We start from the raw sequence: 46,297 nt of genomic DNA, 5'->3' as shown, positions 1-46,297 counted from the left end.
TCACCGAGATTTTCTTTTTCGGGGCCGCGTTGATCTTGGCGGCGCGGTCTTCCATCGCCTCAACGTGTTCCTCGTCCGATGCGAGGCGAATGGCATCGGCCGCGATCTCGCGCGCCTCCTGCCAGGCCACCACCCACTCGGCCTCGATGCCGCGGCGCGAGGCATGCGGGAACAGCGACGCGATCGCGTGGCCACCGTAGAAGATCGCTTAGGTAGGCGTATTCATAGGCGATGTCCGACAAGGCGACGGGCGCGCCGCCAATCAGGATCGCCCCATGCTCGCCAAGCCAATCGCGCACGGTTTCGAATGATTTCGCGAAGCCACCACGCAGCCAACGGTCCCCTTCGTTGCCGATATACTCGGCAGCGACCGGCACGAAGCGCCAGGCGTCTTTGGGCGTCGCCAGCATACGGCCATACGCGATCTCGCCAAGCACATCGCCGCATCGCTCGATCAGCCAGTTGTTCCACGTGCTTTCGATCAAGGCCTCGCGCGTGGTGCTGGGATCGAATTGCGCGTCGAGCGAAAATGACAGGTCCACTGCGACGCGGGTCTTGAAGCCTACATAAAGACTTCCCGCGCCCGCCGTTCTAGGCACGGCGATGGAGATTCGCGTCTCCTCGGCGCGCCTTGTGAGCTGGATGCAAATGACCGGGCACCGGCAAGGTTGCGCGCCACACGGTCCACGATGCTGCCGTGCTCTGGACCTCGCGTCTCGATAGCGCGGTGATGGAGGCGCGACCGCCAACCAAAGCGATGTTTTCCCAGGCGCCGAAGGTCAGGGTGCGGCCTTCCATGGTCGCGCCGGTTAGATCACACCAGCGGAAACTCGAGACCCAGGTCAAGAAGATCAGGCCATCGTCCTCCCACTCCGCGAACCAGGCTTTCAGCCCCTCCTCGCTGAAATCCGGTTTCAGGCGCAGGACGATCATCGTGTCGGTCGCGGGATCGTAGAAGCCGGGCAGCGGTCCTTCCGCTGGCACAACTTGGACCGAAAGCTGATCCCCGGAAAAATGATACGGCGACGAATGGATCGCGAGGTCATCCGCGATGCGCTTAAGTGTCTTCAGGCCAATGCCAAACCGCCCGCGCTGGTCGGTTCTGTTAGTCTTGGTCGTCACGAACGGCAGCGCCATCCCAAGCACGTGCTGGCAGGCAACCGGGTGACCGTTATGCACGATCAATAGCTCGCGGCCGGCAGCGGTGTCGCGGAAGGCGAAGCGCACTTCCGAGGCGCATAGATCATCCGCGTTTTGGATCACTTCCGTCAGCCCCTGAAACGGCTCGACGTTCAAATCCTCGGCGGCGGCGGCTGCTCCGCGCATCATCTTTTTCAAGGCACCGGGCGATGATGCCAAAGCACTCGCCAATCCAGTGACCACGGCATTGGCGAATTCGGGCGTGCGCGGATCGCTCAGATCATCGACACCCGGCTGATCGTCCCAGATCATCCTCGCAGCCTGAGCACCCAGGTCGGCGTCACTCTCGGCCGCAATCGGTGATGGAAGCACCGTGAATTCGTTCATAGATAAGTGCCCCTCAAAATCTGATCGTTCGAAAATTAGCGCGAACAAAATAGCGATCTAGTTGTTCGGGGCTAGGTTCAAGCTCGACAGCGATCACAGCCGGGGCGGCCTCGCTAGCATTTGCGCTTTTGCCCATGCGCGGTAGGAGTCCCTTATCTGGCCTCTATCCTCAGCGCAGTCAGCGTCTCAGGCGTAATCGTCCCGGTTACCTTCAAAGAGTAGTCTGCCTGCATGCGCAGTAGCCCGGCCCTCAACTCCGGATTCATTTCGCCGTCTATCTCGCCGCTATAGTAGCCGAACGCGAGCAAGGCGAACTGGACCTCCTGGACGATCTCCTTGAACTTGTAGGCGTTGCCCGGAAGTGTCTTCAGCGGTGCCTGCACTGGCGCGATAGCGGGCGCCTGGTAGGTCGGCGCGGGCGTGGACGGCGCGCTATACAGCGGAGCGGACTCACTCGGCGCTGGTGGGATGTAGGAATAGCCCCCGGTCGACGACCTATGACTCGAGTGAGAACTGTGGCTGCTGTGACTGCTATGTCCGGCCAGCGTGTACAGGTGGTCGAGCTTGAAGATATCGAAGAGGGATTTCGTCTTTCCGAGGTCGCCGCCCAACGTTGGTTTGGTCGGCAGCGCCTGTGCATTGGCTGGCAAGAACCCCGCCGCGAGCAGCGACGGTATCGCGAAAAGCCGCATCTTCATTGGATAGCCCCCAAGTTGCTGTATCCGTGATTAGGTGGATGCCACTCGAAAAATCCCCCGCACCGAGCTTTCAACGAGCATCCGTTGCACTCCTCCCGGTAGGCGCGCTTCCAGTCGGAGATCGTGGCCGGCGCGAGATGGCGGTATCCTTCCGGTAACGTGCAGAGCGGGAAATTGTAGAGCCAGGCGTCTATCCCGCGGCTTCTCACGAGATCGATGGAACGGCCGACAACATCGAAGCCTTCTGAACTGTCGTAGAAGAGCGTCTTCCAGTTCATGCGGCCGTAGCCGATGTTCTCCATCTGCATGACTGCCCAGGTGCGGATGAAGGGCAGCGTCGACGCGATGAATCGTGCCAGACCAAGCAGCCCGTCAGCGTTCGGACGCATCAGTACCGTGCGAAGCTCTACCTGAGCACCGAGACGGCACATCAGAGCCAAATTCTCCAAAAGCCGCGCGTGCGCGCCCGCCTTGCCGACGATCTCGTCATGTACGCCCGGATTGCGGGAATAGAGAGGGATACCCCAGACTACCCTGCCCCTGTCGATGTGGCCCATCGCGTCCCGATCGGCTTCTTCAAAGTGCTGGCCATTGGTCAGGACGTGGAAGGAAAGGTCCGGGCGCGCCTCGAGCACGCTTTGGAGAAATCGGAACAGCTGAGCCTTGAAAAGCGTCGGCTCCCCGCCGGAGATGCCGATCGTCGCGCCTTCTGGCGCAAGCAACGCCGCGGTCTCGAAATACGGGAATAGGTCGACGTGGTGCTTCTTGGGCGGCTGGGAGCACATCAGGCAAACCTGGTCGCACCGCTCTGTAATCAGGAAGGTGTTGTGTTGCGACGCACTACGGATAAGGCGGTCCGCCGTTCCACGCCGCGGGTTCACGAGCAACACGTCTCCATCGACCTTGGAAGGATCGATGCCAAGGACTCGTATCGGACCGCCCTCGCCGACGTAATCAGCCCCTTCCGGGCCGACGCGCTCCAGCGCGGCGTCGAAAGGATTCAGTGCCTCGCTCCTTTGCTCCCAAGCGTTGGCCTCAAACGAACGAAGCCGGACCACGAAAGGCCGGTCAGCGTTTGCTTCCACCTTGATGCGCAGGGGTATCATGGCTGGACCGGCGCCATGTCGCCGGTCCAGCCGGCGACGCCGAGCCAGGCGGCCACCGAGGCGCGCGTCGGCTCGTCCTTTTGGTAGAGAACCTCAAAGACCTTGTCGAAGAGCGACAGATGTCGGCCGCAGAACCATGTGTCGGGCCGCGGAACGTCAATCCGGCCGTACCGGGAGATATCGTCGATCACGTCAGTGCCGCAGAACGGCTGATAGGCGCAGTGAATGCAATCCGGATCGAAGTGGTTGAGTGCCCCAGAATTGAGAACGTCTACCTTTGCCCGGTCGATTCCCGTCCCGACGTCACCAATGCTGAGATCGATACGGCCGATCCTGGACAGCATCCGGGCCTCGTCGGTAGGGTAGAAGCGGCCGTCGTGGTCTATCACGACATAGTCGGAGGCGAAGAAGTTCGGGTTGCGTATGTCGACGTGGTTGTCGGCATCGAAGCGGAGCACACGCTTCAGGCACTGGCTGAAGTAGTATTCCTCCATAAATCGCCCGGTGCGATGGTTACGGGCAATCAGCAGCTCGATGAATTCGCAATGGAGGCGGTTCCAGCGGGCGAGGACATCGTCGCCTTGGTGAATTTTTCGCGCGAATCCCTGGTGGTTTATCGGGCGAAGGTAGACTGACTGGATTCCATAGCGTTCGTAGTTATCCAGCAGCGACTCGAAGTCCGGCGGATTGGAGACATCTACCGTCGGCAATGCCGAGATCTTGCCCTTCGGATAGCGGGAAACGGCTGCCTCGAGATTTAGAAAAAAAGTATCGGTGACTTCGCTTCCATGCGTGCGCTGGCGCTCATGCGTTACCCGGTCTCCGTCAAGGGAGGTGCTGATGAAGGTGTCGTCGGCATCCAGGAACGCCCATGCACGCGGATCCAGTCGTTGCAGGTTCGTGCAGACGACGAACTGGGATTGGGAAAACTTTTCCCGGCAGAAGTCACGGACGGCTTCCAGCATGTCGACCCGCAGCAGGGGCTCGCCACCCTGGAATTCGATCTTAATGTCGGGACCTTCCAGCCTGTCGAGAAACGTGAGGACACCGGCGAGGATTTCGGGCGACCAATCGAACCCGCGAGCCTTTTCGGGAGCGCGGGAAACCTGGCAATAGCTGCAGGCAAGGTTGCAGCGGAGCGTCGGCACGAGGATGACGTAATTCATTCTCGTCGGCCTCGACTGGCGCCGCGCCCACTTGTAGGCGAACGAGGTCCAATTAAGGTCGAGTTCCCTGTCGAAGCCGTGATTTCCCTCCCTCAGGAACGACTCATCGGCGGGGGACAGGTTGTCGGCGGCGTACCGATCCAGGAAGCCGTGGCTGGACTTGAAGAACTCGCCTGCGTCATCGGAGAACAGCACCGAACCGTCCGGCATCTCGCGGAACTTCAACGGCCATACGTTCATCGGCTTGTCACCGCGGCGACAAGCGCCTCACGCGTGAACAAGGTTTCCGCGTATATTTTCTCGCGGTAGACGGCGTGCAAAATATCTTTTCGAAGCTGGTCTTCGGCAATACCGCCCGATGAGCCTATTAATATCGTACCGCCCTTCCACGCAAGGCGGCAATTGGGGTAGAGTGCCTGCAGCCGAAGCATCGCGGCATCGGCGTATTTCTCGAACTGCGGCGGAATCTCCACCACAAATTCGGATTCAGTAGCTTTCGGAAATTTCGTCATGTCCCCACCCCGCGCGATAATGCGCGGCGCGACTCGAACAATCAACGCCTATTTGCTTTCTTCGTTCGTCTTTCCGCTCTATCTACTCGTTGAAATACTGTTCTTCGTTCACGCCGGCCGGCAAGGCGAAAGGCCTAACGACCCTACACCGCTGCGGTCTGCTGTTTCATCCGCGAGACATGTCAGATATCATCAACTCCTTCCTGTCGATCAGGGGCTAGACGGCCACAGGACGTAACTGGCCAAGCATTCGCCAATTCTTTTTCGCCGCAAATGTGCAGCACCACATAGGCTCTATGAACCTAGCCAGCAACGACACGGGCAACGAACCGCGCCCTTCCAAGGCGTTTGATCTCCACCTGGTTGCAATGGTCGCAACAGGCCTGGAAACGTCGAGTATTCCTCCGGCTGCTGAATACCCAATCCAAAATCCTGACCGAAAGGCTCGGGCGCCGGACGACCTTCGGCCCCTGAAAATATTCCGAGATCGCGGTGCGCATGCAGGACCGAGTCCTCATTATCTCGCTGACCTGGTCAATCTGATGATGGCGCTGCTCCAGCATCTGCTCCCGGTCGAGCGCGAGGACCTGCGCTGTCTCCACCGTTTTCTCGGCCATGAAACGCAGCCTCGAGATATCTCGGCCGACACTCGAACCACTGTGAAACATAACCGCCACGGAAGGCTTCCCATCCCTTCCGGCGCGGCCGAATTCCTGCAGCTGGTCTTCGACCGATGCCGACTGCTGCCAATGGATCACGAGGCGGACGTTCGGGACGTCGAGGCCCATGCCAAAGGCGTTGGTGCAGATGATCTGGTCAACGACCGGCCTGCTTTGCCCAAGGAAGCGCTTGACGAGTTCCTGCCGTTCCCATGCGTTTCCCAACCTGGAATGATAGAGCGGCACTTCAATCCCGAGACTGCGCAGGGCCGCTTGCAGTTCCTCGCCGACGTTCGTTGACGGCACGAAGACCATCGCCTTCTGTCCCTGGAGCTGTGGCAACCGCAGTAGCGATGCGATTTCGACGGCTCGCCGATCGGCTGCGCATCGCCATCGGAGGAGCGCGATATTGGGTCTGTCGACATCGCGCACAAAGACCTCGGCGTCTTCAATGCCGAGCGATTTCAGGATGCGCTGCTGCATCTCCTGCCCGGCGGTCGCCGTGAACGCCAGGACGGGTGGCGAACCTAGCTTTTCGCGGACCTCCTTGAGGCGGCCGTATTCCCGCCGGAAGTCCCTGCCCCATTGATCGACGCAGTGGGCCTCGTCTATGACAATAAACGAAGGCCGCGTCTGCTTCAGGCGAGCACGTTCGCTCTCGCTCCTGACGAAGAAGCGCTCGGGAGCCAAATAGAGCAACTTGATCGCGCCCCGGCCTAGCAGTGAGAATCGGGTCTGTTTCTCCTCGACGCTCAGATCGCTATTGATGAAGGTGGCAGGGATCTTTTTCGCCAGCAGATCTGACACCTGTTCCGACATCAGGGTCTTCAGGGGGCTGACGACCATGGTCAGGCCGCGGCGAAGCACGGCAGGCAGCTGAAAGCAAAGGGTCTTGCCCGATCCGGTCGGACTGACGACCAGGACCGATTTTCCAGAGAGCGCAGCCAGCACGATCGGCAACTGGCCTTCCCGGAAACGATCCTTCCCGAACAGCCGGAGAGCCGGCCCGAAATTGCCCACGCCTTCAAAAACCTTGCCTTCGGTATCCAACCAGCGGGCAAGCCTGACCGCCCATCGCTCGATTACCCGTCTCGCAAGCCTGCCAGCCAGGTTTGGGTGATGGGCTGCATGGCAACCATCACAGAGGGTAACGAGGTTCGAGAGCTCGTCCGTTCCACCCATTGATCTCGGCAACAGATGATGCACGTCCGCTTGGGCGGATTTCACCGGCGTAGAGCACGAGACGCAGCGGCAGTGGTCACGCTCGAGAACCTGAATGCGTATTTCGTGCCACGAATCTGCGGCAATAGGTTGGCCCATTTCTGCTCGCGCCCCGTCCTTCGAAGCTGCGGAGTAGCAGAATAGTTTTATGAAAAGCTGACCAATGTCATCGTCACGCCGAGGTCCAGGCGGCGCGAATGGTGCCGACGTCCCCGTCGACAGGTGACTGTGCAGCCGATGCCGGTGTCGGCCTGGCCCTGCCCTATCGCCGCCGCTCACCAGGTTAGCGGTGGGCTGATGCAGGACCCGGCCCGCCGAGAAGGGAGAGCGCAATGAGTGAAGCCCGAGCCCACCGACCAAGGCTCCTGACATAGGTGCACATTGAAGCATGTTACCGTGACGCGGGCACCTGGCCGAGGGCGCGAAGCTCCTCATAGACCCGGATCAGTGTCCGCCGCTCCCGCTATGGCTTCGCCGCGTTCGCTGACCGCAGCCAGTCCCACTCTTCCCGCCTGGCGCCCTGCGCGGATAAGGTTGATGCTCGCGCTCGTATCGGAACTCCCTATCGCTCCGAATGCGGCGGTCCCCTTCACTCCCTTAAGGCGAAGGCTTTGGATTTTCAGGTGGAACAGTAAGCGTGCATGCCCAGGCGCTTCACAACGCCCGGTTCGCGTATTAGTTGTCCGTTTGGTAACGCGTCACGCAAACCCTTTTTCGTTTGCGGCGTGACTTTTTTGTTGAATTTTACGAAGACCTTCGTATATTGAGCGGGCAGATGGCTTTCAAGGGTGTCGGGTATCGCGTCATCAAGGCACTGAAGGAAGGTACTTATCAGCATGCGGCCCGTGGGGGCATCGAGGACAAGAATGCCTTGATGACTGGCGACATCTCCCCCGAGCAACTGATAACGATCATCGACAGGTGCAATGGCACGCACCATGAGAGTTCTGAACACCATGAGTTCAAGGGCATTGAAGTCCACATCCTCAAGCGAGATGGATGGTACATAAAATTCTGCTTCGTTGACCCTGACACGGTCTTCATAAGTGTACATCCGTCAAGGTAGGCTAACATGAAAATCTGGTATGCTGGAGATAGGAGCAAGGCGCTCTGCGAAAAATGCCGGAAAGTCGTTACGACGACTTTCGATTACCACGATGTGCCCTTCGAAAGCGGGATCGGAGTGGCAAAGCAGATCATGGCGGCTACCTGCGACGAGTGTGGTACCGTTGTGGCTATCCCCCCGCAGTCGACGCCAGCGATCCGCGTTGCTCGCGAGATTGCTTCCAGGCCTTTGGAAGTGGTTATGGCCGCGCCGTTTATAGATACGTTGGACCTGGCGTCCTATCGGATTGATCCTTCTGCTGGCGTGATCCTCCGGAAGTCGCTGATCGCATACTTCGTGCACAGGTCCGTAAACGACGATTCCTTGGTTGAGCGGCTTCGCAAAAACGCGGAGGTTCATCGAGCGAAGTGGAAAAGCTGGCACGACACCCCGTCAAAACGTCTTTCGATGAAAATAACCCCACGCGTTGGCGACGAGTTCGACGAACTCGTCAAGAAAAGCGCGCTGAATAAGACAACATTGGTCAAGTCCATCGTAATGGACATTGGCTCCGAGATCGTTGAGCCCCAAGAGCCGCAGATGATGCCTGAGTTGCGCAGGATGGCTGCGGCGCTTGCTGCCTAGTGTCAGTAAAACCGACAAGCAGGCCAGTTTGCCATAACTGCGCGGTCCATACGTGTGGAAATTCGCTTTCCCGCACGTATGGCAGCCAAGGCATAACTCATGGGTCATGCGGATGAGGCGGGCTACGGCTACGGTGCGAGCCCTCATGGCGGATTGGGCACCATCGCGGCCCATCGCCGATCTCTAAAAGCAGTATTGAATCCGATTTGCGCCTCCTCGGGAGTCCCAAGCCGTGGAAAACCAACGCTGCCGTTTGCAACAAAACTCAAAATAAAATTCGCAGACTCTTAACACCGAAAAATCGTTGACGCGGTAACCTAGGGCCAGGTCTGAGGTCACGCGCGGCTGAATAGATGCCGCCAATCCTTCAGACCGCCGCATAGCGCACAAAAGGGGAGTACAGCAAATGGCCAGAGCGCTGATCCTGGTTGGGGGCACGGTAATGGGCTCGGGCCTGCTCTACGTCCAGGCTGCTCAGCGTCTTGGCCTCCAGCCAATTACCCTTTCGGACGATCCAAGTCGCTATGACAATTTTGGAGCAAAAGACGTTGAGACAATCCGTGTTGATACAGACGACCTGGATGCATTGATCCGGGAATGCTCTCGGCTCCGAGAGACCTATGAAATCGCTGGGATTACGAGCGCAAGGGATGCATTTTATGCGACAGCCGGCAAGCTCTGTCGGCACTTCGATCTACCTGGACCAAACCCAGGAGCTATTGAACAATGCTGCGATAAGTACACCCAGCGTCAGCTTCTCGCGGCCTCGCGCGTTCCGATACCTGCTTATCGCTTGGCAACCAATGCTGCGGACGTAGAGAATTCCGCCGCGGAGATCGGGCTGCCGGTGATAGTTAAGCCTGCGGCCGGCAGCGGCAGCGTCGGTGTCCGATTGTGCCGCACTGCCGACGAGTTGGCCGAACATACGAATTATCTTTTGGGCGGGCAGCACATATGGCAATCTGCGCCGAGAATCCTGGTCGAAGAATTCGCACGAGGCCCGTGTTACTCGGTCGACATAATGGGGAACGAGGTCATTGGGATTGGCATCGGCGACTTCGCCCCTCCACCGCATTTCGTCTATCGTGGGTCGACTTACCCGGCCCCACTGAGAGGTGACGAGTATGAGCGTATCGCCGATATTTCGCTGAGCTGTTTGCGCGCCCTCGGCCTTGGCTGGGGGCCAACGGGCATCGAATTTCGGTGGACCGAGCGTGGCCCTGTTGTTATTGAGGTCAATCCGCGCCTTCACGGCTCACCAAATCCCCAAATGGTTCAGTTGGCGCACGGTGTTGATCTTATCACCGCGCACATCAAGCTTGCCATCGGCGAAGAATGCGATTTGCGCAAAAGGCATGCGCAGACGGCGGTCGCGCGATTCCTGGTTGCAGATCGCGACGGGTTGCTCGATTGGATCGGTGGGGACAGCGAGGCGGCTGCTGTATCAGGTGTCGCGGAGGTCAAATTTTACGTTCAACCCAAAACGCCGATTGTCAGAAAAGGCGATTATCGAGACTGCTTGGGACATGTCGTCGCGGCTTCATCCAGTCTTCCTCGCGCCGAGGCAATACTCCAGCGTGGCGTCGATGCGATCGATTGGTCCATAATACCGTTGAGGGACGGGAGTTGAAAGTGACTGGCAAGTATGAATCCGGGCTTATCTGACGATGCTGAGATCAATAGGAAGTTGCCGCGGCCGTGCACGAGCGCCTGCGCACTTTATCAGCCTAAAGAAGATGCAACACCGGCCGCCGAGATATCTCGTCGAGCGCATCCGCCTCATGCTTTCTCAATCTAATCCGGCGGCAGGGAGATGTCGTGACGGTTCTGTTGTCCGCGCCTTTAGTTAGTCCGGTACACATTGTAATTCCCTTTGTGGACTGTGGGTGAGCCCGTCAAGGTACAAGCAGTTTCTCTGGCCGCGGACTGGGATGAGCCCATCTGATCGCGGATGCGGTACCGAGCGCCGCGCCGATTGTCTCGGGCTAACGCGAAGGAGGAATCCAGAGGGTAAGCCGCCGGCTCGACCTCGGCAACGCGAGATACGTTCCTGCTGCCTCCAAGGCATTGGATTGCGTTCGGCAAATTCTGCTTATTGCCAAGGGTTAGTATATCGGGAAGGCGCCAGGTCAGCCCCAGTTTTCATGTGGGGATAGGCGCTCCTGCGACTCTCCCAGGCTTCACTTTCGACAAGCGTGAGAATGACGGCAATTTGGAGAGGAGTTCTGTGTGAACGACAGGAACGGTGTGCAGGCCTTTGAAACGTCAGAATATCGCGCTCGGCTCGATAAAGTGCGTGTTTCGATGTCCAAGGCGGGAATGGACGCGCTTGTGGTCATCTCACAAGCCAACCAGTGCTATCTCGTGGGGTATGAGGCGTTTTCCGGCGACGAGCCTCAAGGGGTGCTCGTGACGTTGGATGACGATCCGTATTTCATCTTGCGAAAGATGGATGCCGACGCTGCGGCTGATGCCGGATGCTGGCTCCCGCCTGACCGAGTTATCAGCTACGCCGAAGTGTACGTTGGCGGCTCTACCGAGGTCAGTGCGTGGGAAGCAATTGGCCAATTCATAAAGGGCAAGATAGGGTCGTCTGCGCGTATAGGCATCGAATTGTCTGGACTAGGCGTATTCAGCTGCCCCAAGCTTGTTGGCGCATTGGGAGTTCAAGAGCCGCTTAACGGCAGTGACCTGGTATCGGCATGCAGGTTAGTCAAGTCCGAACGCGAACTCCTGTATATGAGCGAGGCGGCCGCGATAGCGGACCGGGCGATGCTCGCTGGCATCGACAAAATTGCCGTCGGCGCGAGGCATTGTGACGCAGCGGCGGCTATCATGTCGGCTCTCTGCACTGGGACCGACACCATTCCCGGTGGCCCCCCTCCGATCCCGCCGTTCATCCGGGGTGGGAAGTTGGCCAATGCGCCGCACCAATATTGGATCGACGACGTATTTGTCGCCGATCAGCAGTATTATTTCGGGATTGGTGCCAGCCGGCACCGCTACGTGGCTCCAATGACGAGGACTGCTCATCTCGGCCCGATCACCCCACATCGAAAGATCCAACATGAGGGTGCACTGGCGGGATTCCACGCCGTCGTCGAAGAGCTTCGCCCCGGCGCCACTTGCGCTGATGTCGTGCACGCATTCCAAACGGCTATCCGGCCATACGGCCTCACCAAAGATTCGCGCCTAGGCTACTCTGTTGGTCTCGATTGGTTGGATGGCCCGAGCTTGGTGACCAAAAACGATGCCGAGATGCTGGCCAACATGACCTTCTTGGTGCACCTTGGTTTCTATGAGCGCGGCGACCTCTACATGTTGAGCGACACCGTCCGGGTCGCAGAAAATGGGTCTGAAGCAATGAGCAAGGTTCCGCGCATTCTTTTCGAGCGTCCCGTATGAATCAAGGAGCAACGACAAGCGAAGTCGCCGCTCTGCCCCCCCCCCCGGCTAATTGAGCTCACGGGCATAGCTGACGAGCGGGGCTCGCCGCATGGAATCGAAGCGACCTTTTAGAACAGACGAATGATCGCCTGAATCATGACACTTACCTCGATGCCTAAGGCGGACGTGGTCACCCGGTCGGCGAATAGTTGAGAGAGCTCCTCTGCGCCGACGGCTTGTATGTGCCTTCAGGCTTCGCTTCTCTCCGGAAACGTGGCACATCTTCGATCGAAGTCAACGATGCCCGAGGCCCTCCAAAGGGGCGGCCGTGGTCTTGCCCAGCTCTTGACATATCCGCCACCAACTCCTGAAGCCGCTGCTCGAACTTGACTTCGCATCTCGCCGGACAAGGGTTTCCAACGCTTCTTAATGCAGCCGTAGTGGTCCCTTTTGATCGTCTCGAACTGCGGCTCGGAGGGTCCCGGTAGGGACGATGGTTGCCCATCGCCCCTACCGGGACCGCTCGGAGGCCAGCCTGCCGAGCAAGTCGCAACGTGGGATAGGTTTCGCACGCGATGGCGATAGCCGAGAGCGCCGTAACAGGCGATAACAAAGCATCATAATGCGGATTGTACTCTCGTCGAATCAGACTTTGCGGCAGCGGTCCCTATCCAAATGGTCGCCTTCGTCTTTTCTCGCGCGACCGCCTCGCTTCGTGAGGCCGGCACTGGATGGCACCCAGCCATGGCTCAACCTGAACAAGGCGATGAGAGACTTGTACTGAATTCGACATAACGGCAAAACCGATGTAATACCGGTCGGAGTATCCTATTGTTTTAAAAGAATTCTTTCGCTTGGCATGGTGCATGCTGAGCTGCCTGCAACGGTGCCAAGAAGCGTGGCGATGTCGGTTGGAGGCCAAAATGGATTTAGGGCTTGAGGGCAAGGTGGCAATGGTCGCGGCCGCCTCGAGCGGTTTAGGTCTAGCCACAGCCGAGGAGTTGGTCAGCGAAGGCTGCCGTCTGTCCATCTGTGGCCGGGATCCGAAGCGGCTAGATGGAGCGGTGGATCTGTTGCGCAGCAGAGGCGCCGAAGTGCTGGCGCGCCCGACCGACGTAACCGACTGCGCCGATGCAGCAGCTTGGGTTGACGAAACAGCAGAGCGTTTTGGATGTATCGACATTTTGGTGACGAATTGCGGCGGCGTCTCTGCCGGACCTCCCTCGGCCATGACGCCTAAGGATTTTGACGACGCATTTGACCGAGTGCTTCTACCTTCGATAAATCTGGTTACGGCCGCCTTGCCGTATCTACGGCTCTCGCAAGCGGGGCGAATATTGATGCTCGCCTCCGAGGCTATTGTACGGACCCCAGCACATTTCGCGCTGTCAGGTGTCGCGCGAGCAGGGCTAGTGCCATACTGCCACACGCTCGTACAAGAATTGTCGGGGGAGAGCATCACGGTAAACGTGCTCGCTCCTGGAGCACATAGCACAGCGATTCACGAAGCCAATCGTCTCGGTAGCCACGCCGAAGCCATTCGCGCACTCGAGGACAGGACTCCGGCCCGACGCCTTGGCGATCCCTCTGAATTCGCATCGGTTGCTGCATTCTTGGCCAGCGCTCGCGCGGCCTATGTCAGCGGCCAACTGATCGTCATCGATGGCGGGCTCAGTGCAACCGTCTGAAACAAAACGTCGGGCTAGGAGCCGTCGCATGAACAAAGGTAACGCAAACAGAGTCGCTATTGATCTTGGTCCTTCAATGACACCTGCGTATGTTCGCGACAGTCCTGAGCAGGAGCTCACTATCGCCTTTAGTCTTCGAAATAGGCACGCAAGCCATCCGACGCTCTGCCTGACAGTGAGAGCCGATCTTTCACAGCTCGATCCGGGTTACGGGTATGAAAATAATCCGAACGAGCTAGCTGACGCGGCTGAGAGAGGCGGCGTACTTCCTGAGTTTCGGCGCACCTTCGATCATGCCGAGACGCGCGTGAAGCGATGTCCTGCGATGCATCACATCAATTGCTTTGCATCATGCTGATCTTACCGGCTGGACGATGACCTTGACTTGGTGCCAACAAGAAAATCTGGGAATGGGGCAATATCCGCATGGCTGATACAACTCGCAATTCCGCAAATGGTGCAGAAGGGTACCGGGAAATCTTCGGAATTGATGGCAAGGTAGTCTGCATTTCAGGCTCGAGCCGCGGCTTAGGTAAGTCGCTCGCCGCCTGCTTTGGGCGATTGGGGGCGAAGGTGGTTCTTTCCTCGAACAATAATGAAGATCTGGCCGAAGCAGAGGCCGAACTTGCGGGCCAAGGAACCGAGGTGACGGCTATCCACGCTGATGTGCGGTCGCACGAGGATTGCAAGGCACTGATCGGTGGCACGGTCGACCGTTTCGGGCGGATCGATGTGATGGTCTGCAATGCAGGCACAGACATCATCAAGCCAGCGCATTCCTATGAAGAGGCGGAATGGGACGAAATTGTCGACACCAATCTGCGTGGGTACTACTATTGTGCCAAGTTTTCCGCCCAAGCAATGCTCGAGCAGGGCGGCGGCAGCATCATCATGACTTCTTCGGTTGCCAGTTCACTAGGTATACCGGGTCTGACTGTCTATGCTGCGACCAAAGGTGGCGTTAATCAACTCACTCGCACCATGGCGATAGAATGGGCCGATAAGGGCATTCGTGTAAATGCCGTCGCACCTGGATTCATCAACAACTTTATGGATGGGGTGCATCCTAACCTCGATACCCCTTACCAGCGCCGGGCAATGGACCTCACTCCCATGCGACGCCGGGGGAATTTGTCCGAGTATTTCGGGCCTTACATTTTCCTCGCAAGCCCTGCTGCATCGTTCGTGACCGGCGAGATTCTCTATGTCGATGGGGGTTACGCCGCGAGCTGATCCAAGATGGTTCGACGTGCTGCCGGCGTCAGAAGGAAGTAGAACTATGTTAAGCACGATACCAGATGGGGTAAACCTCCTAGACTGCACCCTGCGTGACGGTGGCTACTACACGGGTTGGGATTTTCCACCAGGCCTGGTCTCGGACTATGTCGCTACCATCAACGTTCTCCCCGTACGCATGGTCGAGCTGGGGCTCGCCGGAAAGCCTGGGAGCCGCGGATATTTCGCCAGTATGACGAGCTCTAAGGCCGAACAGGTAGCTGCTGACCTCCTGGTCGAAGCATGCGTGATGATCGATGCCAAGGATGTGCTTGCGAGCGAACTGCCTATACCTCTTGCCGTGGCCCACCTGACAGAAGGAATATTGCCAGGGCGGCTCACGACCATACGCGTCGCGGCGCACTACAGCAAACTCGCGGCTTGCCGGTACATTTGCGCCGAGTTGTCTCAACGGGGCTTCCGTGTGTTCTTGAACCTCATGCAGATCGATGCAGCAAATGCTGCAGAAGTTGAGGCGTGCCTGAAGGAGTTAGAGCGGATCGACAGCCTTGACGTGGTTTATATCGCCGATTCGTTCGGGTCTATGAAGCCGAGCCGCGTTCAGGAATTGATCGGCCGATTTGCCGGTCGACTTAAGAGCGAGATTGGATTTCACGGCCATGACAACTGCGGATACGCACTGATCAATTCAGTGGCGGCCGTGATGGCGGGAGCGACCTGGATAGACTGCACCATGGGCGGCATGGGCCGCGGAGCCGGAAATGCAGCGAGCGAGCAGCTCCTGCCGGTTCTCGGTCGCCTCGATACATCCGAGGAACAGGCACTCCTGGGGCACGTTCTGCATCACTTCGATCCGCTTCGCAAACGATATGGCTGGGGCAGTAGCGCAGCATATCAGTTCGCGGGCTTGACCTTCATCCATCCTTCCTATGTTCAAAAGCTGCGCGAAGATGGGTCCTTGTCTGATGCCGCCATTATCGACCGTCTTTCGAACCTCGGCGCCGATGAACGGGTGAGTTTTGCCGAGGAAAACCTCTCGCAGCTGATGGCGCAGAAGATCGCCTGATCGCTGATATTGGTTGAGGCACGTCTTTTGCGCTTTTGGAGGCAGCCATGGCTCTACGAAATGTCGCTGTGAAACCATCGGTCCTCCCGTCCGATCCACGGTTTTCATCAGGCCCTTGCCGCAAACATCCCGGTTGGAGCGTGCACTCAACTATGCTCCGACATGTTGGACGCAGCCACCGGAGCCCCGAGGGACTAGAAAGGCTGAGAGAGGTAATCAGGCGCATGGCGTCTTTGCTAGAGCTACCTGATGGCTGGCTCTGCGGAATCGTGCCCGGTTCGGGCACTGGGGCCTGTAGCATGGCCTTACACAATCTACTCGGTCCGTCTCCAGTCGAGACGTTTTTATCAGACAGCTTCGCACAGTATTGGGCAAATGAGATCGATACGTTGGCACTTGCTCCTCAAACGCGGCACATTTGTGCTTACGGAGATTTTCCCAACACTACCGGTATCGACCCCAATCATGACATCGTCGTGGTATTGAACGGCACCAGCAGCGGGGTCTGTCCACCCGATCTTGACTGGATTCTTCCTGGCCGTGCCGGGCTTGTGATCGCAGATGCCGTCTCTGCAGCTTTCACGAGACGCATCGACTACGATCGGATCGACGTTCTGTGTTGGTCATGGCAGAAGGCGCTTGGCGGCGAAGGCGGCCATGGCATGATCGCGCTCTCGCCTCGGGCCCAAGCGCGGCTGAAAGCCGGCGGGCTTAAGCCCATAGCCAGGCTCCTGAGACTCCACAATGCCGATGGATTCGTGAACGAAGCATTCTTTGGCGGTCGCACGATCTCGACCCCCAGCATGTTCGCTGTCGAGGACATCCATTCTGCGCTCGACTGGGCCGAAGCGTGCGGTGGACTACCCGCTCTTCTGAACAGGGTTGCCGATAACTATGCTGTCATGGCGGACTGGGTGGACTCGACTCCTTGGATTGATTGGGTTTGCACCGATCCGGCGGCACGCTCGGCCTGTTCAATTACCCTTCGGCTTGTAACAGAGCAACTCTCAGCCGGGGATTCAGAGGACGACGGCAAAATCGCCGGGCGGATGACCCGTCTGCTTGAAGCCGAGGGCGCGGCTCTTGACATCTGGAGTTACGGTGATGCGCCCCCGGGATTCCGGATATGGGCGGGGCCTACCGTCGAGTCAGATGACCTATCGATTTTGTGCGAGTGGCTGGCCTGGGCTTATAGCGAGGCGTCCCAGGAGAGCCTACCACCCGAAGCGAGCCTCGTGCGTCGCGGCTGTTTTCCGTCCTCTAAGGCTCGGGCAGTTCAGCCAAGGACGGACTCAGCTTGTCTTGTAACCGCCGCTCCTGAAAGCCCATCTCCGCAGACGCTGGCAGATTGCTATGACGCGATACTTTTCGATGCGATGGGGGTCTTGATCGGGGCAAATGATGCCCTGCCTGGCGCTGCTGATATCTTGGCCCAACTTAATATGTCTGGTCAGCCATACTACATCGTAACGAATATCAGTAGTGGATCGGACGAAACGATATTCGCACGTCTCCGCGGCGCCGGACTTCCCATTCCGGCGGTGGACCGAATTGTGTCAGCGGGAGGTGTCGCACGACGTCGCGTGCTCGAAGAGCTGGCGGCCGGGCGGCTACTTTCGTATGTGGGCAGTGCACACGCTGCGCATGACATTTTTGGCAAGCATCCAAATCTTCATTGCGCTGACACGGCCAAGACGTTCGACACGCTCGTAGTCCTCGATGACGAAGGTTTCGACTTCAAACGGGCTGCCGATAACATCCTGTCAACCTTTCAACGCAGACTGATCGAGACGGGCGAAATGCCTCGTATCATAACGGCAAACGCGGATATGATTTATCCCGCCAAGAATGGCTCAGTCATCTTTGGACCAAGCATAATAGGGGCGATGCTTCAGGCAGGGTTAGCACCGTTTGGAGCTCCTCCGATCTCGATAGAGTTCATGGGCAAGCCAGGAAGAGCGATTTTCGACGAGTGCATCACTCGGGCCGGTACCGACCGCCTTTTAATGGTCGGCGATCAGATTGATACTGACATCAAGGGCGCAAAGGCTGTCGGCCTCGACGCGCTTCTTGTAAGCACGGGCCTCAACAATAGGGGCGAGTTGCGCCGAGCCGAGAACAGCGCTCCCGACTATGTCGCAAAGCACCTCCATGAGATCTTCGACGGCAGTTTGTCCCCACACGTTTCCAGCACAACATCGTCTTCTTCGAATGACCGTTACGGCGATTGATGCCGCCCCTCGGTGCGTTGACGCGACGAGCGGCGGGGCGAGATGGCCACCAAGCTGGCGCAGACCCGTTCATGTACGCCCTGGTCAAGACGCACCGGAGCCAGATCGCGTCCGACCGACCTCATGCCGCTCACCGAAGGTCAATCAGTTCGCCTCATCCTGCACACCGCCACATGCTCCGGACGTCGGACCGAACAAGCCACAGGCCATCATGTCGATCACGAAGATGACCCTCAATATTATGCTCGGCCGGTGCGTCGCGGAGGGTCTTCTTAATCTTGACCGCCTTGTAAAGGACGACTTCTTGGCCAAAGCCGCGCGAGGGGATGCACTACAGCTGCTTTACGACGACGGACGGCATCTGGATCGCCCATGGGGGATATGGAGGGCAGTACCTGCTCGCCAATCCCGACACCGGCATCGCAGTGGCCTACATGGCGGTGCTTGAAAACGAGAGCGGAGATAGCGGCGATATCTACCCGCCCCTAATTAACATGATGGCTGAACTTGCAGCAACTGAATCAATCGGCCCCGGACGATCTGAGTTCATCGGAACTTAGAAAGCGAACCGGAGCGGTCCGGACCGCGAACGCGAACGCGAACGACTCTTGTTATCGAGGGCCGCCTTCGCTGGTTTTATCGTTTAATGGCAGGCGACGCTGCGAGGCGATCTGGGCGGCGGGAAGGTAACGCTTAAAACTGAGCGTCAGGAGGTCGATCCAAATATCAGCTGAGTGATGGACGAATTCGCAGCAACTAATACCGGACACGGGAGGAAACTATGGAAGGATTTATCAAGAACATCGACCGCCGCACTCTTCTAAAGGGAGGAGTTGCGTTGGGCGGTGGTGTCATCACTAGCGGCATGCCCCTTTCGCAGGTCATATGGGCGGCCGAAGGTAAAGTGCTCAAGGTCGCTCTTCAGTTTGAGCTTGTGACTTTGGACCCTGGCTTTTACACCTCGAGTTACGAAATTAACGTGATGAACTGCCTCTATTCAAAGCTGACGCATTTCAAGCCAGGCTCCGAATGGGGCTGGGATCTAGAGGCGGCGGAAAAAGTCGAGCAGGTGGATCCCACCCATATTCGCTTCCGTCTGAAGAAAGGCATCAAATTCACCGGCGGCTATGGTGAGGTGACTGCCAAGGACGTCAAGTTCTCATTGGAACGCACCATCAACCACAAGTCGGGGAGCATGGGGGAACTAGGCTCATTCGATCATGTCGAGATCGAGGACGAACATACTGGCGTTATCGTGTTCAAGACGCCGTACGTGCCGGTCTGGACCATCACCTTCCCTTATGCCAGTGGTCATATCGTTTCCGAGCAGGCGGTGATGAAGGCGACCAAGGATGGTGGCAATTTCGGCATGAAACCGCCGGCGTTCTCGGGGCCCTATGTGCTCGCGGAGTGGAAGCAAAATCAATACACGCTGTTGACCCGCAATCCGGAGTGGTCTGGCCCGAAGCCTGGATTTGACGAGATCCGCATCGTACCGATCACCGACATCAAGACAGCGGAGCGGGCCTATCAGGCCGGCGATGTTGATTTCGCAACGATCAGTCTCGATTCACTGACGACCTTCAAAAGCAATCCGCCGCCCGATACAAAAGTTGAGGAGCATCCCTCGCTCCGTACCATCTGGCTTGGCATGAATATGGATCACCCGGCGCTCAAGGACATCAATGTCCGCAAGGCAATTCAATGGGCGATCAATGTGCCGCAGATCCTGGACACCGCCTATGCGGGACAGGCGAACGTGGCAACCGGGCCAATTGCGCCAGGTATTGTCGGCCATCGCGAAAAGGCGCTCGTTCCACCGGAAAGCGACCTTGCCAAAGCCAAGGAGTTTCTGGACAAGGCCGGTGTCAGCGACCTGCAGCTAACCCTTGATTGCGACAACAGTGGCATTCCTGGGATAATTGCTCAGACAATCCAGGCGCAGTTGTCGCAGATCGGTATTGCTGTGCAAGTCAATGCCCAGGATCCCGGTTCCTTCGCGACAATCGGTCAAGAATCGGAAGGCGATCGCTGGAAGAGCATGCAGCTCTTTATCAGAAACGACAGCAGTCTGCCTGATCCTTATTACTGCACGACGTCGTTCGTGAAAGCCCAAGTGGGCATTTGGAATTGGGAGCGCTTCCGCAGTGACCGCTTTGACGAGCTCGACGCCAAGGCAGTCGCGATCGAGGATCCGAACGAGCGCGCAAAGCTCTATTACGAGATGCAGGACCTCTTGGAGGAGTCGGGCGCCTACCGTTTCCTCACAAATGGTGCCACTCCTATCGTGTATCGCACGACTAAGATAAAAGCTGCGACCCGTCCGGACGGCGTCCCTTTGTATCTCGACTTCACGCCGGCTTAACGGCGCCGTGGCTGAGTTATGCTGTTTTATCTTTGTAAGAGGTTGGTCCTCGCGGTCACGATCGTCGTGACCGCGGTGACACTTCTGTTCCTGATGATCCATGCGGTGCCGGGCGATCCAGCTGATACTCTGCTTGGCCCGCGCGCCACGCCCGAAATGAAGGCGCATCTGCATCAGCAGATGGGCCTCGACAGGCCGTTAATCGTGCAGATCGTCACCTTCTTCGGCGGACTGCTGCGCGGCGATCTCGGCTATGACGTGTTCAGCCAGAGGCCGGTCGCCGACATCGTGTTTGCGCAATTGCCCTACACGATTGAGCTAATCCTGGTCTCCATCTTCTGGGCCGCTGCTATCGCCGTGCCGCTAGGGTGCTACTCTGCGATGCGGCGCAATTCCTTGCTCGATCAGTCGGTTGGGGTCGTCGCGGTTGCCACCATCGCCATTCCTTCCTTTGTCATGGCAGTCTACGCGCTGCTGATCTTCGCCGTTGCCCTCCGCTGGCTCCCGGCGATTGGGCCAGGCGAGGGCTTCGTGGATGGACTCGTCCACCTGGTCCTGCCTAGCTTCGCTATGGGGATTGGTTGGGTAGGCTACATCTCTCGACTGGTGCGCGCGTCCATGCTCGAGACGCTGGGTGAGAACCATATCCGCATGGCTCGCTCTTTCGGGATTTCAGAATGGCGCATCGTTTACCGCTACGCTCTGCCGATTGCGATCTTGCCGACGATAACCGTCCTGGGCGTAGGGATCGCATGGCTGCTGTCGGCCGCGGTGTTTGTCGAGGTGGTGTTCGCAAGACCGGGGATCGGAGCGCTGATCGTCCAGGCGGTGAATACGCGCAACTATCCAATTGTGATGGGGGTCGTCGTGGTCACCACCTTCCTTATCGTCATTTCAACAACGGTCTCCGATCTGGTCAATGCAAGTCTTGACCCGCGGGCTCGGGAAAAGCTCTGATCATGGCGCGCATTGACACGATTGGTACAGAAGCTACCGCAAGGCCCAATCCTGGCGCCCTTGGAGCTTTCCTGCGGCAACTGCTTAAAAGTCGCTTGGGCATGCTTGGCGCGGTGCTTGTCTTGGTCGTGGTGGCGAGCGCAATCCTTGGTCCGCTCTTCATCACACATGACCCCATCCGCATCATGGTCGGGCCTCGTCTGGCAGGCCCTTCGGCAGATTTTCTTCTCGGCACGGATCAACTCGGCCGCGATACCTTTTCGCGCACCATCATGGGCGGCCGTATCCCGCTTCTCGTCGCCTTTGCATCGCTCGGCAGTGCGCTTGTCGTAGGCCTCGTGCTTGGCCTGATAGCAGGGTTCGGGCCGGGCTGGCTTGACAGTTTTCTGCTGTTATTTTTCGACACGATCCGCTCGTTCCCCGGTATCATATTTGCTTTGGCCATCATCGCCCTTTTGGGGCCCAGCATGTCCAGCGTGATCCTGGTCATCGCAATAACATCCATGCCGATCTATGCGCGTGTCGTGCGCACCCAAACGCAAGCGTTGCGCAACAGTGATTACATTGACGCAGAGCGAAGCATGGGCGCCAGCACGATGCGTATTCTTGCCGTCCACATGCTACCAAACGTGGTTGGTCCGCTTCTCATCCTTGTGAGCATGGACGTACCGGCGGTGATTGCCGTTGAAGCTGGACTGGGCTTTCTCGGCATGGGTGTGCGCCCTCCGACGCCCGACTGGGGAGCGATCTTGAACGATGGCTACAGCTATATCAATCAGACGCCTTGGCTCGTCATTGCCGGGGGCACTCCAATCGTCGTCGCCACGCTGGGCTTCACATTCCTTGGCGAAGCATTGCGCGACATATTCGATCCCAAGCTGCGGAAAGACCTATGAGACGAGAGGATCCGACACCTCAAATGTCCGCCCATCCGCTTCTCGAGGTTCGGAACCTCAGCCTCGACTTCGGATCGCCACGCGGACGTGTTCACGCCCTGCGCAACGTCTCGCTCGACGTGCCACCCGGACAGGTAGTGGGCATCGTCGGGGAGAGCGGATCCGGCAAATCGACACTGGCCTATACGGTGATGGGGCTGCTTCCAGAAAACGCTCAGGTTACTGCCGGCAGCATTGTCTTTGAGCGGCGCGACCTGCTCACACTGACTGCCCAGGCGCGACGTAGTCTGATGGGCGACCGCCTCTCCATGATCTTCCAGGACCCAATGACCGCACTCAATCCGGTGCGCACAATCGAAAGCCAGATGATCGATATCCAGCACCACGAAGAAAGAAGCCGCAGCGCCAAACGCTCTCGTGCGGTCGACATGCTCAAGCGCGTTGGAATTCCCGATCCGCAAAGCCGCATCGGGAATTATCCGCATCAGTTCTCTGGTGGCATGCGCCAGCGCATCTGCATTGCTATGGCACTTCTGGTGAAACCAGCGCTCCTTATCGCCGACGAGCCTACCACCGCGCTTGATGCTACATTGGAAGTTCAGATCATCCACCTGCTCAAGGATCTGCAAAGGGAGATCGGTTGCTCCATCCTGTTTGTCTCCCACCATCTCGGCGTCGTCGCTGAATTGTGCGACCGAGTTGCCGTCATGTATGCGGGCGAGGTGGTGGAGCAGGGGCCCGTGCGCGATATCTTTCACAGGCCGGGCCATCCCTACACTAGGGCACTGCTTGAGTGCGACCCTGGACGCATCAAAGAACGGACGCGCAATTTGCCGACCATCCCGGGAGAGGTCCCCAGCCTGCTCGGAGGCAAAAAGGGTTGTATCTTCCGCCCACGGTGTCCTCACGCTTTCGAGCGCTGCGTAAATGAGGCGCCTGGCGAATACCATGTCTCTGCTGACCAGGTCGCGCGATGCCATCTGCTCGATCGAGCTGGGGTGGTTGCGGCATGAGTGCGCTATTGAGTGTCCAGGACCTGCGTGTCCGTTTCCGCACTATGGGGCCACTGAAGGCGCTCACCACGAGCACGGCAGATCCTTTCATTGACGCTGTGTGCGGCGTCTCCTTTGAGATCCGCAAGGGGGAGACGCTTGCCCTGGTCGGCGAGAGCGGATCTGGCAAATCCACCATCGCGCGCACAATCATCGGCCTCCAGCCGGCCATTAGCGGCAGCATTCGTTTCGAGGACCAAGAACTTATCGGCCTCAAAGCGGCCGAACGAAAGTCCTACCTGCGCCGCATGACGATGATGTTCCAGGATCCCGTGGGCTCCCTCTCGCCGCGGCTGACGGTGCAGTCGCTCCTTACCGAGCCATTCCGCATTCATGGCGTGAGCACTCGCGATCGCGCTGCCGAAGCGGAGCGCCTGTTGCGCATGGTCGGCTTGCCGGCGGATTTTGGGCGCCGCTATCCCCATCAGCTCTCTGGCGGACAGGCCCGCCGCGCCGGCGTCGCACGCGCTCTTGCACTCAACCCAGACCTGATCATCGCCGACGAGCCCACAGCAGGCCTCGATGTATCGGTCCAGGGCGAGGTGCTTAATCTGCTTGCTCGCCTTCAGGATGAACTCGGGGTCGCTATCCTGATCATCACCCACAACCTTAACGTAGTCCGCCATGTGGCCGATCGTATGGCGATCATGTATCTCGGCCGCATTGTCGAGATTGGCTCAACCCAAGACGTCTTCGATCGCCCCCGCCATCCTTACACGCAGGCCTTGCTCTCGGCCAATCCAGCGCCCGATCCGGATGCCGTTCTCAACCGCATTGAGATCAAAGGCGAGGTGCCGAGCATGCTGAGACGACCGTCCGGCTGCGAGTTCCACACGCGGTGCCAGTACGCGCAAGACATGTGTCGCCGAGTCTTCCCCGAGCCCGCAGCCAAATCGGAGGACGCGGAGCATCGCTTCAGATGTCACTTCCCACTCACCTGCGAAACCAAGCTAGCCTCTCATGTTCCCTGTCAAGGTTGAAGGCAAGAAGGCTCGCCTGCTTGGCAGCAGCAGGTTTGCGAAGCAGTCGGATCGGCTGAAGCTGCACAGGGCTGGGGGTGGAGCGCAGAGACGACGGTTGATCAGACTCTCATCCGCGGGTTGGGTACCGGCCTTCCGTGTCTTCGTCTCGAGGCTGTCCCGGTCGAGGGCGGGCGTCGGCCGCATCGGCTCGGCCACATAACTAGCGACGGGAATTCCCCCACCGTGGCCCCACCCCCAGCCCTGTGCAGCATAGCGCGCGCCCAACAGTATGCCGCCGCTGGCCAATCTTCCTGTGGTTGATGCATCCTACCGCATCAGCATTTCCGACTCCTGCAATGTCGATAAATATTGAGAGCGCGACGTTATGGCACCTTTGCACGCAGATCACGGGGCGTAACGTCCGAAGGTATTGGGCACGCATATGGGTGCCCACCCGTTTGTTGCTTTAACTCCGCCTTTGCACGAGCGATGATTTCTGGGTTGCGTATGCAATCGGCCGCCGTAGAAGCCATTACCTTGGCAGCCAATACCATGCCCTTATGGGCTGCAGGCAAATCGCCTTGGGTGACAAGCTGCCAACTGTGGAAGGGTGTGCCAATAGCGAAACATGCTGTTTGACACTGTGCAGTAGGCACGATCCAGCTGACGTCGCCCACGTCTGTCGAGCCCATTTCGAATTGGTCTGTCCCCAACGGTATGAGGCTATCGTGGAGAATATTGTCCTTCAACGAAACATCGCGCCCCACGACGCTGGCCAGAGCATCTTCGTCCGTCAGCGCGGCCTTGCGAAGCTCCTTGGCGAACTCATAGTCAGCTGTGTCAAAAGGGGGCGGGCCGACACGGCGCATGTTCTCATACATAACATCGTACAGCGCTTTGTTGGGCAAAAGGTTGGAATAGCCGCCGGTGATTTGCACTTTAACCGATGTCTCGGTCATAAGCGCAGCACCTTCTGCAATCTTCTTCACGCGGGCGAACACCCGCGCAGCATCTTGCAGGCTCGGAGAACGAATAGAATAAGACGACTCGGCATACGCCTGCACTACGTTAGGGAACTCACCTCCCGCGTTGATAATGGCATAATGAACGCGAGCGTTCGAGGGCATGTGCTCGCGCATGTAATTGACGCCAACATTCATTAGCTCGACTGCGTCGAGCGCACTGCGCCCCAAATGTGGATCCGCCGCCGCGTGCGCCGCGCGGCCGGTAAATGAGAACCGCGCCCACTTAGCAGCGTTCGAGGATTTCGTTAACACTTCGTTAACCACCGCTGGGTGCCAGCAGAAAGCAACATCGAGATCGTTAAAAGCGCCGGCTCGAGCCATAAAGGCCTTGCCCCCTCCAGCTTCCTCTGCCGGGCAGCCGTAAAAGCGCACTGTAGCTTCGATACGTTCCGTTGCGAGCGCATCCTTTAATGCAGCTGCTGCAAGCGCCGAACCAGCGCCGAGAAGATTGTGCCCGCAGCCATGACCTGGTCCACCCTCGGTCGAGCAGGGTTTAGTTGCGCTTGAGACTTGAGCAAGATCGGGAAGCGCATCATATTCGCCGAGGATGCCAATGATGGGGCTGCCCTCGCCGAATTCGGCTACGAAGGCGGTGGGGATGCCGCCGACATTCGTGGTGATACGAAAACCTTCGCGCTCGAGCATAGCGATGTGCTCGGCAACCGAGCGATGCTCGTCAAATGCTAATTCCGGCATTGCCCAGATGCGGTCGCTTAAAGCGCAGTAGTCTGCGGATTTCGCATCTACGCGGCGGGTGATTTCATCAAGGCTGAGACGATCATTTTCCATATTTACTGAAATCCTTGAGGTCATGACTATCGTTCCGGCGGTAGACGCCGTGGTGTCTTTATCCGATGAAGGGTCGCGACCTTGCTGCAGCGAGACATGGATTAGACATCAGAGTCTGGGCGCAAGTCGCCCAATTTTCGAAGGCGACTCGGTGGCAAGCGAACTACTCCCGACAACGACAATACTGCCATAGGTCTTCCTGGTTGAGGGGTCTAGAACTCCTGTTCTGTCCATGGCGCGCTCCGCCAAGCAAAGTAGGCATCAAGCTAGAACGCGTTGGTAGATGCAGATAACGGATAATTGCACCAGTACAACGCCACCACCAGTGTCCTGCGGACAGTGGCAGCCTACGCCAGCGTGATGAAAGCAGGGGTATGCGCAAATCCGGATTTCTTCGTTTTGTCCGAAGAGCCGCCGGAGTCCAACAAGCTCACAGACACGCTGACGCAGCATCTACGTTGATCGCGGTCCTACTTAACAGTGCCAACTTGGTAAACGCCCAGGCGCGACCGGCTTGCCATCGCCTCCTCTCGGCACGGCAATTTTGTCGCGAGCGAATTCAAATAAAAAAAAGCCCGGCTCGAGGCCGGGCAAGGTTGCGCGGGTGCTGGGAGACACCGGCGCAGGGAATTTCCTTGAACCAGCAAAATCGCGAAGATTCACATCGCTAATTTCCAGCGCTCCCCATCTTTCGCCCGGCGATCGCTTTCTCCAGCCAGCCGATCTCCATCTCCGGCACCGACGACAGCAGGAGATCGGTGTAGTCGTCGAACGGCGGCGCCAGCCCTAGGCTCTTCGTCCCATAGCGCACCACCTCGCCGCGATGCATGACGGCGATGGAATCGGCGATCGACTTCACAGTCGCGAGATCGTGGGTAATGAAGAGGTAAGCGACCTGCTCGATCTGCTGCAGTTTGAGCAGCAGCTTCAGGACACCGTTGGCCACCAGCGGATCGAGGGCCGAAGTCACCTCGTCGCAGATAATGAGCTTCGGCTTGGCGGCAAGGGCGCGGGCGATGCAGACGCGCTGCTTTTGCCCACCCGAAAGCTCGGCCGGATAACGGTCGAGGAAGCCGGTGCCCATCTCGATTTCTTCGAGGAGCTCTTGCACGCGCCGGTCGCGCTCTGCACCCCTCAGTCCGAAATAGAAAGTCAGCGGCCGACCGATGATGGTGCCGACGGTGTGGCGCGGGTTCATCGCGACATCGGCCATCTGGTAGATCATCTGCAGCTGGCGGAGGTCTTCTTTCTTCCGGTCGGCCAGCCGGCTCGAGAGCTTGCGTCCGTCGAAGGTGATTTCGCCCTGCCGCGGCGGCAGCAGGCCGGTGATGACGCGGGCGAGCGTCGATTTGCCGGAACCGGATTCGCCGACGACGGCAAGCGTCTGACCAGGGTGGATATCGACGGAGACGTTTTTCAGCACCTTGATCTCGCCGCTGCCATAGGCGGCGGTGACGTTCTTGACCGACAGGACTGGTTTGGGCGTCGGCTGCTTCTCCTGATGCTCGATGTGATGCACCGAGACAAGCGCCTCGGTGTAGCTTTCCTTCGGCTCCTTGATGATCTCGCGCGTCGTGCCCTTTTCGACCTTCTTGCCGTGCCGAAGCACCATGATGACGTCGGCCACCTGCGCCACGACAGCGAGGTCATGAGTGATGTAGAGCGCCGCCACGCCCGTGGCACGGATCGCCTCCTTGATCGCCGCGAGCACGTCGATCTGCGTCGTCACGTCGAGCGCTGTGGTCGGTTCGTCGAAGATAATAAGATCCGGCTCGGGGCAGAGCGCCATCGCCGTCATCACACGTTGCAATTGTCCGCCGGAAACCTGGTGCGGATAGCGCTTGCCGATATTTTCCGGGTCGGGAAGGCTGAGCTTGCGGAACAGCGCCACCGCCCGATGTTCGGCCTCAGCGCGAGTGGCTAAGCCGTGTTTGAGGCAAGTCTCGACGACCTGATCCATCAGCCGCTGCGCCGGATTCAACGCCGCGGCGGCCGATTGAGCGACGTAGCAGACCTCATGGCCGCGCAGTTTGCGAATACCGTTCTTACCCTGCTTGAGGATGTCGCGGCCGTTGAGGATGACTTCGCCGCCGGTGATGCGGATACCGCCACGGCCATAGCCCATTGGCGAGAGCCCGATGGTGGATTTGCCGGCGCCGGATTCACCGATCAGGCCCAGCACCTTACCCTTCTCGAGCGTCAGCGATACATTATCAACGATGGTGATCGTCCTCGGCTTTTCGCCGCGCGGATAGGTGGTCGCCTCAATGCGGAGATTGCGGATGTCGAGCAGAACATCAGCCATTGCCGCGCCCTCCCTTGAGATCGGTGGTGCGGTTCAGTATCCAGTCGGCGACTAGGTTGACCGAGATGGCGAGCGCGGCAATCGCCGCAGCCGGGATCAGCGCCGCCGGAATGCCGAAGACAATGCCGTCCTTGTTCTCCTTGACCATGCCGCCCCAGTCCGCTGCCGGCGGCTGCACGCCGAGGCCGAGGAAGGAGAGAGCGGAGAGGAAGAGCACCGCATAGATGAAGCGCAGCCCGAGTTCCGAGATCAGCGGCGACAGCGCATTGGGGAGAATCTCGGCGAAGATCACCCACCACTTGCCTTCGCCGCGCAGCTTGGCGGCCTCGACGAAATCCATGACGTTCAAGTCCGACGCAACCGCGCGTGACAGGCGGTAGACGCGGGTCGCATCGAGAGTGCCCATGACAAGGATCAGCGTGACCAGCGTCGAAGGCAAGACCGAGAGCACCACGAGACCGAAGATCAGCGTCGGGATCGCCATCAGCAGGTCGACGAAACGGGACATAAGCATATCGAACCAGCCACCGACCACCGCAGCGGTGAAGCCGAGGATCGCCCCCATGGAAAAGGAGAGCGCGGTTGCAAGGACAGCGATGAAGATGGTTGTCTGGGCGCCATAGATCATGCGCGAGAGCAGGTCGCGGCCGAGATTGTCGGTGCCGAAGAGAAACTTCGCCGACATCGGCTCCCAGACGCCGCCGGCAATATCGCCAAGGCCGTAGGGAGCGATCCACTGTGCCAAGATCGCCACGAGGAAGAATAGGGTAGTGACAATCAGGCCGATCAGAGCGCCGATGGGAATACGTCTTAGCATGGCGCTCCTCACCTCGGATGCCTGAGGCGCGGATTGGCGAGAATGGACGCCACGTCGGCCACGACGTTGAGGAAGATATAAACGGCGGCGAAGATCAGGCCGACGGCCTGGACGACTGGCACGTCGCGCATGGCGACATGGTCCACCAGATACTGGCCCATGCCCGGATAGACGAAGATCACCTCGACGATTACGACGCCGACCACCAGATAGGCGAGGTTGAGGATCACGACATTGATGATCGGGGCAAGGGCATTGGGTAAAGCATGCTTGCGGATGACCTCGAACGCGGTAAGGCCTTTCAGTTCTGCAGTCTCGATATAAGCCGACTGCATCACGTTGAGGATCGCCGCCCGCGTCATGCGCATCATATGTGCGAGAATGCCCAACGTCAGCGCGGTGCAGGGCAACGCAATCGCCTTCATTCTGTCGAGGAAGGGCATGCCGTCATAGACGGTTGAAATGCCTGGGAAGATCTGGAATTTGACAGCGAGGAAATAGACCAGCAAGTAGCCGATGAAGAATTCCGGCACCGAGGTGGAGGCAAGCGCCAAGCCCGAGATCAGTTTGTCGACCGGCCGGTTGTGATGACGCACGGCTATGAGCCCCAGGATGACGGCCAGCGGGATCGACACGATAGCGGCCCAGAAGGCGAGGAACAGCGTGTTCCACAGCCGCCCTCTGATGGACGTGGCGATATCGAGCTTGGTCGTCAGCGCTGTGCCCAGGTCACCGTGCAGAATTCCGAACAGCCAGTGGAAATATCTGACATAGGCAGGGTCGTTGAGGCCCATTTCCTTTCTGAGGTTCTCGATAGCCAACGGCGTCGCCGTTTTGCCGAGAATGGCCTGCGCAACATCGCCCGGCAGGAGATTGGTGCCAGCGAAGATCAGAACCGAAACGGCGACCAGCAAAAGGATACCCAGCGCAATGCGCTGGGCAATAAGCTTGGAAAGCATGGTCGTACGGCCTCAGGCCTGGAGCCAACATTTGGACAGCGCGTAGCCGCCCATAAGTTCCTGGTTGCCATCCGTGGCCCAGCCGCCAACCTGCGGCCCTGTGGCATCGATGAAGTCGTTGAACATCGGAAGGATCGAGCCACCTTCGTCGCGGAGGATCGTACCCATGTCGGCGTAGAGCTTCTTGCGCTTCTCGGCATCGAGTTCGCCGCGTGCCTGGACCAGCATTTGGTCGAACTTCTCGTTGGAGAAGTGAGACTCGTTCCAAGGTGCTTTTGACTGGTACTCGAGGGAATACGTCATGTCTTGGGTCGGACGGCCGCCAAAATAGCTGGCATAGAAAGGCATCTTCTCGGATTCTGACCAGTAGCTGTCGCCTGGATTGCGCTTCACCTCGATGGTGATGCCCGCCTTGGCCGCGCTCGCCTGGTATAGCTCAGCAGCTTCCACCGCGCCCGGGAAGCCGACGTCTGACGTGTTGAGAAGCACCGATCCGGAGTGGCCAGACTTCTTGTAATGGAAGGCCGCCTTATCCGGATCATATTTGCGCTGCTCCATTTCGGTAAACAGGGGATAGGTCTTGCTGATCGGCGTGTCATTGCCGACGGAGCCATAGCCCCCCAGGATCTTCTGGACCATCTCTTCGCGGTCGATGGCGTACTTCAGTGCGAGCCGCAGATCGTTGTTGTCGACAGGCGCCGTGTCGCACCGGCAAATAAACATATAGTGGCCACGGCTGCTGGCGTTGCGGATGGTGATGGCGGGGACGTGCTTGAGGAGTTCGACTACCTTCGGATCGACTCGGTTGATCATGTGGACCTGCCCGCTCTGCAAGGCGGAGTTGCGAGCCGTCCCGTCGTTGATGACGACGATCTCGATCTGATTGGCAAAGCCGCGATCGTGGCGCCAGTAATCTGCGAATCTTTCGCCGCCAGATCGAACTCCGGCATCGTGGAATGTGACCTTGTAAGGCCCGGTCCCTATGCCGGCAGTCGGGTTGTCCTTGCCACCATTCGGCTGGATCACGACTTGGTGTGCAGTCATTATGAACGGAAATTCGGCATTGGCTTCCTTGAGCGTGAAGACCAGATTCTGGCCATCGACGGCCATCTTGTCGATGCCCTGCAAAAGTGGGGACGCGCCGGATTTCGAGTTGGCGTCGCCATGTCGCTCGATGGTGGCGAGCACGTCGGCGGGCGTCATTTCCTTTCCGTCATGGAACTGTACGCCCTTGCGGATCTTGAAGGTCCAGACCTTGGCGTCTTTCGAGGGGCCCCATTCCTCGGCAAGTGCCGGCTGCACTTTTCTATCTGCGTCCAGCTCAACAACCGTTTCGCCCCACTGGCGGCTGAAGATAAATTGAAGTGGATCGGTCAAGAGAACTGGATCGAGACTGTCCGTCGCCGCTCCACCTTGCAGTCCGGCTTTGAGCAAGCCGCCCTTGACGGGTCCCTCGGCCCTTGCGGCCGTGGCAAGCAGGTTATTGGCAAACGCCGCACTAACACCGAGCACTGCGGCCCGACCTAGAAACTCGCGTCGGGACAGATTGCCTTTCGCGACGCGCTCACTGAGAAAATTCAGTTCGTTCATCTTAGTTCCCCTTTTTCCATGCGTTCATTGGCTTATTCTCTGCTACCCGCACGAAGTAGCGTTAGTTGCGGCTGTCGTACGATCATTGACGGTGTCGAACGTCGGAAGAGATCGCCGTCCTTGTGGCCTGGCTCCTTTCGAACGAGACCGTGTATTTTCGAATAAGAGCAAAATTCGCTTTGCTCCTCTGCCGGAGGTCGGCGCGTGGACCAGTCGAAGGAGCTTAGGCGCGAATTTGTGAGATCCTACTGCACGACCTGCGGTCGGCCAAAGAAAGCCTCATATTCTCGACAGCACTCCTTGACATGCGATAGTTCCACCAGCCCTTCGATCCCAGCACCGGTCGACCTAAAGGTGTATGTAGAGGGTAGGTCGACCGTTACCGTTTGTTTCCTCGATCGACACACGGTAGGTGTCGACCGATGGATCCTCCTCGATGCTACCCGCGTCGGCCCCGGCGCAGTTTGAGGTTTTTACCTCCACACTCACGGGATAGCCGCGCACCCAAACCTTGTTTGGATTGAACACGGACTGGCCCGTTTTGATCGCAAACTCCCAGCCATGCCACGGACATCGAATTATTTCGCCTTCTTGCTCATACTCGAACTGCCCCGGCGCTTCGCCATTGACCATTCCGTCGATAATTCCTCTGCACAGAGGCGCGCCTTTATGTGGACAACTGTTGCGAACGGCATAGTATTGGTTGTTGACGTTGAAAATCCCGACACTGCGCCCTGCGATATCGACAATCCGTCGTCCGCCAACCGGGATTTCGTCTGCGTAACAGACTTCAAATTTCTTAGGCACCGATACCTGCTCCCTATGCGGCCTGAGAGATTGCTGGTAGCGACAGTTTGTAAGTTTCGATGGCATTCTCCGCGAAGATGCGTCGCCGCAAATCCTCTGGCTGGTCGGACAACGTCATCATCGGATCATCCGCATCCCAGTGCGGGAAGTCACTCGCAAACATTAACGTTCGTGAACCATCGATCCAGTTGATAATGTGCTTGATCGCTTCCGGATCTGCGGGCTCATCCAATGGTTGGGTCCCAAAACGAAAATGCTCCACTAGGTACTCACTTGGTAGCTTTTTCACCCATGGAGTCAGCCGACGAAGTCCCTTCCAATCGAGATCCATCTTCCACATCAGGGGCACTACCCACGCAAATCCGCTTTCCACCATGCCCACTTTTAAGGTCGGAAACTTTTCGAACACACCTTCGAAAATGAAGCTTGCTAGGTGCACGGCATATGAAGGAGGACGCAGCAGACGCATTTCTATGTAGTAGCTTGGCCATCCGGCCGGAGATGGCGGCGGATTGATGCCCGTTCCTTCTGAACCGAAATGCATCGTCACGGCTAAGCCGTTTCGGGCGCAAGCTTCGTATATCGGATGATAAAAGCGCTGGCCAAATGGCCTAGGCGCGCCACAACTGAGCATGACTCCACAAACGGAAGCATGTGAGCCGAGCCTATCGATCTCAGCGGCTGCCCCTAAAGGGTCCTGCGAGTTGATCGCGAGGTTAAGCCTAAACCTCGGATCCTTGGCGATCCAATGGTCCATTGAGTAGTCGTTGAACGCACGGCACAGGGCACTCCCGTAGTCCACGTCGGCGAGCGCGCTCGCCGTTTGCGCAGGACCGCCAGTAAGTATCCCCAAATCGATACCATATGCGTCGAGTAACCGCTTACTGCAACTCTGCGCGTCCCCGTTACTACCTTTCATCTCCCCAGAGCCTTGCTGTTCAAAATCTCCCCGAATTCCGAGAACTCCTCCGCTAGAGGCGTAGGGGTCGCTTTCCAAGCCGCCGAAGCCCCAATCGGCAAAACGCTCGGCATTGAACTTAGTCAGATAAGGAAACAGTTCCGATTTTGTCCGGTAGCAGTGGTGGACATCGGTGTCCACAATTGTGAGTTTTCTCCGACTGCTCGTGACTAGCCCAGAATTCATCTTTTCCTCCACTCGTGTTCTCAATGGGAACCATGAAGCGCACGCAATTGAGTGTGCTTATGAGGACGATGGCAGCTTTGTCGTCTCATTGAAATATACAGTTTGCCCCTAAGTCGGCCATTACACCAATGCAATGCTCGCCGTTGAAACAGAGCCCGCTCCGCCCCGGGGGAACCGCTCTGCGGCGCAGAGCGTCGGTCACGATCGTGAGGGCACGAGGCGCAACGTCGCGCGCGCGCCCCTAGATCGAGCGCATCATCACATCTAGCCGAGGCCGCCCAATGAGTTCTTTCCGGCAGCGCAGATTTAAGCAGCGTGAATGCAGTCCTCACGGCCAGAAAAGCCATCGTGCGGCGGGGCTCCGTGAAGAATTGGATCTGTGGCTTAACGCCGCTCACGCACCAACCGGTTCAGCATTTCGGTCAAGCCTTGGCAGGAGCCGGCAATGAGCCGCTCCGGCCAGAGACTAAGCTCTGGTAAGCCCGGCTCTATCCTGCTGTGGACCTCGGATGGCGCGTTGCCTCCGCATTCTTCTGAGCCTTCACTAATCGTCAGGCGGCCGTAATGCGAAGGAGGGCGTTCGACGAGATCCGCGCCGATGGCCTGCCAATGATATAGCCCGCTAGTGATCAAAAATTACTGCGCCTACGCAACACGACGCCGTCGAAATCCGCTTGGATCGGTCTCCGATTTGTCGCTCGCCGAGCTACCGGCCTGGACGTCTCTCACCTGACTGCCGGCATCACGACGGCAGGCGCTGGAGCGACCAATCCCCAGACGCGCGCGAGCTTCGCTTCGGAAGCCGTGGCCCTGAGATCCTCGGTGGCAAGCTTCGAGGTAGGGAGCCGTCGACGCGGTCGATCGATGCCGCAACAAATCGCCAAAGGTCTTTTGTGGCAATGCGGTCAACAACCCGGTCGCGTGCGTGACGCAAGATATGAGGCCCACACTTACCCTCGGGTTTGAAGCCAATGTCACGCCTTCGAGCGAGGCTGTATGCTCGTCGAGCTTTCGATGGGGTGCACGCGTGCAAACGAAGTGTTCCCTGGCATCCGTCGTGGCCCGTGCGGGACGTCACGCAAGGAACGAGTAGGCTTACGTTTTTGCTGTGACGGACACGAATGGGTTCGGTCCGCCAATCGATGTCCTCAGAGCGCATGTTGCGGATTTCGCCTGACCGCAGCCCATGGTGCCGAGCAGTTTTAAATCGCATAGTCTCGCAAACCGGCAGATGTTTTGTCCATGCTCGCGCTGCCAGAACCACACCGATCTGGCTTCGCTTCAAATTCGGGGGCATCCTTCAAAGTAGCGGCGGAGCGAAGAACAATGCGGCCACACGTTCGTCGCAATAGGGCATGTCGTATAAAGACAACGTAGCAGTGAGCGGACGCGCTCCGCTACAGCCAAAAGCCGCGCCTGCTACCGACAGGTCCTGCATAGCTCTAGGATATCGCCGAACGATATGAGCCACCGAATGAGGCACTCGATCAAAGCGCGGCTAGCATGGGATTGACCGGTTCGGCATGGTGGGCCCTACCGCCCTAGGGTGTCGCCAAGTGAGCGAGGCGCTCCCCCACTCCCACGTGAACGGAGGCCTCACGCGAACCCGCAGCTTAACTCGATTCCAGTGTTCATCCGACCTGCGGCCTCGACATCCGCCGAAACCATTCGGGAATAGCCGCGCCGACAAGCAAACCGGAGGTCGACGCTTCGCGCCGCCGGTCCATGCATCCCTTCGCCGGAGCGGACCCCGTATGCTGGCGAACGTCGCGGGTGTGATAGCCAACTTCTGCACAAACTGTATATTTTAGTGCGCCGAGAAACCTGCCATCGTGGCAAAAGAACAAGTCACTTGGGTGGGCAGTAGCGCTTTCTATCGCTCTCTCCAACTCTATAGGTAAGCTCCCTGCCCCGCTTGGAATTAAAGCGTTCCGACGGGATAGTGCTGACGGATGCAGTTATGGCTCAGGTACTCAAAGGATCGTAAAAATGGCAAGACATACATTCGCTGAAACGATCAGGTCGGGAAAACCGCAAATTGGGGCCTGGATGCAAATTCCACATGTGATGGTCGCGGAGACGTTGGCGCAAACAAATCTTGATTTTCTTGTGGCAGATGGTGAGCATTCGCCCATTCCACCCAACGCGCTTCTAGACATTCTTCCTGCTGCCGAACGATACGGCATGCCTGTACTGTATAGAGTCGCTTGGAACAGGGTCGAACTTATAAAAGCGGCGTTAGATCACGGTGCGAATGGCATCATGGTGCCAATGATAAATTCGGGTGCCGAAGCCATCGAAGCTGTGTCGTCCTCAAAATATCCGCCTGCTGGAAAGCGCGGATCTGGAGCGTGGAGAGCGTCGAACTATTACCAAAACGATGCAGAGTATCGGAAGAATGCGAACTCTAGCTTGGCTGTCGTAGTCCAGATTGAGACACGGGAGGCTCTCAACAATCTTGATGACATAGCCTCAACACCTGGTGTTGATGCGCTCTTTATCGGCCCGGCTGATCTTGCCCTTTCCTTGGGCATGGAGTCAGGAAAGCTCACACCTGAGTTGCTGGATGCCTGTCAAGCAGTCGCGGATGCCGCTAAGAAGTACGGGATTGCATCGGGTATTGATGTGGCATCCATAGACTATTTGGCGCAGTTCCAAGAGCTGGGCCTCAGCTTGTTCACCTACGGATCGGATCCTGATTTTGTCTTACAGGGAGGCCGTGCTGTTGCGAAAAATTTCCACGATGCGTTTCTCGCTAAGCAAACTGCTCATTGATCCCTGTAAATTGCGGAATGTTGGATGACCTAGTGGCTCCCCGAAAGAGTGTTGCTGGAGGATCTAGCCCGCCTTATTCATGACGGATCTGGGTTTGTTTGCCGCTGAGCGGCGGACAGGTGGCGGCTCGGCGTCTTTTTCACCGCGGCTGTGTCTGGACTTGTGAACGCGCTGGAGGGTGGACGCTGTGTGGTTCGGCGGGGCCTGCTGCCCCGGCGGTCATGGTCCTGCCGGGAGCAGATTGCTGGCGATCGCCCGGAACAGACTTACCTCGGGACAGGCGGCGGCGAAGGCCAGGCGGATGCGCGAGACGGTTTCGATGACGCGGGCGCCGAGCTTGAGCAGCCTGAGCCGCAGCGTAGCGAACTCGGCGTTGCGCAGTTGATGGGTCGTGGGCACCGCCTCGCGCAGGGTGAGCATCAACCAGTATGCGGCGGTGTGCAGGACAAGACGGACCTGGTTGGCAATCGGTGAGCGGCAGGAGGAGGTTCGGTCGGATGCGAGCTGGCTCTTGTGCATCTTGATCAGGTTTTCGGCCTGGCCGCGGGCGCAGTAGATCACGTCGTAGATGTGCTCGGCGGAGCCTTTGTCGAGATTGGTGACGACGAAGCGGATGTCGAGGCCCATCGCAGTTGCCTCGATGCGAGCGCAGGTGCGGCGTTCGGCCTTCCTGGACTTCGCTTGTAGTGGCTCTCGGCCGCGCAGCACAGACTTGCGCTCGAGCGCGCGGCGGGTGCGGATGTCGTCGGCGCTCTCGTCGACGAGCCGCTGCAGAACCTTGTTGCCGGGTAGGCCGAAAAGGTAGTCGATCGCATTGTTCTCGCACCACGCCATGACTTGCGCCCGGCCGTAATGGCTGTCGCCACGGATCAGGATGCGGGTGGTCGGCCAGCGGGCGCGGATGCGGCGCACGAGACGGCGCAGATGGCCGCGGATCTCCTTGCCCGTCGGGGTCTTGCCAGGACGCAGGATCATCGCGACCGGGCGTCCTGTCGCGGCGTCGTAGATGTGCATCGGCAGGAAGCAACGCTCGTCGTAATGGGCATTGAAGAGCGAGAGCTGCTGATGGCCGTGAACGACATCAACCGTGTCGTCGATGTCGAGCGTGACGCTTGCGGGCGCCGCCGCATAGCTCGACAGCCACAGATCGACCAGCACCCAGCCGAGCCGGATGACGGTCCTGAGGTCGGGTAGGTTCTCCAGGCGCGAACAGGTCGGCTGCGAGCACAGATCAATCCCGCTGTCGGGCAACCGCCCGCAGGCGAGCTTGAAGGCCGGATCGGTGCGCAGCCGGTTGAGATCGTTGGCATCCTCGTAGCCGCATGCGATGGCAAAGATGCGGGCGCGCAGGATGTCGACCATGGCGTGCGTCACGCGCTGCGGGTGACGCGGATCGTGGATCGCAGCCGCAAGCCGGTCGGCCAGTCGCAAACGCCGCTCGGCGGCGGCCAGAAGCATGACGCCGCCATCCGAGGTGATGCGGCCGCCGTCAAACGCAGCTGTGATCTTCTTGCGTCCGACGGCTGGAAAAGACAGCGGCAGAAACGTATTCTCGGTCATGGCGGGTGTGGCTCGCGAGATGCGGTGGCAGGGTTGGCCTAAGCAACCGAATCCTACGCCAAATCAATCGCTTAAGCTACATCCGCCAGCCTCAAAGGCCCATCGTCGTGCATAAGACGGGCTAGCGGCCGGACGCGCCAACCGGATGGTCGGGAAATACCGACCGCTTCGGATGGACTGCTGGAGTCTGGGCCGGCTTCTCAGGTCCGGCAGGCTGTCCGATCTTCGGCAGGGACTGGTTCACGCTCTGAATAAGATCCGGGAGCGCCAAAATCGGCAGCGCAGTCTTGCTCACGTAAGCCCACAATGTCGCTGGTCAGATCGACCAGGCTCACCATCTCATCAGCCAAGCAGCTTCTCCTTTTTAAGGCTTGTACATGCCTAAACGGAATTACGCCCGCGTCGAGCTCCGGATCGACCGTCAACCATTTGTTCCGGAAATCAACTCCAATCTGGTGCTCGGAATGTGCTCGTCATATCCCTTAGCCGCCAAGAGCGCCTGCTACCAGATACTGCGTGTCGAGCTTGACCAATCGCATCCTCGATGCCGCCCACGCGCGGTATTTCACAGTACTGCGGGAACGGCTGGCGAGGAGATAGCGCTTCCGCCGGCGGCATTGGGCACGGGCGCACGGTGGAGAAGATGGATTAGTGTTTCGGACGCTTACTGTTGATCGTTTCGACCGATATCACTCGCCCCGTGGCCGCCGACGTGATCGCCGCCTGCATAAGAGCGAGACTGCCAATATTGTCACGCGCCAGGCTCGCGAAAGGTGCGGCCGTTCCGTTCTGGACGGCTCGCGCAAACGTCGCCAAGCTTTCTCTACGTCCGAACGATGCCATCGGAGGAAGGCCGATTGGCACTAGGGGTTGGCCGCGCTTTCGGATGCTGACTTGATCGCCGTCCAATGTCACATCACGGTCACCGCGGCAGGTCCAGATGATCTCGCCCTCGCCGCATTCCATATGCCACTCGCCGCCATACGGCGTCTCCACTCCAACACTAAGCCAATTGCCGCGATAGGTGACGACGGTGCCTCGATCGAAGATGATCGTCGCAGCCGCTGCGGGCGGCTCTCTGAACGAACTCCCCTGCGGCTGCCAGGCGGTACAATATACTTGGCGGGGTTCCTGCCCGAGCACCATGCGCATCAGGTCAAAGTGGTGGATGCCAAGATCCTCAAGAAGGGGCTGCCGGAAGGCGTAAAACGATTCATCGGCCGGCGTGCAGTTCAGAGACCGCCGGAATTCGATGTGGACTGCGCCTACCGGTCCGAGTACTTGCTCTCTGACAAGCCGGGCAGCACTGATAGCCGCAGGAAAGAAGCGGAAGTTCTGACTCACCATGAGTGTTAAGTGGTAACGGTCCGCCAAATCAGCGAGGCGCTCCGCCTCAGCGGTCGTAACCACAAACGGCTTCTCCACCAATACGTGCTTGCCGCCTTCCAGAGCAAATTCAACGAGAGGAGCATGGGCCAGGACGTCCGCCGTAACCAAGACAGCGTCAGCATCGATGTTCGAGAGCGCTGCCTCGAAGGTTGAGAAACACCGGTCCGGGCGAGCTCCCAGCCGCCTCTTCACTCGCTTCAACGCCTCGGGATTTTGGTCGACCCAACCTATCGCCTCGACTTCGGGCACCTGAGGTACAACCGTCTCAGCCCAGTCTGCACCCCATTGACCAAGCCCTACCTGAAGTATCCGAATTGTCATGACATCACCAACCGTAGACTAGCCGAACAGTAACTGTCGCTGCAATATGACCGCAGGACGCATCTTGAGATGGACCAAGTTCGCTCGCATCGGTCGGAGCCATGAGCTCGCAGACAAAACAGCAACGATTTGACCCGCTGCCTTATACCGCTGCGCCAAGTATCCACGTGGATCACTTGAGGGCAGCCGGCGTTACAGACAGAAAATCGCCCTACTGGATGTGTGACAAACGTCTCAAGAAGCCGCATCTTTCGCATTGGCCACTTCCCCTCAATGCAGTCAGCCTCGTGGGCCAACGAGGGTGTTGATAGACCCCTCGTGTCCGACATCCTCATCGAGGTACGTCCAAACCTTTCCGAGCTCGCCATGTAAGCTCGGAACCCATTAATTAAATCATAGCAATACATTTCACCCACGTCCCCGAGTATGTCATTAAACAATTGAAAATATCCTGTCAGGCTGTATTTATTATGTAAAGTGAAATTTACGTAACATTTTTATTGCTATCATTCGCTTAATCGAAACTTCCGGCACCGCTGCCTCCGGGTTTCAGACTACGCGTTGACGACGTGGAACACGGCACCAGTATGGAGCAGGTCAGAGGGAGGCGTGTCGCACTTTCATTGTGCCATATTGTCCGACACGGACGACCATGGCAGAAAGTGAACACGACAAAGGAGGAACGACTGCAGCGGCAATGCCAATCATCAACGTCAGGCGGTTCGGCCGGCAACAATCACCCCGCCCGACACAGAACCCGCATCACCGCTATGGCGTTGCCTGTAGCCTCTCGACGGCAACCTCATCCGTCCGTCGCAAACTGCGGCGGGAACTTCGACTGTGTGGCCTCGCGTTCGGCTTTGAGGGATGGGTGCGTCGCCGTTTGGGTGGTGACGGCGATCCCCGCTCGACGTTTATCATCCTCAAGATGACGCAGGCTGGGATTGTATGCCAATGACCTCGGACAACACGACCTCGGTTAACGTCAGCGGGCGGCACTTAGGTTTGTCGAGATCAAGACACAAGTCGTGTTCCGCTTAGCTTCGTTGTGCTGTCACGCCGAACGTTTAAGTCATTGAACAACAAGCGCAAAAGCATTTCCAAAAGAGATTTCTGAGCGTTTGGCACGACTCTTGATGCTCCTTTGGCAAGCCGCAGGTTTTGGCGAGGGTGTTATCGTGGTGACAGTGCTGCCTCCAATTCATTCGCGCCTTTTAGAGAAATGTGGGTTGCATGATCCGTTCATGGATTATGGCTTCTGCCCGGTGCAACACTGAACCGGTTCTTAACATTCGAGATGCAGTACGTCTGTTCCAACTGTCGGACGAACCTACCAAGTTAGCTCCGCGCTACTGTCGGCTCTCATTACAAATGGTGATCAACGCGCCAGTTCGACCCGGATGGCCAGTGCATTCCCAGCTTAGGAGTCATACATGTCTAGAAACCGCGACTTTGGAATAGACGTCATTCGTAGCCAACCGACTACATATGGTTGTGGGATGGGTCTGGGGATCATGCTCTTCGATGAGGTATGTCCTGGTTTTCCCGGCTCTGTACGGAACGCAAGTGCGCATCCATTCCCGGTCCAATACGATGTAGTCAAAGGTGTCGACTTCGATCGGCTCGTAATTCAGTCGGATAAATCCGCTTGCCTTGAACCCATACTGCAGGTCGCGCGTCGACTCGAACGTATGGGGTGTAGAGCCATCGCTGCCGAGTGCGCTCACTTTGCGTATTTCCAAAAAGAGGTGGCGGCCGAAATATCGGTGCCCGTATTTATGTCGAGCCTTTTGCAGGTACCTCTCGCGCAGCGGCTGACCGGAGGCACGGGACGCGTTGGCATCGTGTGTGCCTTCCCTCGGCGGCTGACCGAGCACCATCTGGTCAGCGTCGGAATCGACCCCGCGTCAAACCTTGCGTTCATGGGAGTATGCGAGGACTATTCGTGCCCGGACTTCGAGAATTTGTGGAGCGTAGACAAGTGGGGGTCTGCAGTTCCGACGGCCAGTTTCGAACGCGCCGAAGCCGAGTTCGTTAGCGCGTGTAAGGACTTCGTCTCCAAGAACCCCGACCTGCGCGCATTGATTTTCGGTTGCACAGGACTTCAGCCGTTCGCACGCTGTGTGCAGCGCGAAGTGAAGTTGCCTATCTTCTCTTGGAGCACGCTGCTCGACTTCGCCTTTTCAGTTGTCGTTCATCGCGAGCACTATGGCCACGTTTGAAACGCCTTACGCTCTTATTTCCGACATGTCATTCAATCCTTCTCCCAGAAGACATTCCATCATGCGCTACAACCAGCTTGGCAATACCGGCCTGTTCGTCTCCGAACTCTGCCTCGGTGCCCTGACTTTCGGTCCTCCCGACGAGACCCTGATCGCCAGCCTCGACCAGAAAGGCGTCAACGAGATCGTCGGCCGCTCGATCGCCGTCGGCGTCAATTTCTTCGACACCGCGGGTGTCTATTCCTTCGGCCAGTCGGAGCGGCTGCTCGGCCAGTCATTCAAGGAGCTGAGCATCAAACGCTCGGACGTCATCATCGCCTCTAAGGTACATTGCGCCATGGGCGAAGGCCCCAACCAGCACGGCTCGTCGCGCGGCCATATTATGGATTCGATCGACAGCAGCCTCGAACGGCTGCAGACCGACCATATCGATCTGTACCAGTTGCACGGCAACGACTCTGTGACGCCAATCGACGAGACGTTGCGGGCACTCGACGACCTCGTCGCCAGTGGCAAGGTTCGTTACGTCGGCGTCTCGAACTGGCAGGCTTGGCGGATCGCCAAGGCCCTCGGCATTTCCGAACGCAAGGACTATGCTCGCTTCGAGACGGTGCAATCCTACTACTCGATCGCCGGCCGCGATCTCGAGCGCGAGATCGTGCCGCTGCTCAACGAGGAAAAGCTTGGCCTCATGGTCTGGTCGCCAATGGCGGGCGGGTTGCTTTCCGGCAAATACGGCCCTGGCGCGCGGGGCAATGGCGAAGGCCGCCGCACCAGTTTCAACTTCCCGCCGGTCAATGAGGATCGCGCCTGGGCGGCGGTCGCCGTTATGCGCGAGATCGCGAAGAAGCACGACGTCAGCGTTGCCACCGTGGCACTTGGCTACGTGCGGACCAAGCCTTTCGTGATGAGCATCATCATCGGCGCCAGCCGCATGGACCAGCTTGATCAGAACCTCGCCGCCACCGAGCTGAAGCTCGATGCCGACGATCTCACAAAGCTCGACGAGGTCAGCGCGCTGCCTTCAGAATATCCCGGCTGGATGCTGGAGCGGCAGGATGCCGAACGCCGTCCGGCGCCTTTCGCACCGACGCCATAATCGCTTAAATTTACTGGGCGTTTCCTGGACTGCCTGTTCTATCGACCCGCGGCCCAGTTTTTTAGAGACACACGGCTCGGCGGAGATCCAGCAGAGCCCCTGACGCGTGCCGGCAGATGCCATGGCCGACATGCGTCCTTTCTCGGTAAGCGCTTGGCCGTAGTGCTTGAAGTTCGAGGACATGAGCGCTTCGATCTCGGACGTGAACCAGTGGTCGTTGACGCTCAGCAGTAAGCGCTCATTTCCCCGCACGTTGACGGCCCTTGCAACAACTGATCGCTTTCAGACGGACGCGTCGGGTCAGGCTGCGGCGGCTTTGGCGAAGTTGAAGGGCAGCAGATCGTCGATATCAGCGTCCTCGTTGCGTTGAGGCAATTCGGTGAGGACGTGGCGCAGCCACGCTAACGGCTCGACGCCACAGGCGCGGCAGGTCAACATCAGGCTGTAGATGACGGCGCTGGCCCTGGCTCCGTCGACGGTATCGCTGAACAGCCAACTTTTCCGGCCAGTGGCAAAGATTCTGATGTCACGCTCGAGAAGATTATTGTCGATCGGCATGCTGCCGTCCTCGGTGTAGCGAGTCAGATATCCCCATTGGTTCAGGGTATAGGAGACGGCGTCGCCGAGCTTGCTGTCCGGCAAGACTTTCGGGGCGATGTCGTCGAGCCATGCCTTGAGAGCATGGAGGATGGGGACACTATGTTGCTGGCGGAGGCGGCGAATGCAGTGATCTCGCGTTTCGCCGTCATCGGGGATTTCGTTCCGCGCCTGCCTTTCAACCCGATAGAGCTGTTCGAAGAACCGGAGCGCCTGTTCCGGCGGGCCGCCACCTTTCTTTCTCGCTTTGAGGGCGTCGACGAAGCGCCGCCTCGAATGGGCCATGCATCCAAGATGCGTTGCCCCTTCCAGCGTGCGCCAAGCGGAATAGCCATCACTCATCACTATGCCGCGGTAATCGCCCAGGAAGGTCTGCGGGTGTATCTGGCCGCGGCCTGGCTGATAATCGAGCAGCACAATTGGCTCGCCACTGTCCTCGCCGCTCCGGTAAGCCCACATATACGATGTGCTGGTGGCCTCTCGATCCTTTTCCTTCAGCACCTGAACCGTCGTCTCGTCGCCATGGATGAGAGGCTGCGATCTGAGCCGCAGCTTCAGGGCGTCATAGATGCGGGAGAGATGTCTTTCGCTCGAGCCGATCACCCAGTGGCCCAGCGCGCCACGGCTGACAGGAACGCCGGCGCGCTCGAATGCCTGTGCCAGGCGGTAGAGCGGTGTGCCGTCGACATACTTATGAACGAGCGCGAAGGCCAGCGTCGAAGCCGTGGCGATGCTGCCCGGCAAGGGCTGCGCGGACATCGGCGCGATCACGACCGGCGTGTTGATCCCGGTGCGGTCGCAATGGCGGCAAGCGTATTTGAAGCGGACATTCTGCAGGACCTTCGCCTTCACCTCGATATGAAGTTGCTCGGCAACAGTCTCGCCCATGCGATGCATCTGGTGACGGCAGCAAGGACAAGCTTTCTCGTCGTCGGCAAGGTCATACTCGACGCGCTCGCGCGGTAGGTTCTCCGGCAAAGCCTTGCGGCCGCGCTTCTTTCCCGTCGTGCCGTCGGTCGCCGGCAAGCCCGTGTCTGGCAAAGCAACGACTTCGCCATTTTCGTTGGCGACATCGTCCTCATCCGCGGCCTGTTCGGCTTCATTGAAGAGGCGATCAATGTGCTTTTCGCTCTTCGGCGCAAAACGATGCAGTCGTGCAAGCGCCAGTTCTTCCTCGAGTTTGACGACGCGTTCGGCGAGTTGACGGTTCTGCGCCTGCAGCGCAGCAATGCGTGCCATCAACTCTTCAACAGTCGGTTCGCCGGGTCGATTCATCAGATTCTTGAATCGAAAGCATGCCGCCGCGTCAACCGCTCAATTCGAGAGCCCTCAACCGGCAACCTGATATTGCCGCACCGGATGGCGGACCATCGCATCGATATCGATGCCGTCGAGGATCCAGTGCGATTGCTCGGTCGTAAGCGTGACCACCGCTGCCTCCCGGCGCGGCCACCGGAACTTGTCCTCGGTCAGCCGCTTCAGGACCAGCACAAAGCCCGACCGATCGAAGAACAGGAGCTTCATCCGGTCGCGACGGCGATTGCAGAACGCAAAAACCGCCGCAGCAAACGGATCGAGCGCCATCGTCTCTTGTACCAAAACCGCAAGGCTGCTGATGCCGGCCCGAAAGTCGATCGGCTCGCGGTGCAGGTAGACTTTCAGGTCAGCGCCCAGTCTGAACATGACCCAGTGCTCCGATGGTCGCCGTCAATGCATCCACATCACCGCATTCCAGCGTCAACTTCACGCCGTTCGGCAGTGACGCGCTCACCTTGGCTGGAGAGGAAAAAAGCTCAGCCCTTTTCGATGCCGACCCACGCACCCCATCGCAAGTCCCCGGCAAATCCACCGCGGCCATGCTGCTCTGTCGCAGCAAGGCCCGATCGGAAATGCTTCCAATCTGAACCGGGATAAACGCTGGTGATGAGGACAGCGGGAGGGACTGGGCCTGCGTGCGCTTCTTTATCCACTTCCGAAGAAGGTTCGCATTGACCCCATGTTCGAGCGCAAGCCTCGATACCGACACGCCAGGCTCAAGGCAGGCCGCGACAAGACGGTCCTTCGATGCAGGCTCGTATCGGCGTCGCCCGTTCCGACCGACAAGCCTCACCCGCAGTTTCTGCTCATCTTCTTCCATCACTTGGTGTCCACCTATTTTGGTGGACACCTCATGCATCAGAGCGCTCAACAGCAAAAGGTGCGGGGAAATTCGCGCTTACGCTCAGCATGCTCTTACGCTGAAAAGACGTCAAGAATTCCAGAAGCCGGTCAAGCCGAGGCGGCGAACCGGTCGCGCAGGTCGTGTCCGGAGGCCAATCTGTCGATCTAGCCCGCTTGATGCACGGCGATCGGCTTTCGGCGGCCTGCATGGCGAGCTGGCCGCCCTCGGAGTGCATTTTGACAAGCCTCGTCGGGCGCCGGCGATGATCCGTCGTGATGGAAGGCGGGGGTTTGCGGGTTGAGGTCGGCGGGTTTGTTT

At 58.5% G+C, this 46,297-nt stretch carries 37 protein-coding genes; 17 read left to right on the top strand and 20 right to left on the bottom strand.

Annotated elements, in window-relative coordinates; genetic code table 11:
• Window positions 1-591: 591 nt before the first annotated feature.
• From ACFFNA_RS33005 to ACFFNA_RS32975, 7 genes are all read right to left on the bottom strand, one after another.
• Window positions 592-1,527 (bottom strand): sacsin N-terminal ATP-binding-like domain-containing protein, encoded by a 936-nt coding sequence (locus tag ACFFNA_RS33005; RefSeq protein ID WP_378923980.1) that lies wholly within the window; start codon window positions 1,525-1,527, stop codon window positions 592-594.
• A 152-nt stretch (window positions 1,528-1,679) separates the two neighbouring features.
• Window positions 1,680-2,225 (bottom strand): His-Xaa-Ser repeat protein HxsA, encoded by a 546-nt coding sequence (hxsA, locus tag ACFFNA_RS33000; protein WP_378923978.1) that lies wholly within the window; start codon window positions 2,223-2,225, stop codon window positions 1,680-1,682.
• Window positions 2,222-3,331 (bottom strand): His-Xaa-Ser system radical SAM maturase HxsC, encoded by a 1,110-nt coding sequence (hxsC, locus tag ACFFNA_RS32995; RefSeq protein ID WP_378923976.1) that lies wholly within the window; start codon window positions 3,329-3,331, stop codon window positions 2,222-2,224. Before hxsC ends, hxsA begins: the two co-directional genes overlap by 4 nt.
• Window positions 3,328-4,737, bottom strand: coding sequence for a His-Xaa-Ser system radical SAM maturase HxsB (hxsB, locus tag ACFFNA_RS32990; RefSeq protein WP_378923974.1), 1,410 nt, complete (start codon window positions 4,735-4,737; stop codon window positions 3,328-3,330). The genes hxsC and hxsB overlap by 4 nt, the downstream gene beginning before the upstream one ends.
• On the bottom strand, window positions 4,734-5,009 hold the full coding sequence (locus ACFFNA_RS32985) for a hypothetical protein (RefSeq protein WP_378923972.1): 276 nt from the start codon (window positions 5,007-5,009) through the stop codon (window positions 4,734-4,736). Before ACFFNA_RS32985 ends, hxsB begins: the two co-directional genes overlap by 4 nt.
• Window positions 5,010-5,311: 302 nt before the next feature.
• Window positions 5,312-6,988, bottom strand: a complete 1,677-nt coding sequence (locus ACFFNA_RS32980) for a RecQ family ATP-dependent DNA helicase (protein WP_378923970.1) — start codon at window positions 6,986-6,988, stop codon at window positions 5,312-5,314.
• A gap of 520 nt (window positions 6,989-7,508) precedes the next feature.
• Complete coding sequence (locus tag ACFFNA_RS32975; RefSeq protein WP_378923968.1) at window positions 7,509-7,943, bottom strand: hypothetical protein; 435 nt, start codon at window positions 7,941-7,943, stop codon at window positions 7,509-7,511.
• Between the two features lie 18 nt (window positions 7,944-7,961).
• On the opposite strand from ACFFNA_RS32975, the gene ACFFNA_RS32970 reads away from it, so the two are divergent.
• The 14 genes from ACFFNA_RS32970 (at window position 7,962) to ACFFNA_RS32905 (ending at window position 24,437) form a co-directional block, all read left to right on the top strand.
• A complete protein-coding gene (locus tag ACFFNA_RS32970; protein WP_378923966.1) occupies window positions 7,962-8,579 on the top strand; it encodes a hypothetical protein in 618 nt (205 codons plus the stop codon).
• A 406-nt stretch (window positions 8,580-8,985) separates the two neighbouring features.
• Entirely contained in the window at window positions 8,986-10,209 is a 1,224-nt protein-coding gene (locus ACFFNA_RS32965; RefSeq protein WP_378923964.1) for an ATP-grasp domain-containing protein, read from the top strand.
• 599 nt (window positions 10,210-10,808) lie between these two features.
• The gene (locus tag ACFFNA_RS32960; RefSeq protein ID WP_378923962.1) at window positions 10,809-11,984 is read left to right on the top strand and encodes a M24 family metallopeptidase; all 1,176 of its coding nucleotides are present in this window, start codon (window positions 10,809-10,811) and stop codon (window positions 11,982-11,984) included.
• Window positions 11,985-12,889: 905 nt separating this feature from the next.
• Complete coding sequence (locus tag ACFFNA_RS32955) at window positions 12,890-13,654, top strand: SDR family oxidoreductase (protein ID WP_378923960.1); 765 nt, start codon at window positions 12,890-12,892, stop codon at window positions 13,652-13,654.
• Window positions 13,655-13,682: 28 nt separating this feature from the next.
• On the top strand, window positions 13,683-14,012 hold the full coding sequence (locus ACFFNA_RS32950; RefSeq protein ID WP_378923958.1) for a hypothetical protein: 330 nt from the start codon (window positions 13,683-13,685) through the stop codon (window positions 14,010-14,012).
• A gap of 68 nt (window positions 14,013-14,080) precedes the next feature.
• A complete protein-coding gene (locus ACFFNA_RS32945) occupies window positions 14,081-14,887 on the top strand; it encodes an SDR family NAD(P)-dependent oxidoreductase (RefSeq protein ID WP_378923956.1) in 807 nt (268 codons plus the stop codon).
• Window positions 14,859-15,956, top strand: a complete 1,098-nt coding sequence (locus ACFFNA_RS32940) for a hydroxymethylglutaryl-CoA lyase-like TIM-barrel protein (protein WP_378923954.1) — start codon at window positions 14,859-14,861, stop codon at window positions 15,954-15,956. The genes ACFFNA_RS32945 and ACFFNA_RS32940 overlap by 29 nt, the downstream gene beginning before the upstream one ends.
• Window positions 15,957-16,255: 299 nt before the next feature.
• Window positions 16,256-18,187, top strand: a complete 1,932-nt coding sequence (locus tag ACFFNA_RS32935; RefSeq protein WP_378923952.1) for an HAD-IA family hydrolase — start codon at window positions 16,256-16,258, stop codon at window positions 18,185-18,187.
• A 326-nt stretch (window positions 18,188-18,513) separates the two neighbouring features.
• Window positions 18,514-18,747 (top strand): hypothetical protein, encoded by a 234-nt coding sequence (locus tag ACFFNA_RS32930; RefSeq protein ID WP_378923950.1) that lies wholly within the window; start codon window positions 18,514-18,516, stop codon window positions 18,745-18,747.
• Between the two features lie 221 nt (window positions 18,748-18,968).
• Entirely contained in the window at window positions 18,969-20,552 is a 1,584-nt protein-coding gene (locus ACFFNA_RS32925) for an ABC transporter substrate-binding protein (protein ID WP_378923948.1), read from the top strand.
• 18 nt (window positions 20,553-20,570) lie between these two features.
• Window positions 20,571-21,509, top strand: coding sequence for an ABC transporter permease (locus ACFFNA_RS32920; protein ID WP_378923946.1), 939 nt, complete (start codon window positions 20,571-20,573; stop codon window positions 21,507-21,509).
• 2 nt (window positions 21,510-21,511) lie between these two features.
• The gene (locus ACFFNA_RS32915; protein WP_378923944.1) at window positions 21,512-22,405 is read left to right on the top strand and encodes an ABC transporter permease; all 894 of its coding nucleotides are present in this window, start codon (window positions 21,512-21,514) and stop codon (window positions 22,403-22,405) included.
• Window positions 22,406-22,428: 23 nt separating this feature from the next.
• A complete protein-coding gene (locus ACFFNA_RS32910; protein ID WP_378923942.1) occupies window positions 22,429-23,418 on the top strand; it encodes an ABC transporter ATP-binding protein in 990 nt (329 codons plus the stop codon).
• A complete protein-coding gene (locus ACFFNA_RS32905; RefSeq protein ID WP_378923940.1) occupies window positions 23,415-24,437 on the top strand; it encodes an ABC transporter ATP-binding protein in 1,023 nt (340 codons plus the stop codon). The genes ACFFNA_RS32910 and ACFFNA_RS32905 overlap by 4 nt, the downstream gene beginning before the upstream one ends.
• Before the next feature lie 365 nt (window positions 24,438-24,802).
• Here ACFFNA_RS32905 and ACFFNA_RS32900 read toward each other — a convergent pair whose 3' ends face one another.
• The 7 genes from ACFFNA_RS32900 to ACFFNA_RS32870 form a co-directional block, all read right to left on the bottom strand.
• Window positions 24,803-26,233 carry an amidohydrolase gene (locus ACFFNA_RS32900; RefSeq protein WP_378923986.1) on the bottom strand — a complete coding sequence of 477 codons (1,431 nt, stop codon included), beginning with the start codon at window positions 26,231-26,233 and terminating at the stop codon, window positions 24,803-24,805.
• Between the two features lie 667 nt (window positions 26,234-26,900).
• Window positions 26,901-28,538: an ABC transporter ATP-binding protein gene (locus tag ACFFNA_RS32895; protein ID WP_378923939.1), complete on the bottom strand. Its 1,638-nt coding sequence runs from the start codon at window positions 28,536-28,538 to the stop codon at window positions 26,901-26,903.
• Entirely contained in the window at window positions 28,531-29,355 is an 825-nt protein-coding gene (locus tag ACFFNA_RS32890; protein ID WP_378923937.1) for an ABC transporter permease, read from the bottom strand. Before ACFFNA_RS32890 ends, ACFFNA_RS32895 begins: the two co-directional genes overlap by 8 nt.
• A gap of 8 nt (window positions 29,356-29,363) precedes the next feature.
• Window positions 29,364-30,314 carry an ABC transporter permease gene (locus tag ACFFNA_RS32885; protein ID WP_378923935.1) on the bottom strand — a complete coding sequence of 317 codons (951 nt, stop codon included), beginning with the start codon at window positions 30,312-30,314 and terminating at the stop codon, window positions 29,364-29,366.
• 12 nt (window positions 30,315-30,326) lie between these two features.
• Entirely contained in the window at window positions 30,327-31,904 is a 1,578-nt protein-coding gene (locus tag ACFFNA_RS32880; protein WP_378923933.1) for an ABC transporter substrate-binding protein, read from the bottom strand.
• Between the two features lie 348 nt (window positions 31,905-32,252).
• Window positions 32,253-32,711, bottom strand: coding sequence for a Rieske (2Fe-2S) protein (locus ACFFNA_RS32875; protein ID WP_378923931.1), 459 nt, complete (start codon window positions 32,709-32,711; stop codon window positions 32,253-32,255).
• Between the two features lie 13 nt (window positions 32,712-32,724).
• On the bottom strand, window positions 32,725-33,810 hold the full coding sequence (locus ACFFNA_RS32870; RefSeq protein ID WP_378923930.1) for an amidohydrolase family protein: 1,086 nt from the start codon (window positions 33,808-33,810) through the stop codon (window positions 32,725-32,727).
• A 2,034-nt stretch (window positions 33,811-35,844) separates the two neighbouring features.
• On the opposite strand from ACFFNA_RS32870, the gene ACFFNA_RS32865 reads away from it, so the two are divergent.
• Window positions 35,845-36,630, top strand: a complete 786-nt coding sequence (locus tag ACFFNA_RS32865; protein ID WP_378923929.1) for an HpcH/HpaI aldolase family protein — start codon at window positions 35,845-35,847, stop codon at window positions 36,628-36,630.
• Window positions 36,631-36,849: 219 nt separating this feature from the next.
• On the opposite strand, the gene ACFFNA_RS32860 is transcribed toward ACFFNA_RS32865, so the two are convergent.
• The 3 genes from ACFFNA_RS32860 to ACFFNA_RS32850 form a co-directional block, all read right to left on the bottom strand.
• Window positions 36,850-38,190 carry an IS1380 family transposase gene (locus ACFFNA_RS32860; protein ID WP_378923928.1) on the bottom strand — a complete coding sequence of 447 codons (1,341 nt, stop codon included), beginning with the start codon at window positions 38,188-38,190 and terminating at the stop codon, window positions 36,850-36,852.
• 121 nt (window positions 38,191-38,311) lie between these two features.
• Window positions 38,312-38,434 (bottom strand): Ros/MucR family transcriptional regulator, encoded by a 123-nt coding sequence (locus ACFFNA_RS32855; RefSeq protein WP_378923984.1) that lies wholly within the window; start codon window positions 38,432-38,434, stop codon window positions 38,312-38,314.
• A 404-nt stretch (window positions 38,435-38,838) separates the two neighbouring features.
• A complete protein-coding gene (locus ACFFNA_RS32850; RefSeq protein ID WP_378923927.1) occupies window positions 38,839-39,900 on the bottom strand; it encodes a Gfo/Idh/MocA family protein in 1,062 nt (353 codons plus the stop codon).
• 1,433 nt (window positions 39,901-41,333) lie between these two features.
• Between ACFFNA_RS32850 and ACFFNA_RS32845 the strand changes: the two genes are divergently transcribed.
• Entirely contained in the window at window positions 41,334-42,122 is a 789-nt protein-coding gene (locus tag ACFFNA_RS32845; protein WP_378923926.1) for an aspartate/glutamate racemase family protein, read from the top strand.
• Between the two features lie 61 nt (window positions 42,123-42,183).
• Window positions 42,184-43,221, top strand: a complete 1,038-nt coding sequence (locus tag ACFFNA_RS32840; protein ID WP_378923925.1) for an aldo/keto reductase — start codon at window positions 42,184-42,186, stop codon at window positions 43,219-43,221.
• 300 nt (window positions 43,222-43,521) lie between these two features.
• Here ACFFNA_RS32840 and tnpC read toward each other — a convergent pair whose 3' ends face one another.
• Genes tnpC through tnpA form a run of 3 tightly spaced genes read right to left on the bottom strand, consistent with a single transcriptional unit; the run spans window position 43,522 to window position 45,955 of the window.
• Window positions 43,522-45,093 (bottom strand): IS66 family transposase, encoded by a 1,572-nt coding sequence (gene tnpC / locus ACFFNA_RS32835; protein WP_378923924.1) that lies wholly within the window; start codon window positions 45,091-45,093, stop codon window positions 43,522-43,524.
• Window positions 45,094-45,147: 54 nt separating this feature from the next.
• Window positions 45,148-45,501 (bottom strand): IS66 family insertion sequence element accessory protein TnpB, encoded by a 354-nt coding sequence (gene tnpB / locus ACFFNA_RS32830; protein ID WP_378923923.1) that lies wholly within the window; start codon window positions 45,499-45,501, stop codon window positions 45,148-45,150.
• The gene (gene tnpA, locus ACFFNA_RS32825; protein WP_378923982.1) at window positions 45,482-45,955 is read right to left on the bottom strand and encodes an IS66-like element accessory protein TnpA; all 474 of its coding nucleotides are present in this window, start codon (window positions 45,953-45,955) and stop codon (window positions 45,482-45,484) included. The genes tnpB and tnpA overlap by 20 nt, the downstream gene beginning before the upstream one ends.
• Window positions 45,956-46,297 lie beyond the last annotated feature (342 nt).

Source organism: Mesorhizobium kowhaii (genome assembly GCF_042431665.1).
Taxonomy (GTDB): Bacteria; Pseudomonadota; Alphaproteobacteria; order Rhizobiales; family Rhizobiaceae; genus Mesorhizobium; species Mesorhizobium kowhaii.
This window is presented reverse-complemented; position numbering and strand designations above follow the sequence as displayed.

Bases quoted from the DNA above. Each gene is read 5' to 3' on its own strand.
- ACFFNA_RS32895 (WP_378923939.1), bottom strand. From the start codon at position 28,538: ATGGCTGATGTTCTGCTCGACATCCGCAATCTCCGCATTGAGGCGACC.
- ACFFNA_RS32905 (WP_378923940.1), top strand. From the start codon at position 23,415: ATGAGTGCGCTATTGAGTGTCCAGGACCTGCGTGTCCGTTTCCGCACT.
- ACFFNA_RS32980 (WP_378923970.1), bottom strand. From the start codon at position 6,988: ATGGGCCAACCTATTGCCGCAGATTCGTGGCACGAAATACGCATTCAG.
- ACFFNA_RS32985 (WP_378923972.1), bottom strand. From the start codon at position 5,009: ATGACGAAATTTCCGAAAGCTACTGAATCCGAATTTGTGGTGGAGATT.
- ACFFNA_RS32865 (WP_378923929.1), top strand. From the start codon at position 35,845: ATGGCAAGACATACATTCGCTGAAACGATCAGGTCGGGAAAACCGCAA.
- ACFFNA_RS32915 (WP_378923944.1), top strand. From the start codon at position 21,512: ATGGCGCGCATTGACACGATTGGTACAGAAGCTACCGCAAGGCCCAAT.
- ACFFNA_RS32975 (WP_378923968.1), bottom strand. From the start codon at position 7,943: ATGTACACTTATGAAGACCGTGTCAGGGTCAACGAAGCAGAATTTTAT.
- ACFFNA_RS32860 (WP_378923928.1), bottom strand. From the start codon at position 38,190: ATGACCGAGAATACGTTTCTGCCGCTGTCTTTTCCAGCCGTCGGACGC.
- ACFFNA_RS32955 (WP_378923960.1), top strand. From the start codon at position 12,890: ATGGATTTAGGGCTTGAGGGCAAGGTGGCAATGGTCGCGGCCGCCTCG.
- ACFFNA_RS32850 (WP_378923927.1), bottom strand. From the start codon at position 39,900: ATGACAATTCGGATACTTCAGGTAGGGCTTGGTCAATGGGGTGCAGAC.
- ACFFNA_RS32930 (WP_378923950.1), top strand. From the start codon at position 18,514: ATGCACTACAGCTGCTTTACGACGACGGACGGCATCTGGATCGCCCAT.
- ACFFNA_RS32945 (WP_378923956.1), top strand. From the start codon at position 14,081: ATGGCTGATACAACTCGCAATTCCGCAAATGGTGCAGAAGGGTACCGG.
- hxsA (WP_378923978.1), bottom strand. From the start codon at position 2,225: ATGAAGATGCGGCTTTTCGCGATACCGTCGCTGCTCGCGGCGGGGTTC.
- hxsB (WP_378923974.1), bottom strand. From the start codon at position 4,737: ATGAACGTATGGCCGTTGAAGTTCCGCGAGATGCCGGACGGTTCGGTG.
- ACFFNA_RS32950 (WP_378923958.1), top strand. From the start codon at position 13,683: ATGAACAAAGGTAACGCAAACAGAGTCGCTATTGATCTTGGTCCTTCA.
- ACFFNA_RS32925 (WP_378923948.1), top strand. From the start codon at position 18,969: ATGGAAGGATTTATCAAGAACATCGACCGCCGCACTCTTCTAAAGGGA.
- ACFFNA_RS32890 (WP_378923937.1), bottom strand. From the start codon at position 29,355: ATGCTAAGACGTATTCCCATCGGCGCTCTGATCGGCCTGATTGTCACT.
- ACFFNA_RS32885 (WP_378923935.1), bottom strand. From the start codon at position 30,314: ATGCTTTCCAAGCTTATTGCCCAGCGCATTGCGCTGGGTATCCTTTTG.
- ACFFNA_RS32910 (WP_378923942.1), top strand. From the start codon at position 22,429: ATGTCCGCCCATCCGCTTCTCGAGGTTCGGAACCTCAGCCTCGACTTC.
- ACFFNA_RS32880 (WP_378923933.1), bottom strand. From the start codon at position 31,904: ATGAACGAACTGAATTTTCTCAGTGAGCGCGTCGCGAAAGGCAATCTG.
- ACFFNA_RS32965 (WP_378923964.1), top strand. From the start codon at position 8,986: ATGGCCAGAGCGCTGATCCTGGTTGGGGGCACGGTAATGGGCTCGGGC.
- ACFFNA_RS32970 (WP_378923966.1), top strand. From the start codon at position 7,962: ATGAAAATCTGGTATGCTGGAGATAGGAGCAAGGCGCTCTGCGAAAAA.
- ACFFNA_RS32940 (WP_378923954.1), top strand. From the start codon at position 14,859: ATGTCGATGGGGGTTACGCCGCGAGCTGATCCAAGATGGTTCGACGTG.
- ACFFNA_RS32840 (WP_378923925.1), top strand. From the start codon at position 42,184: ATGCGCTACAACCAGCTTGGCAATACCGGCCTGTTCGTCTCCGAACTC.
- ACFFNA_RS33005 (WP_378923980.1), bottom strand. From the start codon at position 1,527: ATGAACGAATTCACGGTGCTTCCATCACCGATTGCGGCCGAGAGTGAC.
- tnpA (WP_378923982.1), bottom strand. From the start codon at position 45,955: ATGGAAGAAGATGAGCAGAAACTGCGGGTGAGGCTTGTCGGTCGGAAC.
- ACFFNA_RS32845 (WP_378923926.1), top strand. From the start codon at position 41,334: ATGTCTAGAAACCGCGACTTTGGAATAGACGTCATTCGTAGCCAACCG.
- hxsC (WP_378923976.1), bottom strand. From the start codon at position 3,331: ATGATACCCCTGCGCATCAAGGTGGAAGCAAACGCTGACCGGCCTTTC.
- ACFFNA_RS32900 (WP_378923986.1), bottom strand. From the start codon at position 26,233: ATGGAAAATGATCGTCTCAGCCTTGATGAAATCACCCGCCGCGTAGAT.
- tnpC (WP_378923924.1), bottom strand. From the start codon at position 45,093: ATGAATCGACCCGGCGAACCGACTGTTGAAGAGTTGATGGCACGCATT.
- ACFFNA_RS32935 (WP_378923952.1), top strand. From the start codon at position 16,256: ATGGCCTTACACAATCTACTCGGTCCGTCTCCAGTCGAGACGTTTTTA.
- ACFFNA_RS32920 (WP_378923946.1), top strand. From the start codon at position 20,571: ATGCTGTTTTATCTTTGTAAGAGGTTGGTCCTCGCGGTCACGATCGTC.
- tnpB (WP_378923923.1), bottom strand. From the start codon at position 45,501: ATGTTCAGACTGGGCGCTGACCTGAAAGTCTACCTGCACCGCGAGCCG.